Source organism: Wolbachia endosymbiont (group B) of Scrobipalpa ocellatella (assembly GCF_964188425.1).
GTDB lineage: Bacteria > Pseudomonadota > Alphaproteobacteria > Rickettsiales > Anaplasmataceae > Wolbachia.
In genome coordinates this window covers 576,713-634,383 of the sequence record NZ_OZ077190.1, presented here as the reverse complement: position 1 = coordinate 634,383, position 57,671 = coordinate 576,713, and the positions used below count along the sequence as shown (strand labels likewise).

The 57,671-nt window shown below is 35.4% G+C and carries 55 protein-coding genes and 10 pseudogenes (1 of these 65 cut by a window edge); 24 read left to right on the top strand and 41 right to left on the bottom strand.

Annotated features, from left to right (window positions below):
• Positions 1-1,350: the 3' portion of an ankyrin repeat domain-containing protein gene (locus AB3210_RS02970; RefSeq protein WP_211908113.1), read on the top strand. It extends 186 nt beyond the left edge of the window; only the last 1,350 of its 1,536 coding nucleotides appear in the window; its start codon lies off the left edge, out of view; it ends in the stop codon at positions 1,348-1,350.
• Positions 1,351-1,428: 78 nt separating this feature from the next.
• The gene (locus tag AB3210_RS02965) at positions 1,429-3,861 is read left to right on the top strand and encodes an ankyrin repeat domain-containing protein (RefSeq protein WP_264689986.1); all 2,433 of its coding nucleotides are present in this window, start codon (positions 1,429-1,431) and stop codon (positions 3,859-3,861) included.
• 147 nt (positions 3,862-4,008) lie between these two features.
• On the opposite strand, the gene AB3210_RS02960 is transcribed toward AB3210_RS02965, so the two are convergent.
• The 16 genes and pseudogenes from AB3210_RS02960 to AB3210_RS02885 form a co-directional block, all read right to left on the bottom strand.
• Positions 4,009-4,134: a hypothetical protein gene (locus AB3210_RS02960; protein ID WP_010405125.1), complete on the bottom strand. Its 126-nt coding sequence runs from the start codon at positions 4,132-4,134 to the stop codon at positions 4,009-4,011.
• A 131-nt stretch (positions 4,135-4,265) separates the two neighbouring features.
• Positions 4,266-5,753 (bottom strand): recombinase family protein, encoded by a 1,488-nt coding sequence (locus AB3210_RS02955; RefSeq protein WP_264376878.1) that lies wholly within the window; start codon positions 5,751-5,753, stop codon positions 4,266-4,268.
• Positions 5,747-6,181 carry a DUF2924 domain-containing protein gene (locus AB3210_RS02950; RefSeq protein ID WP_264339131.1) on the bottom strand — a complete coding sequence of 145 codons (435 nt, stop codon included), beginning with the start codon at positions 6,179-6,181 and terminating at the stop codon, positions 5,747-5,749. The genes AB3210_RS02955 and AB3210_RS02950 overlap by 7 nt, the downstream gene beginning before the upstream one ends.
• Before the next feature lie 4 nt (positions 6,182-6,185).
• Positions 6,186-6,647 carry an ankyrin repeat domain-containing protein gene (locus AB3210_RS02945; protein WP_264376877.1) on the bottom strand — a complete coding sequence of 154 codons (462 nt, stop codon included), beginning with the start codon at positions 6,645-6,647 and terminating at the stop codon, positions 6,186-6,188.
• A gap of 38 nt (positions 6,648-6,685) precedes the next feature.
• The gene (locus AB3210_RS02940; protein ID WP_264376876.1) at positions 6,686-7,390 is read right to left on the bottom strand and encodes an ankyrin repeat domain-containing protein; all 705 of its coding nucleotides are present in this window, start codon (positions 7,388-7,390) and stop codon (positions 6,686-6,688) included.
• Between the two features lie 168 nt (positions 7,391-7,558).
• A complete protein-coding gene (locus tag AB3210_RS02935; protein WP_264375277.1) occupies positions 7,559-8,713 on the bottom strand; it encodes a phage tail protein in 1,155 nt (384 codons plus the stop codon).
• Complete coding sequence (locus AB3210_RS02930) at positions 8,713-9,507, bottom strand: baseplate J/gp47 family protein (protein ID WP_264689985.1); 795 nt, start codon at positions 9,505-9,507, stop codon at positions 8,713-8,715. Before AB3210_RS02930 ends, AB3210_RS02935 begins: the two co-directional genes overlap by 1 nt.
• Before the next feature lie 2 nt (positions 9,508-9,509).
• On the bottom strand, positions 9,510-9,845 hold the full coding sequence (locus AB3210_RS02925; protein WP_019078516.1) for a GPW/gp25 family protein: 336 nt from the start codon (positions 9,843-9,845) through the stop codon (positions 9,510-9,512).
• Positions 9,842-10,102: a PAAR domain-containing protein gene (locus AB3210_RS02920; protein WP_172758482.1), complete on the bottom strand. Its 261-nt coding sequence runs from the start codon at positions 10,100-10,102 to the stop codon at positions 9,842-9,844. Before AB3210_RS02920 ends, AB3210_RS02925 begins: the two co-directional genes overlap by 4 nt.
• Entirely contained in the window at positions 10,099-10,563 is a 465-nt protein-coding gene (locus AB3210_RS02915) for a phage baseplate assembly protein V (RefSeq protein ID WP_230609229.1), read from the bottom strand. The genes AB3210_RS02920 and AB3210_RS02915 overlap by 4 nt, the downstream gene beginning before the upstream one ends.
• Positions 10,550-11,023 (bottom strand): hypothetical protein, encoded by a 474-nt coding sequence (locus AB3210_RS02910; protein WP_230609227.1) that lies wholly within the window; start codon positions 11,021-11,023, stop codon positions 10,550-10,552. The genes AB3210_RS02915 and AB3210_RS02910 overlap by 14 nt, the downstream gene beginning before the upstream one ends.
• Positions 11,020-11,517: a phage tail protein gene (locus AB3210_RS02905; protein ID WP_230609226.1), complete on the bottom strand. Its 498-nt coding sequence runs from the start codon at positions 11,515-11,517 to the stop codon at positions 11,020-11,022. The genes AB3210_RS02910 and AB3210_RS02905 overlap by 4 nt, the downstream gene beginning before the upstream one ends.
• On the bottom strand, positions 11,518-11,823 hold the full coding sequence (locus AB3210_RS02900) for a hypothetical protein (protein ID WP_264377128.1): 306 nt from the start codon (positions 11,821-11,823) through the stop codon (positions 11,518-11,520).
• A 124-nt stretch (positions 11,824-11,947) separates the two neighbouring features.
• Positions 11,948-12,952: a major capsid protein gene (locus AB3210_RS02895; protein WP_264376214.1), complete on the bottom strand. Its 1,005-nt coding sequence runs from the start codon at positions 12,950-12,952 to the stop codon at positions 11,948-11,950.
• A 31-nt stretch (positions 12,953-12,983) separates the two neighbouring features.
• Positions 12,984-13,355 carry a head decoration protein gene (locus AB3210_RS02890; protein ID WP_230609220.1) on the bottom strand — a complete coding sequence of 124 codons (372 nt, stop codon included), beginning with the start codon at positions 13,353-13,355 and terminating at the stop codon, positions 12,984-12,986.
• Positions 13,356-13,400: 45 nt separating this feature from the next.
• A pseudogene (locus AB3210_RS02885) lies at positions 13,401-14,219 on the bottom strand (S49 family peptidase); the annotation flags it as partial.
• A gap of 314 nt (positions 14,220-14,533) precedes the next feature.
• On the opposite strand from AB3210_RS02885, the gene AB3210_RS02880 reads away from it, so the two are divergent.
• Complete coding sequence (locus tag AB3210_RS02880) at positions 14,534-16,192, top strand: recombinase family protein (RefSeq protein WP_264690063.1); 1,659 nt, start codon at positions 14,534-14,536, stop codon at positions 16,190-16,192.
• On the opposite strand, the pseudogene AB3210_RS02875 reads toward AB3210_RS02880, so the two are convergent.
• The 9 genes and pseudogenes from AB3210_RS02875 to AB3210_RS02835 form a co-directional block, all read right to left on the bottom strand.
• Positions 16,172-16,441: pseudogene (locus AB3210_RS02875) on the bottom strand (S49 family peptidase); the annotation flags it as partial. The gene AB3210_RS02880 and the pseudogene AB3210_RS02875 overlap by 21 nt on opposite strands.
• Positions 16,442-16,455: 14 nt before the next feature.
• A complete protein-coding gene (locus tag AB3210_RS02870; protein WP_230609218.1) occupies positions 16,456-17,865 on the bottom strand; it encodes a phage portal protein in 1,410 nt (469 codons plus the stop codon).
• A complete protein-coding gene (locus AB3210_RS02865; RefSeq protein ID WP_230609216.1) occupies positions 17,859-18,557 on the bottom strand; it encodes a glycoside hydrolase family 25 protein in 699 nt (232 codons plus the stop codon). Before AB3210_RS02865 ends, AB3210_RS02870 begins: the two co-directional genes overlap by 7 nt.
• Positions 18,554-18,778 (bottom strand): gpW family protein, encoded by a 225-nt coding sequence (locus AB3210_RS02860; RefSeq protein ID WP_230609214.1) that lies wholly within the window; start codon positions 18,776-18,778, stop codon positions 18,554-18,556. The genes AB3210_RS02865 and AB3210_RS02860 overlap by 4 nt, the downstream gene beginning before the upstream one ends.
• Positions 18,771-20,600, bottom strand: a pseudogene (locus AB3210_RS02855) (phage terminase large subunit family protein). The gene AB3210_RS02860 and the pseudogene AB3210_RS02855 overlap by 8 nt, the downstream one beginning before the upstream one ends.
• A pseudogene (locus AB3210_RS02850) lies at positions 20,597-22,079 on the bottom strand (ankyrin repeat domain-containing protein). The pseudogenes AB3210_RS02855 and AB3210_RS02850 overlap by 4 nt, the downstream one beginning before the upstream one ends.
• A 7-nt stretch (positions 22,080-22,086) precedes the next feature.
• Entirely contained in the window at positions 22,087-22,563 is a 477-nt protein-coding gene (locus tag AB3210_RS02845) for a hypothetical protein (protein ID WP_264374889.1), read from the bottom strand.
• Positions 22,560-23,786, bottom strand: coding sequence for a DNA modification methylase (locus AB3210_RS02840; RefSeq protein WP_264686022.1), 1,227 nt, complete (start codon positions 23,784-23,786; stop codon positions 22,560-22,562). Before AB3210_RS02840 ends, AB3210_RS02845 begins: the two co-directional genes overlap by 4 nt.
• 108 nt (positions 23,787-23,894) lie before the next feature.
• A complete protein-coding gene (locus tag AB3210_RS02835) occupies positions 23,895-24,359 on the bottom strand; it encodes a crossover junction endodeoxyribonuclease RuvC (protein ID WP_264683889.1) in 465 nt (154 codons plus the stop codon).
• A 217-nt stretch (positions 24,360-24,576) separates the two neighbouring features.
• On the opposite strand from AB3210_RS02835, the gene AB3210_RS02830 reads away from it, so the two are divergent.
• Positions 24,577-25,809 carry a hypothetical protein gene (locus tag AB3210_RS02830; RefSeq protein WP_264683890.1) on the top strand — a complete coding sequence of 411 codons (1,233 nt, stop codon included), beginning with the start codon at positions 24,577-24,579 and terminating at the stop codon, positions 25,807-25,809.
• Complete coding sequence (locus AB3210_RS02825; protein WP_264683892.1) at positions 25,775-26,890, top strand: hypothetical protein; 1,116 nt, start codon at positions 25,775-25,777, stop codon at positions 26,888-26,890. Before AB3210_RS02830 ends, AB3210_RS02825 begins: the two co-directional genes overlap by 35 nt.
• A gap of 623 nt (positions 26,891-27,513) precedes the next feature.
• On the opposite strand, the gene AB3210_RS02820 is transcribed toward AB3210_RS02825, so the two are convergent.
• The 8 genes and pseudogenes from AB3210_RS02820 to AB3210_RS02785 form a co-directional block, all read right to left on the bottom strand.
• On the bottom strand, positions 27,514-29,673 hold the full coding sequence (locus AB3210_RS02820; protein ID WP_265017891.1) for an AAA family ATPase: 2,160 nt from the start codon (positions 29,671-29,673) through the stop codon (positions 27,514-27,516).
• Positions 29,674-29,708: 35 nt separating this feature from the next.
• A complete protein-coding gene (locus AB3210_RS02815) occupies positions 29,709-30,875 on the bottom strand; it encodes a helicase RepA family protein (protein WP_264690060.1) in 1,167 nt (388 codons plus the stop codon).
• The gene (locus tag AB3210_RS02810) at positions 30,872-31,363 is read right to left on the bottom strand and encodes a hypothetical protein (RefSeq protein WP_230609208.1); all 492 of its coding nucleotides are present in this window, start codon (positions 31,361-31,363) and stop codon (positions 30,872-30,874) included. Before AB3210_RS02810 ends, AB3210_RS02815 begins: the two co-directional genes overlap by 4 nt.
• A gap of 33 nt (positions 31,364-31,396) precedes the next feature.
• A pseudogene (locus AB3210_RS02805) lies at positions 31,397-31,759 on the bottom strand (hypothetical protein); the annotation flags it as partial.
• Between the two features lie 65 nt (positions 31,760-31,824).
• Positions 31,825-33,294: a group II intron reverse transcriptase/maturase gene (ltrA, locus tag AB3210_RS02800; RefSeq protein ID WP_230609206.1), complete on the bottom strand. Its 1,470-nt coding sequence runs from the start codon at positions 33,292-33,294 to the stop codon at positions 31,825-31,827.
• A gap of 450 nt (positions 33,295-33,744) precedes the next feature.
• Positions 33,745-34,188: pseudogene (locus tag AB3210_RS02795) on the bottom strand (AAA family ATPase); the annotation flags it as partial.
• A 34-nt stretch (positions 34,189-34,222) separates the two neighbouring features.
• Positions 34,223-35,026, bottom strand: a complete 804-nt coding sequence (locus AB3210_RS02790) for an ATP-binding protein (protein WP_264690059.1) — start codon at positions 35,024-35,026, stop codon at positions 34,223-34,225.
• Between the two features lie 52 nt (positions 35,027-35,078).
• A complete protein-coding gene (locus tag AB3210_RS02785) occupies positions 35,079-35,567 on the bottom strand; it encodes a sigma-70 family RNA polymerase sigma factor (protein WP_230609203.1) in 489 nt (162 codons plus the stop codon).
• 252 nt (positions 35,568-35,819) lie between these two features.
• Here AB3210_RS02785 and AB3210_RS02780 point away from each other — a divergent pair, with 252 nt between their 5' ends.
• From AB3210_RS02780 to AB3210_RS02745, 8 genes and pseudogenes are all read left to right on the top strand, one after another.
• Positions 35,820-36,503 (top strand): hypothetical protein, encoded by a 684-nt coding sequence (locus tag AB3210_RS02780; RefSeq protein ID WP_264690058.1) that lies wholly within the window; start codon positions 35,820-35,822, stop codon positions 36,501-36,503.
• Between the two features lie 16 nt (positions 36,504-36,519).
• Positions 36,520-38,454: a DUF4815 domain-containing protein gene (locus tag AB3210_RS02775; RefSeq protein ID WP_264690056.1), complete on the top strand. Its 1,935-nt coding sequence runs from the start codon at positions 36,520-36,522 to the stop codon at positions 38,452-38,454.
• An 11-nt stretch (positions 38,455-38,465) separates the two neighbouring features.
• Entirely contained in the window at positions 38,466-39,650 is a 1,185-nt protein-coding gene (locus tag AB3210_RS02770) for a hypothetical protein (RefSeq protein WP_264690055.1), read from the top strand.
• 4 nt (positions 39,651-39,654) lie between these two features.
• Complete coding sequence (locus AB3210_RS02765; RefSeq protein ID WP_096097256.1) at positions 39,655-39,849, top strand: hypothetical protein; 195 nt, start codon at positions 39,655-39,657, stop codon at positions 39,847-39,849.
• Positions 39,846-41,264, top strand: coding sequence for a hypothetical protein (locus AB3210_RS02760; protein ID WP_230609199.1), 1,419 nt, complete (start codon positions 39,846-39,848; stop codon positions 41,262-41,264). Before AB3210_RS02765 ends, AB3210_RS02760 begins: the two co-directional genes overlap by 4 nt.
• 15 nt (positions 41,265-41,279) lie before the next feature.
• Complete coding sequence (locus AB3210_RS02755; RefSeq protein WP_230609198.1) at positions 41,280-41,831, top strand: hypothetical protein; 552 nt, start codon at positions 41,280-41,282, stop codon at positions 41,829-41,831.
• Positions 41,824-43,005, top strand: coding sequence for a phage tail sheath subtilisin-like domain-containing protein (locus tag AB3210_RS02750; protein ID WP_230609280.1), 1,182 nt, complete (start codon positions 41,824-41,826; stop codon positions 43,003-43,005). Before AB3210_RS02755 ends, AB3210_RS02750 begins: the two co-directional genes overlap by 8 nt.
• Before the next feature lie 17 nt (positions 43,006-43,022).
• Positions 43,023-43,172, top strand: a pseudogene (locus tag AB3210_RS02745) (phage major tail tube protein); the annotation flags it as partial.
• Between the two features lie 6 nt (positions 43,173-43,178).
• Here AB3210_RS02745 and AB3210_RS02740 read toward each other — a convergent pair.
• Positions 43,179-44,591, bottom strand: coding sequence for an IS4-like element ISWosp2 family transposase (locus AB3210_RS02740; RefSeq protein WP_214303148.1), 1,413 nt, complete (start codon positions 44,589-44,591; stop codon positions 43,179-43,181).
• Between the two features lie 75 nt (positions 44,592-44,666).
• Here AB3210_RS02740 and AB3210_RS02735 point away from each other — a divergent pair.
• From AB3210_RS02735 to AB3210_RS02690, 10 genes and pseudogenes are all read left to right on the top strand, one after another.
• Positions 44,667-45,038: pseudogene (locus tag AB3210_RS02735) on the top strand (phage major tail tube protein); the annotation flags it as partial.
• Positions 45,039-45,099: 61 nt separating this feature from the next.
• Positions 45,100-45,300: a hypothetical protein gene (locus AB3210_RS02730; RefSeq protein WP_007303020.1), complete on the top strand. Its 201-nt coding sequence runs from the start codon at positions 45,100-45,102 to the stop codon at positions 45,298-45,300.
• A complete protein-coding gene (locus AB3210_RS02725; RefSeq protein WP_230609196.1) occupies positions 45,284-45,529 on the top strand; it encodes a type II toxin-antitoxin system RelE family toxin in 246 nt (81 codons plus the stop codon). Before AB3210_RS02730 ends, AB3210_RS02725 begins: the two co-directional genes overlap by 17 nt.
• A 111-nt stretch (positions 45,530-45,640) precedes the next feature.
• A complete protein-coding gene (locus AB3210_RS02720) occupies positions 45,641-45,898 on the top strand; it encodes a phage tail assembly protein (RefSeq protein WP_230609194.1) in 258 nt (85 codons plus the stop codon).
• A gap of 109 nt (positions 45,899-46,007) precedes the next feature.
• Positions 46,008-48,305, top strand: a complete 2,298-nt coding sequence (locus AB3210_RS02715) for a phage tail tape measure protein (protein WP_230609192.1) — start codon at positions 46,008-46,010, stop codon at positions 48,303-48,305.
• A gap of 29 nt (positions 48,306-48,334) precedes the next feature.
• Positions 48,335-48,682 carry a phage tail protein gene (locus tag AB3210_RS02710; protein WP_230609191.1) on the top strand — a complete coding sequence of 116 codons (348 nt, stop codon included), beginning with the start codon at positions 48,335-48,337 and terminating at the stop codon, positions 48,680-48,682.
• Positions 48,679-48,888 carry a tail protein X gene (locus AB3210_RS02705; protein WP_064085527.1) on the top strand — a complete coding sequence of 70 codons (210 nt, stop codon included), beginning with the start codon at positions 48,679-48,681 and terminating at the stop codon, positions 48,886-48,888. Before AB3210_RS02710 ends, AB3210_RS02705 begins: the two co-directional genes overlap by 4 nt.
• A complete protein-coding gene (locus AB3210_RS02700; protein WP_230609189.1) occupies positions 48,889-49,839 on the top strand; it encodes a contractile injection system protein, VgrG/Pvc8 family in 951 nt (316 codons plus the stop codon).
• 33 nt (positions 49,840-49,872) lie between these two features.
• Positions 49,873-50,403 carry an ankyrin repeat domain-containing protein gene (locus AB3210_RS02695; RefSeq protein WP_230609188.1) on the top strand — a complete coding sequence of 177 codons (531 nt, stop codon included), beginning with the start codon at positions 49,873-49,875 and terminating at the stop codon, positions 50,401-50,403.
• Positions 50,404-50,469: 66 nt separating this feature from the next.
• A complete protein-coding gene (locus tag AB3210_RS02690) occupies positions 50,470-50,679 on the top strand; it encodes a hypothetical protein (protein WP_264374793.1) in 210 nt (69 codons plus the stop codon).
• Here AB3210_RS02690 and AB3210_RS02685 read toward each other — a convergent pair whose 3' ends face one another.
• Positions 50,680-51,201: a phospholipase D family protein gene (locus tag AB3210_RS02685; protein WP_264374794.1), complete on the bottom strand. Its 522-nt coding sequence runs from the start codon at positions 51,199-51,201 to the stop codon at positions 50,680-50,682.
• On the opposite strand from AB3210_RS02685, the gene AB3210_RS02680 reads away from it, so the two are divergent.
• Entirely contained in the window at positions 51,200-52,117 is a 918-nt protein-coding gene (locus AB3210_RS02680; protein ID WP_264690053.1) for a patatin-like phospholipase family protein, read from the top strand. The genes AB3210_RS02685 and AB3210_RS02680 overlap by 2 nt on opposite strands.
• A gap of 92 nt (positions 52,118-52,209) precedes the next feature.
• Here AB3210_RS02680 and AB3210_RS02675 read toward each other — a convergent pair whose 3' ends face one another.
• The 6 genes and pseudogenes from AB3210_RS02675 to AB3210_RS02650 all read right to left on the bottom strand — a co-directional run.
• On the bottom strand, positions 52,210-53,103 hold the full coding sequence (locus AB3210_RS02675) for a helix-turn-helix domain-containing protein (RefSeq protein WP_141456913.1): 894 nt from the start codon (positions 53,101-53,103) through the stop codon (positions 52,210-52,212).
• A 49-nt stretch (positions 53,104-53,152) separates the two neighbouring features.
• The gene (locus tag AB3210_RS02670; protein ID WP_230609185.1) at positions 53,153-54,058 is read right to left on the bottom strand and encodes a helix-turn-helix domain-containing protein; all 906 of its coding nucleotides are present in this window, start codon (positions 54,056-54,058) and stop codon (positions 53,153-53,155) included.
• A 79-nt stretch (positions 54,059-54,137) separates the two neighbouring features.
• Positions 54,138-54,599, bottom strand: a pseudogene (locus tag AB3210_RS02665) (hypothetical protein); the annotation flags it as partial.
• A 92-nt stretch (positions 54,600-54,691) separates the two neighbouring features.
• A complete protein-coding gene (locus AB3210_RS02660) occupies positions 54,692-56,386 on the bottom strand; it encodes a reverse transcriptase domain-containing protein (RefSeq protein WP_264690052.1) in 1,695 nt (564 codons plus the stop codon).
• A gap of 315 nt (positions 56,387-56,701) precedes the next feature.
• Positions 56,702-56,833 (bottom strand): hypothetical protein, encoded by a 132-nt coding sequence (locus tag AB3210_RS02655; protein WP_255521118.1) that lies wholly within the window; start codon positions 56,831-56,833, stop codon positions 56,702-56,704.
• Between the two features lie 62 nt (positions 56,834-56,895).
• Positions 56,896-57,567: pseudogene (locus AB3210_RS02650) on the bottom strand (hypothetical protein); the annotation flags it as partial.
• Positions 57,568-57,671 lie beyond the last annotated feature (104 nt).

Sequence of the window (57,671 nt, the reverse complement as noted above, 5' to 3'; positions counted from 1 at the left end):
TTAGAAAAAGGGGCTAGTGTTGGAGAACAAAATAGCGAAGGCTGCACTGCTCTTCATTGTGCTACTGAAAATGGTTGCTTAGCAGTAGTTAAGTACTTTATAAATGAAAAAAGAATCAATATTAACCAAAAGAACGATGATAATGACACTCCTTTACATATAGCTGCTGAAGATGGCCACTTAGAAGTAGTTCAATTTCTGTTAGAAAAAGGGGCTAGTGTTGAGGAACCAGGCAGCGAAGGATGTACTGCTTTGCATTATGCTGCTAGAGGAGGTCACTTAGGAATAGTTCAAGCTCTATTAGATAAAGATGCTGATATTGATGCACAAAACAACAATGGCGATACTGCTTTGCATCTTGCTGCTGAAAACGGTTGCTTAGCAATAGTTAAATACTTTGTAGACGAAAAAGGAATTAATATTAACCAAGAGAACGATGATAATGAAACTCCTTTGCATATTGCTGCTAGCGAGGGACGCTTAGAAGTAGTTAAATTTCTGTTGGAAAAAGGAGCCGTTTTTGAGGCAAAAGAAAATGATGACTTAACTGCTTTGCATTATGCTGCTACAAATAGTCACTTAGAAGTAGTTCAAGCTCTATTAGATAAAATGGATAATGCTGACATACTAAAGAAGAGTTTCAAATATGTCTTGCATATTGCTGCTCGAGAGGGTTACTTAAAAATAGTACAAGCTCTACTAGACAAAGGTGCTGATATTGATGCACAAAACAAGGATGGCGATACTGCTTTGAATGAAGCTGCTGGACGTGGTCATTTGCAAGTAGTTCAATGTCTGTTAGAAAAGGGTGCTAGTTTTGAAACACGAAACAACGAAGGCTGTACTGCTTTGCATATTGCTGCTGAAACTGGTCACTTAGAAGTAGTTCAAGCTCTGTTAGACAAAGGGGCTAACGTTGAAGCAAAAAGCAAAAATGGCAGTACTGCGTTGCATGAAGCTGCTAGAATGGGTCGCTCAGACATAGTTCAATATCTTGTAGAGGAAAAAAAGGCTACTATTGATGTAAAGGACGTTGATTGTAATACTCCCCTGGATTTAGCTGATAGAAGCGGCCACAAAAATATTGTTGAGTATCTTAATTTTCAAAAAAAGAAGCATTCTGAAACTTCAAGAGCAATAAAGACCGGTTTCTCTGTAGGTGTAATAGCCACGTTGACAGTAACCATTGGATGTATTGTTACTCATATAAGTTTATCAATATTAGTTATTGCTGCATTGATAGTTGGAGCCATTGCTAGTGGCATTACATATGCAATATTAAAGCCTAGTACTAAGCTAAATGAATATGAAATAGGGAGACAAAATTTACCAGAACCAGTTACACCTTAAGAGTAAGTGTTACATAGCTCTTGTTTTTTATGTCAAGTATATAATAATAAAATATGGAGTTTTAAAATGAGGAGAGTTATGAGTTTTGATAAGTTGGAAGAAATACTAGCTTCTATTGATACTGACGTTGGTTTAAGTGAGAGTAATGTGTTCAGAAAAGTAGAAGAGAAGCTAAAACAAATAGATACATCTGGCCTATTACAGCTTGCTGTTTTGAAAAATAATAAACGAATGGTAGAGACTCTTATACAAAAAGAGGCTGATGTTAATGGAATGGATATATACGATCGTGATCCATTATATTATGCTATCTTGCATAGAAATACACGAATGGTAGAGGTCCTGATAAAGAATGGGGCAAGTGTTAGGAAGAAATATAATGATGGAAGTACTCCTTTGCATTATGCTATCTTGGGTAACAAAACAAAAATAGTAGAGCACCTAATAAATAATGGGGCTGATGTTAATGCAGTAGATGAAAAAGGTAGGACTCCATTATACTTGGCTGGCCGAAATACAAAAATGATCTCGATTCTTATGAAGAATGGAGCATGTCCCTTACTGGAAAATAGAAATGTTGAATTTTTGAAGTATTTAATTGCACTCATTAAAGATGGTGATATAGATAATTTGGAGAAGAGAGAAGCGAAACAGAAAGAAGAGCAAGTAGATGATGAATATGAATCACTTAAATACTCATTGCTGCTTAGTGATAACAGCTCTTTGATCTCTATTATAAAAAGGAAAGAATTCAATAATTTAATATCTGAGTGGTCTTCAGGTGCACCTGACTTATTAAAAGAGGGCCAAAAAAATTTGAATAAGGCGTTGTTAAGTCTCCTAAAAGACTTTCCATTTTGTAACATTACAAGGTTTGAGAATTTTTTACAAGACAACAAAAGTAATGATGATCTAAAGATTGTTCTCAATCTTCAAAGAGGAAAGTCCAAGTTGACAATACTGCATGTAATACAAAGTATGGAGCGTTTGGCAGTAGAAAAAGATATGGCCTGGGCAGTTGGAGCATTTATAACTTTACTTTTAAAGGCTGGAGCTGATCCTAACATAGTTGACAGTGAAGGACAAACACCTTTGCACTATGCTGCTTATTATAATACTTTAAATATACCTTTACTTCTGAACAAAGGAGCACGTAATCAACCTGATAAACAAGGAAAAACTCCTCTAGATATTGTAATTATTAACAAAAAACCTTTTGAAGTGAATATTTTAGAACAAATCTTTTTAACTCAGGAGCAAATGAGAGCAAAAAGCCATTTAGAAGATATTTGCGGTCATAGCCTTGACACTAATCAACTAAGAGAGTTTTTAAATCAGCACAGAGGAAATGAAGGTCTTAAAGAGATTTTAAATCTTCGTGATTGCAAAGGAAAGTCTCGTATTTTTCAAAAGATTAGAGATGCTTGTTATGGTGATAAAATTCGTTTTAAAGAAGCAGAAAGGTTACTGTTAGAAGCAGGAGCAATTGATTACAAAGGATGGAAGGACAAAGAACATTTACCTAAAGCTTCCACTTTATGGGACATTTTAATATTAAACCAACGGGAGGAATTGAAAACTTTTTTAGATATGGCCAATGCAGCCGAAAACATGAACGAGTTAGAGCAAGTTGTAAAAAGAGCTATAGAAGCAGGAGTAATGCTGAACTTTGCTGTGTCAGGAAGTTTATATGACAAGAAATATGAGAGTAAATATGGCTTTGCAGATTGTGTAATAAGAAAAATTAGTGAATTAAAAAAGAACTCCAAAATTGCAAGTGATGTAGAAGTTGCTAGTCGTATAGTATGTAACTTAGTATCAAAAGGAGTAGTACTACATACTATAAGCAGCATCCTTGTCATTGATGAACTAGAAGAGTTTAAAAGCCACAAAGCTAATATGGTAAAAGCCTATGAAAGTTATGCAAAGCGTAGTTTGAAATTTATGGAAATTGTTAAAAGTGCAACTACTGGCAAGGTGAAAAATGTAAAAGTGGATAACTCTATTCTCTATTTGGAATATTCAGAAAATAGTGTAGTTGAGGTTGCGAAAATCATAAATGAAGCAAATTTAACTCATGGAAGTATAGAATCTAGAAGAGATGTAATAGCAATCGGTGAAAGTGAGGTAGAAATTATAACGGAAGATGGGATAAGAAATTATACTAACCTTACGGGCAATATAGTACTGACTTTCTATACTAGTTTGGGAAAGATAGACGTTAAACTGTATCCTGACGTACAAGATAAAAGCAAAATTATAGTAGAAGCGAGTAATAAAGAGGAAGTATTGGAAAAATTCAAAGGTTATAAAGAAGAATTAGGCGAGGATTGTGCACTTGGTGATTATTATGTCTACTATGCTATTGAACAGGGATATTTTGAAAGGTCTGGAAAATTAATGCATCCTGAAGTAATAAGCGAGTCTAAAAACAAAAAGGTTTCATGGGCAGAACGTGAAGAGCTAAGAAGGGCTTCTGATTCTAGGGGAAAAATTGCTAGTTTGCCATAAAAGTTGAAGATTATTATTTAAATACAAACTACTATAATTTATAGATTAAGGAAATTGTACCAATGTCTTCTAAGAATACTCTTTTATATTGTTTTTAAGCTGGCTACAAAATGAGGATATGGGACATACAATTGGCTGAGCTGCCTTTTACACTCCAGGTCTACTATTAAAATATGCAGCTAAAATTGGATCATTTTCTACCATTGTTGCACCTAATATGCTAAAATCTTCATCACTTGTATTGATATTTTTACATAATTGATTTTGTAACATTTATTTGCTCTTCTATATCGATTTCAACATCTTTTTGTGTGGCCCTTTGTAGTAGCTCCTTTTGCAATAACCTTTTTTAATTTTCTGGCACATACTTTTTTCGATGTTTTTTCATGTTGTTTTTATAAACGTTACGACGCTGAGCCGTAAAACTTCTCTAATTGTTCACTCCACAGCATCGGTATTTCTCTCAAATCAACTAACTTCAAACCCCTTGGCTGTCTCCCATTTACTATGTCTTCCTTAATCTTCGGAGCTAAATAATTTAACCTTAAAATTTGCTGTATACGTCTTGTACCTATATTAATTTTGGCACTCAGCTCCTTCACACTTTCGTATTTTCCCTCTTCTAGTTGCCGTTTCCACAGATGGGCTCTTACCACTGCTTTCAGTAGTGCATTGTTTGTTTTGCCTTCTGGCTCAGTTACTGTGCATTTCTTTCCTTTCTTTTTTATTGGTATAAATTCCACCTTATCCTCTAAACTCACCTCTATTCCATCTTCTTTTATCATTACTCCTTTTATTAACTTTTTCACTACTTCTTTCTGCTTTCCAAAATTTAAATTTTCCCATTTTTCTTCGGTCTTTTCTCTCCAATTTTCATATATCTGCTCCGCTTTTCTCATCACTTCTTTTTCTACTTCTCCTGCTACTATTGTTCGATTTACTGATTCACAATTCTTTCCCCTTAAGTGATTGTTGCATACATAATATCGGTACCTTTTATTTTCTTTTTTTGAGTATGTCAGTGTCATATTTACACTACAGCTCTTACACTTAATTATTCCCCTAAGCAGCGCTTCCTCATATTTTGCTTTTCTATATGGCTGATTACTTATCAATTCCTGCGCTTTTTGCCATTTTTCTTCCTCTATTATTGCTTCATGCTTTCCTTCATACTCTTTCTCATAATGCCTGATTTTTCCCATATATATTGGATTTGTTATTATTCTTCTCACCGTTGCTTTTTTAAAGATATCCGATTTTGTTCTGTAACCTTGACTATTTAATTCCCTTGCTAGTTCTGCCATTGACTTCAGCTCCAAATATCTTTCAAATATGTGCCCTACTATTTTCGCTTCTTTCTCATTTATTATTAATTCTTTATCTTTTACATCATACCCTAGCGGCAAAGTTCCACCCATCCATAATCCCTGCTCCTTTGATGTTGCTATTTTATTTTTTACTCTTTCTACAATCATTTCTCTTTCTAGTTGTGCTGCTCCTGACAATACCGTTTGTACAAATTTTCCCATTGGCGTATTATTATCAAATATTTGTGTTACTGCTACAAAATTTACTCGATGTCTTCTAAAAAATGACGTTACTTCGATGCTGTCTTTTGTTTCCCTTGATAGCCTATCTAGCGTATATACTACTACACAATCTACTTCTCCTTTTTTTACATCTTCAAACAATTCCTTTATCGCTGGTCTTTCTAAGTTTTTTCCTGAGAAACCTCCATCATCGTACCTTTTGGCCAATATTACCCAACCCTCTCTGCTCTTTATGTACTTTTCACATGCTACTCGTTGCGCATCTAAACTGTTAAACTTCTGCTCTAGTCCATCCTCATTTGATTTTCTCGTATATATCGCACATCTTACCTCTTTCAGCATTCTTTCTCCTTATCTCTCATTCCAAATAGAAGCGGCCCATTGTAGCTCATTCCCATTATTTTTCCGGCTACTGCTGACAATGATGTGAAAAATTCTTCTCGGTAGATTAAACCCTTATCTGTTACCATTACCGCATGCGTCTCTTCACCTCTCTCTAATATTAATTCTGTCCCCTCTACTGGTAATTTATCGCTACTTATTCTTTTTCCCTTCTCTAGCCGATCTGCCAGATACTCTAGTCTTTTTGTCCCCTTTCTTGACATTTCTCCATACGCTTTTTCCTGCATTCTATAAGCTAATCTCGGTATCAGATATTTCTTTGAGTATCTAGGCGCTTCTTCTCCATATACCTTCTTCCATATTTTTCTCAGCTCACCCAAAGGTTTTCTCTCTAAATTCATTACTTTCTTTTCTATTTCTTTCTCCATATTTTCAGCTCTTCATAAATAGCTTTTCAATTCTGTCTATTTCTTTCTTCAATACTTCAGTTACTTCTTTACTGGTTTTCGCATAATCCATCGCTGTCATTCCAAATTTATCCGCTTGCTCTATTTCTCCTCCAGCTTTCACTAGCTCCTCCACTATTTCTTTTTCTCCTACCATACATGCAAGGTGCAATGGAGTGCATTTATTGCCATACTCTTCAGCATTTACATTCCCTCCTGATTTTATCAATTCCCTCACGATTTCTAGACGTTTCTCCGTTACCGCTAGGTGCAGTGCTGTGTATCCTTCTACATCTTTAGCATTCACATTCGCTCCTTTTTCGACTAATAACTTCACTGTTTTTGCGTCTACCGCATAATGCAGAGCTGTTCTTCCATTCTCGTCTCTTGCATAAATATTTTTAAATGAGTTCTCTAATAGTGACTCCTCTTTTCCTTTTTTACTCATGACCTACCTCACCTTTTCTCTGAATTTAAACCCCTTCTTTAAGCCCTCCTTTTCACCCCCTCATCTATCATTTCACTTACTTGGCTCATTATTTTGCTTGCTAAATTTTCACATTCTTCCTTTATTAGTGATTTGTCTCTCTTCCTTATTTCTCCTATCTCTATTATTTTTAGCTCCGGCATGTAGCTTCCATTCAACATGTCTGCTATTTCTCCCACTAGCCTCTCTATTCCATAGCACGTCAGTTCTCTACTTTTTGTTACTCCACCTTTTTCTCTCAGAAATTTGCTCGCCTTTTCACTTTCTTTGCTATCACATAGGCAATACTTTTCACTTTCCCAAATGTAATACATTGGTGTTGCACCATATTTATTCAGTTGATTAACCTCAGCTCCTGCTTTTACTAGCTCTTTTATTATTTCAACTCCTCCTATTTTGCACGCAGAGTGTAGTGGCGTACATCCAGTGACATATTGAGTGGCATTTACTTCCGCTCCCGACCTTAGCAACACTTTTACATTTTCTAAGCTTTTCGCAAATACTGCACAGTGTAGTGGTGTATAACCCTTTTTATCTCTTGCATTTACCTCTGATCCTTTTTTTATTAATAATCTCACTGTTTTGTAATCAGAGATTTCTACTGCTTGATGCAAGATCGTCTCTCCTTCTTCATTTTTTTTGTTAATATTTTTAAATCCGTTACTTGATACTTCTTTAAAAAACTTACTCTTGCTAAAACTCATTTCATACCTCATAAAATTAGCTTTTCTAGCGCCAGACAAATTTCTTATATTTACCTGCCGCTATTCAAGTCATGTCCTTTTTAGCATGAGAAAGCAAGTCCTTTTCTTTTTATTTCATACACTTTTACCTATTATTAATATAATATATGAGGATCTAAATATAAGTACTTAACTTATTAGAGATATTATTCGACTATCTTTCCAACTTCTGTGCAAATGTCGATGTTCATGCCACTTCAGTACTCCCGGGTAAAATACTAAAATGTGCTTTTCTAACTCGTGTATTGAGTCTTTTTGCTCTAAATCATTTTTATAGTAAACGTTGTGTTCTGCTAAACCATATTTTGTAATCTTCTGATCTGTATAGTTTTCTATTTTGTAGTGGTGAGTAACGCTAAACCTTTCTAAAATTGGCTTGTGTTTTAAATTCCAATATTGCCCTGAAAGTTTATCGCTTCCCAATACAAATTTATTTCCTCTTTCTTCTACGCTACTTACTGGAAAGCACCCATTTATTTCTCCTAATTTCCAGCTATCTGACAGTACAATCTGTGCTTTGGCAAACTTAATTTCTGGTAATAAACTCTGTGGTAATGGATATAGTGCTTTTAAATTGTACCACTGATGATTTCTTTCATAGATGCCTTTGTAATCCTTTGTGTGAGGCTCTGTTTCTCCAAGTACTGCTACATCTAATCGATATATGTCATTACTAAATGCTTGCTCATAATGAATCCGAAAAGTGCTAAACTTAAAATTTGGATTTAAGCTTTTTAGCTCAAATGTGTTCTTTCTACCAAATGACAGTACTGGTCCATCTTTTTCAACTTTTCTACCTGAATAGTCTGACAATAAGCTGCCGAATAAACTTTCATCTAAAATAAACCTATCAACGTTATGGTGATCATTGAAAATCCTCATTAGCCTTGATCTTGCTGGTAATGATAGTTTTGCAAGTTCTACTACTGCATCCACAAAAAAGTCATTTGGGACATCCTTTATTCCTATTTGCAACTCGAAAAAATGTTTACCAGGTGGTTCTTCTATGATTGTAATATCTTCTATATTTGCCCATTTTAGTGCTATTTTTAGTGATGCTGGAGTTCCTCTCAGTCTTTGAAATTTTACTCCTTCTATTACGGCTTTTCTTCTATCTTTTACCCAGCGCAGTATTTCTTCTAAACCATATTCTTCTATTATCCAAGGCAATGTTTCTTCTTTAAGACTAAACTTAAATCCTCTGATACAGCTCGGATCAACCTTATAATCTGTTGCATCAACCAGTGCTTGCTCTTGCTTTGTTGCGTTTGGGGGTAATAGCATTACTCAATCTTTAAATTTCGCAAATTTGCACATTCGTTACCTAGCACCACAACATCCTCTCTTGGCTCGATCAATTCCACATTTTCTACACCATCTACAAATAGGTTTGCTATTATCCATGATTTTGTAACATTCCATCCCAACCTTCTACTTGCTTCAAACTTCTCAATAAACTGCTTCTTGATTTCTTCCTCTGATATTAAAGGACTTATGCTCATTCTGCTGTGGATATCTACTTCCGTAATATTGCAACCTATCACTGTTACTGTATCGGTTAAAACCCTTATATCATCTCTAGTAACCTGCTTTTTTACAATTTCTAGTAGCTCTTCTGACACTATGCCAGTTATGGATAATTTTGTTGATAAGATTGAAATTTGTACTTTCCCTGGTATAGGTGATTCCACTAGTGCATCTTTTACTCTACTATCTGCTGACAGTGCATAATACCTATAATACTCCTTGCTCCCACATGTGCTCCAGCCTTTTACTTTTGCTTTTACCCTCTTTCTAAATCGTTCGTCATCTTCTTCTTTTTCTCTCTCTACTCCATAAAATTCAGCCAAATTATCAAGATCTTCTCCTATCGCAAATTTAAGTAAATTACCCTTTACAGCTTCGTTTATCCTTTGTCTGAGCAAAAGTTCTCTCCATGCTGCTACCTCCAGAATCTTTATCGCTGGATCACTTTCAACTAATGCTGTAAAACTTGCGTCACGCTTCACCAACTCTTCCCTCATCCGAGACAGAATTTCTTCGAAGTTCAGTGGCTCAATAATGTTAGGCTGCTCCATCTTTATACCACAACTCCATCAAAGCGAATATTTTTTCCACTTGGTAAGTACAATCCTTCTAGGTCAAGCGTTACTTTTCCTTCTTTCACTTCTGTTATTTTTACTTTTTCTAACTTAAATCTTTTTTCCCATTTTTCCAAAGCTTCTGCAGTTGCTGCGTAAATTTCCAAAGTTAAATCCCTATTTATTGGCTTATCTACTAACTCAAATAATCTTGATCCATAATCTCTTCTCATTATTCTACTCTTAATAGGAGTGGTCAGTATATCAATTATTGATTGCTTTAAGTGTTCTAAACCCTCTAGTTCTTTACCTGTTTCTTTGCTCATTCCCTTCATACTGGCTCTGTAAAAACATCAGAACTCCCTCTAATTACTTTAAACCCACATGAAACTATATCTCCTACTCTTCCTATACCAAACCCATTGGCAAATACTGTTTTAGATCCTTCTATTAATATTTTTCCTTCACTAAAACTATCTCCTTGCCTGCAAATTTGCTTACCATTTACAAAAACATTGTTACTGCCGCTAATGCAGAAATGTGGTATAGCTTCTCCACAGTAGTCTCCTAACCTCACTATTCCTTTGTTCAATTTAAGTCGATCCTTTCTGCTTTCAGTTTTATTCCACTTTTTGTCATTTCTATACTTGATCCCCCAGCCTTAAGTGTTATTTTGTCTACTACTTCAATCTCTAAATTATGCTTCTCTTTATCATATAATAATCTTGTCCCATCTTGAAATTTTACACTATTTATTTCTTTTTTATTCTCTGGTGCAGGGTATTTTTCCTGATATATTCCTGCTAACACTACTCCTAATGATAGTTCACCAAGAGGAGAAAATACCATTACTTGTTCATCGATATCTGGCGGAGACCAATCTCTATCTTTTCCTGCTTTGCTCGTTATCCAAGGTAAATAATCTGTTAAAAGTTCTCCTATTTTTACTCTTACTTTTGCTTTGTCATAATCTACCTCTTTTACAAGCCCTATTCGTACAATGTTTGCTAGCTTCCTATTCAGCTCTGAAATCGCAAAACTATGATCCAACATTTATATTTCCTACGTTTATGGTATGTGGCTTAATTTTTCCTTCTTCCCATACTGATTTACCTAAATGAAGCTGATGACTCCAATCAACCATCCACACCAAATATGCATCTAATTCGGGTCTAAATCCATCAGGCTCTGCAGAAAGAAATTCAGCCGGAGATACATTCTTTTCCCAGGTATTCTTGTTCACTACTCTTGCAACCTCAGCAGCTAATGATCTGACAATGAGAGGAGCATTTTCTATTGTGCTATCAACTACTATTCTAGCTTCAAATCTTGCTTTTAGAGCTAATTGTTCAGTACCTGGATCTTTACCTGGTTCTAAACTTGCTAGTTCCACAAACACCGCTGGCGCTACTAATTCTTTTCTTATTGCTGGATAAATTTCACACGTCTGTATTGCTGATATTTCTTCTTTTAACTTAGTGCAGATTGCTTGATGTAAATCTTGCAAATTCATATAGGTGTAATGTAACTTAATTCGCGGTGGAAGAATTTTTCAAATACCTTTTCAACTTCATAATTAACAAGATTCTCTATTATCCTTGAAGCCTCAGGTTCTAGTAGCAACTTAATTTCCTTTATTGGCAGGGCTGTTCTTCCTTCACGTTTAAAAATACCGCTATTTCCTTTTGGCATAACTGCTGCAAATCCTCCTATAAACTCATGCTTTCCTACTTTCGATCCTCTTCTTGTTTTTTGTATTTTGCCAATTGTCGATGCTCTAATGTCATAGAGATTTGCTCTAATTAACACTTCTAATCTGCTAGTTTTCGCCTTAAAAATTCTTAATCTCTTTCTTATCAAACCTAAGTTTATTCTCTTTTCCTCACTGATTTCCTTAGCTGCTTTTGATTTTAGCCATATTGCTGTTTTGTTTAATGCACTCACCATTGCTTTTTCCACTTTTTTCCTTTCAGCATCTATACTTTGTATAATACTACCGGTACGCATTTATACTCCTGACGCTCGAATTTTCCATATCATTCCTGAATTATCTTGCAGCGGTGGAGAATATACTTTATATTTACGGTCACCTATAACAAAAACATCTCCTACTATTGGCCTTAACACATCAAACGCACTTACTTCTAACGCTAAAGTTTCTTCCACAAATTGTCCTTCACCAATCTCGTATAATTTATCTGGCTGTTGCTTTAATACTTGTACCATATATGACTTATCCTTTGACTCATATAAAGCTATCTCCCCTAAATGGATAAGACAATCTTTCAATAACCTCTTTACATTTTCCTGCATACCATTTTCTATTCATTCAAATTCACTTCTAAAGGCTTCTAAAAATATATTGCATCCTTATATTTTTTTAGCATACTCAACACATATTAAAACCATAAGTAGAGTTTTCTACGTGAGGGCTCTACTATGTTGTTACTATTTTTACCAAAACGGACGGACGGTGGCACATTGGCAATGGATTCGACTGCGTATGTAAATCAGTTCCTCTATCAAATCTCCTTGGTTCTTGTTTTGCATATAGTGGCTGTCCAAGAGTATTTACTGTTTCATTAAAATCTGCTGGTGCAAAATATGTTGTAAATGTGCTTGCTGTTCCTAGTGGAAAACAGTGTCCCGTATCTCTTTCTATAAATCTTCTTACGGTTCCTTCAGGATCAGTTGCTTGCCCTCTATATTCCTCAAATGTAATTCCACAAAACGTAAATCCTGACCTCATATCGTTCCTTAGCGCTGCTCCTTCTTGCCATCTCTCATATGCTTCTTTTACTTTAGCATGAGAAGTTAGTGCATCAAAAAACTCAGGACTTACCAAGGCATGAATTCCGGTCATATATTCACCACTTAGATTATCTTCTATATGCCGGAGTACTTCCAGACACTTACGCTTGACATCTGTTGTTGCTGTTCCAAGGGCAAAATTTACTATTTTTGGTGTTATTTCAAATTCGTTGTACAGATTTAGTAATTCTGACCCGTCAGCATCAAGAATAATTCCCTTCAGCGCTCCCATTCGTAAATGCTCTAATGTTATTGCGTGTTTGTTTCTCATTAGCTGTAAATGGTCAGTTATTACGTCTGCCAGCGCTTTCAGTTCACTTTCTGATCCAAATGCCCTTATTCCCTGTACTTCCTCTGGTAACACTACATCATCATGTGGAATATGCGGAACCGTAAATGTTCTTACCTTTCTTTTGCCGCGTTTTCCTACTGTTGCTGGTGCTCCTGGAACTTGTGTTGGTAGTAAACTTAATACTCCGTTTCGCTCTTCTATGGTAATATGTCTAAATCTTACTGACCTACTTGGAAATAAATTTAAATTTTCAACTCGTCCATAATTTATCGGCAATATATTTATCGCATTTGTTAGTGCCGTCATGCTAAATGCTGTATTTGTAAATGGATTTTGCATTTTTCCCCCTTTTGTGTTTTTAATAGTTTTTTTAAGCTCCCTTGCGGATAATGATCCCTCGTCCTTCAAGTTGCTTTATTGCTGCAGTTTTCTGCTCTTCAGTTATATTTGCTGGCCATACAACTGCATGATCTGCTAGCATTGCACCGCGAGCAATAATTACTCCTTTAGCATTTTCCTTTGCGTTTACATCACTTGCAATAACACCTATTGCGGTTTGTGTGCCATCGGTTGCTGTTGGATTCAAGACCCTAATAAAACCATCTTCAGTCTTTTTAGCAACTACTGCACCAAGCTTGAGATTCTGTCCTTTGGCAACAATTATTTGATCTCGTGAATATAAATTTGATGCTTCATATTTTAGAAGATCTCCTAAATTATTTGTTTCAGTTATACAATTCATAAAATTTTCTCCTTTACTTTCTACTTTTATTATACTGCGAATATTTTAAATACCTGATTGCGCACGACTTCTTGCTACTTGCATCATCAAATCTTCTCCTAAATTCTGTGGTATTGCACTCAGTATCTCTGTCTTCTTCGTTCTCTCTGCAAGTAATTCCATTAAAACTTCCCTTGCTTGCTCAATACTTACACCCTGCTCAATAAATTCTCCTATTTTCTCTGGCATTCGTGATAAGTTACATAAACGTATTAATTCAATAATTTCAGTACGATACTTAGTTAAATTATCAGTTTCTAGGTCATCAATTTCTAGGTCAGTTGTAATTTGTTTATTCATAGTATTTTCTCCTTTGTTAATAAATTCAAAAAATGTTGTAACTCCATCTGCAAGACCTATTTCCACTGCTTTCTCACCAAAATATAGACCTGCTTCTGTTGATCGAATCTTTTCAATTGAAAGACCTCTATTTCTTGCTATTAGCTGCACAAACATTTCATATAGTCGGTCTACTTCTTTTTGTAAGCTTTCCAGACTTTCAGACGTTATTGGCTCATGTGGGTTTAAATCATTCTTTCGACTACCAGCAAAGATTGTGGTGTACTTAATACCTTGCTTTTCATCAAACCTACTTTGATCTATATGACTTGCTATTACTCCTATACTGCCAACACCAGAAGTTCTGCTCACAAATACCTTTTCAGCGCTTGAAGCTATAGCATATGCAGCAGAGTACGCATCATCATTTGCTATTGCCACAATTCTCTTTTTTGCTCTTGATTCGTAAATAAAATCAGCCAAGTCGAATAAACCGTTTACTTCTCCGCCTGAACTATCTATATCAAGCAGAATAGTTTCTACACTACCGACAATGTTGCAAAAAACATAAAAATAAAACTAGAGAAAACCATTTCTCGAAAACTTCTGTGTCCAGAACCAAGAGTCCGATTTACTTATAGCGCTAATAATCAATTAACCATCGGCTTTAAGGAATGATATGAACATATTATTTCAAGGAAAAGTCATGAGAAACAAGAGATTAGCTATCCAAATTAGCTGTAGCTATGAACCTAATCGGTTAGCAGAACAATGCTTATCAGATGCTTATGAAAAGGTAGTGTCAAAGGAAATAAGTCAAAAAAACTTAAAACATAAAAATGGGATTCAAGGAGGGTCAAATGGTAACAGTATGTTTATATGCGAGAGTTTCTTCGGGGAAACAAGTAGAAGGAAATACGATAGAAAGTCAAATTGCAGCTTTAGAGAAGCAAATTAATCTGGACGGATACAGATTGTTAAGTGAGTATAAATTTATTGATAACGGCTACAGTGGATCTCATTTAGTCCGCCCTGATTTAGAAAAATTACGTGATAAAGTAACAGAAGGTAAAATTGATAAGATTTACATTCATTCTCCTGATCGTTTATCTAGAAAATATGCATATCAAATGGTGCTGATTGAAGAATTTGAAAAAGCAGGAGCAAAAGTGGTTTTTTTAAATTATGAGATTAACGGTAACCCAGAATCTCAATTACTGTTACAAATGCAAGGTATGATAGCAGAATATGAACGTGCGAAAATTATGGAACGAAGTCGTCGTGGTAAAATCTATGCAGCTAACAAAGGCTATGTAAATGTAATGGGAGGAGCTCCTTATGGTTATCGTTATATAGATAAGCATATGGGAGGAGGACAAGCTTTATTTGAGATTAACGAAAAAGAAGCTGATGTCGTTCGTAAAGTATTTTTGTGGATAGGCAGAGAAAGAACAAGTATTGGGGAAGTATGTCGTCGGCTAAATACTATGTCCATTAAGACACAAAAAGGAAAAGAACGCTGGAATAAAGGTACAATTTGGAGTATGTTGAAAAACCCTGCTTACAAAGGACAAGCAGCTTTTGGTAGAAGAAGGTTAGGAGTAAGATTAAAGCAAGTAAGACCACAGAAAGGCTCTTGTGAGCAGCCAAAAAGTAACCACTCTGTCTATCCTGTTGAAAAAGCAAATTGGATTTATATTAAAGTGCCAAATATAGTAGATGAAGATATATTTGATATTGTTCAAGAACAATTAGCTGAAAATAGAAAAGTAGCAAGGACAAGAAAAAGAGGAGCAAAGTACTTACTACAAGGTTTAGTCATATGTAAGCGTTGTAATTACGGATGTTACGGAACTTGCATGAGAAGTAGACGAGAAGAAGAAGGTGGTCATTATGCATATTACCGTTGTAGTGGTAAAGATTCTTACCGTTTTGGTGGTAATAAGATTTGTGACAATAAACCCATTCGCTCAGATGCATTAGAAACAGCTGTGTGGGAAGAGGTTAAGCAGTTATTGAAAAATCCAAACAGGATTTTAGAAGAATACAAGCGTAGGCTTTCAGAACTAAAAAAATCATCATTGGATCAAAAAAGTGACCTGCTAGAGAAACAAGAAAATAAATTAAAACGTGGTATTGCTAGACTTATCGATAGTTATGCTCAAGAATATATCAATCAAGAGGAATTTGAACCACGAATTAAAGCAATGAAACAAAGCTTAAAAACAATTAAAGAAGAGAAGAAAAAGATATTTTATCAAAAGGAATTAGAACAGGAGGTAACTCTGGTTGTGGCCAATTTAGAAGACTTTTCTTCCAATATTACGTTAAACCTTGATAACGCAGACTGGTTAACTAAACGTGATATTATCAGAACATTGGTCAAGAGAATTGAAATTAACCTTGAGGACGTAAATGTGGTATTTCGCGTAAAAGAGCTACCGAACTCTTCTGGACATAATGGAAAGGAAAATAAAAATTTGCAACATTGTCGTAGGTGTATTTATATCTTTGTTTGATAATGCTTCTTCTACTTCTTCTTGAATTTTCTCATACGATGTCATGCCTAGAAAATCATCAAAAGCTCCTGGTTTTTTGGTTAAAATTCCATGTATTGGTATTATTGCTGTCTTTTCTATATTGTTCTTTACATAGTGTTTTACGTTTTTAAAGATAGGTTGTTTTCCGTTATATAGCGACAACAGGTCAAAGCTTTTTTGCTCTATCATCATCGGCCTACATAGCCAGTTGGTTTGTAAAATTTCCATAAAGTAAACGAGATTTATTTTGTTTGTGTCCTGACATCAGAATCAAAGAAAAGGTTGAAAGAATCAGAACGCTTTTGATCTTCTGCTATTTCTTGGTCAATTTCTTCTACATCGTAACCCATTTCTGATACTACTTCCGATCGACTCTTAAATCCATTCCTTACTGCCATTTGCTGTGCTTGCTGGTCTTTCAGTGGATCCACCCAATCAAATCCCTGTGGTATCCATTTTACTTCTTCTTTCGCTGCTTTTGCCACTTTTTCATCTATACAGAGTTCTCCACACAGTACTGCTAACTCTAGCCATCTATTCCATACTGGTCTGCAAAATTGAAATACCATAATGTTGTGTTGCAGCATAGCGCATCTACGACGAAACTCTATCAGTCCTGCTCTGATTGATGAATAATTAACACCCGTTAAATCTCCTGTTAGTTGCTCATATGTTATCCCTGTGCCTATTGCTATTGCCCTCAGTTGCTGTCTCATGAATGCTTCATAACTTCCTCCAACATCAGACGGCTCTGAAAATTTTATGTCTTCTCCTGGGTCTAAAAGCTGCATAGTTCCTGGCTCTAAACCTGATAGTGCTACTCCTTGCTCATTACTTTCACCTTCTCCTAAAATATTTGCTTCTGGATCAAGTCTCGTAATAAACCCTGCAAACATTGCTGCAGTCTTTTTTCGTACTAATTCTGCATCATCGTACTGGTCAAGTTCGTAAAGCTTCAAAAGCACGTTAGAAAGCCAAGGCTCCCCTCTAATTTGTCCAGGTCTTAATGGTCTATAAATATGTAAAACATCATTTGCCGGTACTCTAACTGACTCTCCAAATGAGCCTTCTCCTGGGTGCTCTCTAAATAAATAATATGCTTCTCTTTGCCCAAGCCTATTAAACTCAATCCCGCTTCTTATTACATTACCATTTCCTAAAGTTTGATTTGTTTTATTATCTAAATGTTCAGACTCAAGCACTTGCAGTTGTAATGGCACAGAAAATCTATCTTCCAGCCTTCTCGTTCTTAAACGTACAAAACATTCTCCTCCCTCTATCATACTTCTGCATACTAGAGCTTGTAATCCATAAAAATCACTTATTCCACAGCTATCTGCTTCGTCTGTCCAACGTAGCCATAATTCTTGTACTTTCTTTCGAAATTCTGCATTCCTTGCTTTTGATTGTGGTTTTATTCCTGTTCCAATAGAGTTACTTACTATTGTATCAATAATATTTGCTGCATATGGATTTTTTCTTACCATATCACGAGAGCGGCTACGCAAGTGCTCAAGGCTTTGAGAAAGCAAATTATTTATGCTTCCTGCTTCTCCTTGCCAATACATTACCCTTCTTCCTGAGCCTGCTGCATCCCATGCAGAACTTTTGATTTTTGGCTTGCCAAATAATTGTTTGAAGGTTTTTAACATCCTGATAACCAAAATTCTCTTAATTCTTTCAAAGTTCCGTTAAATTTGTTTCTGTCACATTTTCCGATTCCTTCTACTTCATGCGGCTTTGCTCCTGTTTGACCGTCGGTATATTGCCATAGAGTCCAGTTCCTCCATCCTATTGGTAATGTCAGTTTTGTTCCCCATTTTGCTAACCATAGTGGACATTCTGTTAAAGTTGGGGTGGCAAAATCCTTGAGAAAACTAGGGCTTCCATAAATTAACGGCAAACGTCCGGTTACTAAATAGACCCTATTTACAAAGTCCTCTGCTTGTTTTGGCATTATGCTTTTTCCATCTTTGTTTTCCTCAATGTCAAGGGCTAACAATATATTTGAACTATCACCAATTGTTTCGAGAAAATGCTCAGCTTGGTCTTTGCCGCTTTTTTCCCCGACACCAAAATGGTATGCACCCCAAAGCAATTCCTCTTTTTCAGCGGCTTTTTTCCTTTTTGTATATTCAGGATCTACGTACTTTACCCCCTGGGTGGCTTTGTGAATTATGCCTACTATGCCATCTTCTTTTGTTAATCTAAAATCTATCTCCTGATTCCAGTGCGACAAATCTATTACTGCATTTATAAGCATACCTGGTGTAGCGGTAGCTATCATATACCTCAAATGCTCTAGAAAATCTGGGTATCCATTTTCTATCATGCAACTTCTCATACCACTCCTTTATTCGTTGAAATAACAATCTTTCTTTTTGGTTTTTGACCTTCAACCTTGAGCTCAGCCTTGATTCTTTGTCTTAAGTTTAAAAGATCGTTTATTTGCACTTCAGCATATCTCACTACATGGTCACCATATGCAATTGATACTACTCGCTCTCCGCTTTGCAGCTTCTTTATTGCTTGTTCAACTTGAAACAAATACTCTTCGTTATACATTTTTCAACCACTTACTCTGTCTTACTTTTTTAGGTTTTTTACTTTCCATTTTCCCACTCAAACTATTCCATTTACTCTCTGGCCATCGATCGATTCCAAGCGCAATAGATGCAGCTCTCGCATAAATTCGGCAATCTAGTACTTCATTTCTTTCTCTTACCTTTTGCCACTCTTGTTTGGTATATCCTTTTACCACTTTGCTGACTAATTGCTCTGCTGTTAGCTGCTTAAAATATTCAGGTGCATACTCAGGAAAATGACAGTATCCTGCTGGAGCTTCTTCACCTTCTTTTAAAACATTAAGTAATTGAAAAAGCTCTGACTTTAATATCGATACTCCTGCTGGCCAGAGCTTTATTCCTCTTTTCAGCTTTTGCCCTCCAACTGTTATATCTACTCTACTTGGGCTGCTAAGTGGTACTAGTGCTTTATTTACACCTTTGACTGCCATTACTCTTCCAGAGCCTTGATGGCCTCTTACCCAATTGTATACTTCTTGTGTTGCATATCCAGCATCTACTGCCATCATACTTATCATATACTCAAGCCCATTTTCACCGATAAAATGATGACTCAGAAGCTCCGAAAGCTTTCCCCATACTTCTACTCTTCCAGTATCACCTTCAAATACTCGGTAGTCTATTGACCAACTTTCGCGGCTTTTTCCCCATGCTACAACTTCTACTTCTAACCGATCTTTTTGTACATCTACTCCTGCTGTGAGAACTACTTCACCCTTTGGTACTGTGCCAATTTGATAAGATTCTCTCCTGTTAAATAATTGCTTCCAATCTGGTACTTCTCCTTTATCTACCCAAGTTTCTCCAAGCGTTGTATTTATCCAAACCTTTAACAATTGCTCACTTTCTTTACTATGCAGAAAATCCTCTACTGCTTGATTCCAACTATACCAGCCAACAGGACTATAAAGACTTGATAGATGAAAACCTGCTATTTTGTTACTTGAGGTTTGATTTGTAGCTCTTCATTCTCCACGTTCAAGCATTTCTGTCTTTTGATGATTTTCTATTTTGCCACTACATTCAGTGCAGACATAATGTGCTGTTTTTGCATCATTGTTCTCCCACTTTATTTGTGACCATTTTAGAACTTGATAGTAATTACAATGCGGACAGGGAACAAAAAAATATCTCTTATCTGTTGCTTCAAATTCTTTCTCAATTCTGCTTATTCCATGAATCGTTGGTGTTGATACTAAAAAAATCTTTCGCCGTGCAAATGTATTGGTACGAGCTATGCTGAGCAGTACTGGATCTCCTTCTCCTCCTGAGTCTCCTGGATATGCATCTATTTCATCAAGAAAGAGGTATTTTACTGGCATAGAGCGAAGTCCTACACTGCTATTTGCTCCAGTTATTACTACTATTCCACCTGGAAATTCCTTACTTTGTACAGTATTTCCTGAATCTCTTGATCTTGGGTCTTTTACTTTACTTTTTAAACATGGTGTACTTTCAATAAGTGGCGCAAATCTTCCTTTTGACCAACGCTTTCCCATTTCAACTGTTGGCTGTACTACTAGCATTGGCCCTGGTGTTTGATCGATAATATAGCCAATCCAGTTATTTCCAGCCTCTGTTCCTCCAATTTGTGCTCCTTTCATGAATACCACTTTTTCTACTGGCGAGGACGGAGATAGTGAATCCATGATTTCTTTAAGGTATGGTGTTCTCTCTGTTCTCCATTTTCCTGGCTCTGATGCTGCAGTTGCTGCTAAAACTCGATACTCATTTGCCCACTCTGACACCTTAAGCTCTGGATCTGGTTTCAAACCTTCAGAAAAAGATGTGGCGTATATCATTGTATGCATCTACTCATAACTGGTTCTATCTCGACATCATTAACAATAGAACTACACTCCTCAACAATAGAACTACACTTCTCCATCTCCATAAACATCTTTTTCTGAAATTTGTTTTCTATATATCTTCTGCTCATCTCACTTATCATTAGTGCTATAATAATCGCAAATATCCCTGTTGTTGTTGCAAAAATGATTGCACTGCTTATTGTTGTTGCTGTTAACCCTATATATACCGCTATTGCTACTGCACTTACTGAGGTAAAAACACAGATCGCACTATTGTATTTTCTTACTTTTGCATCTCTATGCTCCATACACCTATAATAAATTGGTACAGATCTGCCTATCTCATCTGGTAATTTGATGCTCTTTTCTTTAAATAAAGTTTTTAGTAACTCTAAATTGTTTGATTTGATTGCTAAATGTAAAACAGGTGTATAATTTGCTCCTTTTTTCAGCAATAACTTTACTACATGTAAATGCCCTTTTTCCGCAGCAAGATAGATCGGTGATAGACTCTTATTATTTGAAATATCAATATCAATTTCTTCTTTTAAGATAGACTCTACAAGCTCAATTTCTCCTCTTTGTGCAGCTAAATGGAGTAGACTATTCTTTTCAGAACCGTATTTATTACTTATCAAAGCCTTCTTTATCTCAGGTTTAGCGTAATCAAATGGTGTCTTGCCACTATCGTCTTTTACCAGAGGATCTATATCTTCTCGCGTTAGTAAAACCTCTATTGTTTTAAGTCTTTCAGCGTAATGTAGTGGCGTTTTATTTTCGTAGTCTTGCAAATTTACTTGAGCATTAGGCTCCTTTATTAAGCATTTGAGAATATCGAGACACAAATCTCTTTCATCGTAATTAGTATTACTTACAGCTATATGAATAGGTGATAATTTCATTGAATTTTGTCCTACACGTGCGCTATTTACATCTGCTCCTAGCTCCAGTAATAACTTTACTATCTCTAATTTTTTGTTGTTAACTGCATAGTGCATCGGTGTCTGATTTCGTGCATCAAAAACCTCGATTTCAGCATTTCCTTCTCTGACTAAAATCTTTACAACTTCTACATGTCCAATACCAGCTGCCAAATGTAATGGTGTATGAAATATTGCATTACGCGAATTAACATCGATGCCTCTATTTATTAGGTACCTTACAGCATTTACCTCACCCACCATTGCAGCTAAATGAAGTAAGCTATCTTGTTCTGACCCGTATTTATTATTAATTAGCGCTTTTAATATTTCTGCTTTTTTTCCTTCTTTAGCGTAATCAAGAGATGTTTTGCCGTCATTATCTTCTACAAAAGGATTAATGTTCTTCTTCGTAAGTAGCAGATCCACCATGCTTAATTCGTCAAATTCTATAGCGCAATGTAGTGGTGTCTTGCCATTTAATCCTCTAACATTAACATCTAATCCAGGTTAGACACTTTATTAATTCTAAACTTAAGTGAGAAGACATTTTATATTTAAAATTTAGTGTTAGATAATTCTTCAAGCGAGTTTGTAATTTCTTCAGTTAGCGCCATATGAATCTTTTCAGTGTCACTCAGTGATGCAAGCAGCGCTGAAACTCTATTTGGAATATTAAGCAGATTATTACGTACAACTCTTGCTACATTAAATGCTTCGTTTTTCACTTCCTCTACTGCTACAAGCTCTCCTATTTCAGCCTTAGCTTTCGCCTCAAGCAGTTTACCTCGTTCCATTTCATTTTTTATTCGCGTTTTTAGCAACATTGTGGAAAGTTTTTCTCCGTTTTCTGAATAGTTTTTTCTTCTCAATGGTTGACTTGGATCTCTTATTGCTGCCACCGCTTCATTTGCCTGTTCTCTATTGATCAAACCATTCTCCAACTCAACTATTCCTTTTTTTACTAAATAACAGACATATTGCTTTGAAAATCCTTGTTCTCTTGCCCATTCTGTTTGTGTTATTAATTTCACTTTTTTTGCTCCTTTTTTTCTTCTTGAATCTCTTGAAAAGTTTTACCAGCACCAGAAAGAATTGCCTCCCTGCCTGTATACACTTGCCAACGTTTTATCGTTACATCTACAAACTTTGAATCTAGCTCTATTGTTCTACAAATTCTTCCTGTTCTCTCACATGCAATCAGTGTGCTGCCAGAACCGCTAAATGGATCAAGTACTATGTCTCCAGATCTGCTGCTGTTTACTATCGCTCTCTCCATTAGCTCTACTGGCTTCATCGTTGGATGTAGTGTATTATGTGTTGGCTTATCATAAAACCAGAGGTCACTTTGATTTCTACCTCCATACCACTCACGTTTATTGCCACTTTTCCATCCATAAAGCATTGCTTCGTATTGTCTTTGATAATCTGATCTTCCTAGCGTAAAGTGATTCTTTGCCCAAATGATAAATGTTGACCAACGACCACCTGCTTCCTCAAATGCTTTTTGCAACGTCGAAAACTCTGATGATGATGTGCAGATGTAAATTGCACCTTTCGTATATGCTAAAATATTGGAACAGATGTAGTAGAGAAAAAGTTCGTACTTTTCACCTTGATTATCGTTTAATATCTTTTTGTCTTCTCTCTCTTGACTGTTACCATATGCTACGTTATACGGAGGATCACACACAGTAATATCTGCCATTTTATCATCTAACAGCGCTTTATATGATTCAACTACAGAGCTATCACCACAATAGATTCTATGATCACCTAAAATCCAAAGATCACCTGGTTTTGTTACTTTTTTGTCATCAATAGCTAAGTCAGAAAGATCTTCTTTTTCACTATCTAAATCATCAAGGAAATGTTGAACTTTTTCTAATTCAAATCCAGTCATTTTAAGATCAAACTGTAAATCTTCTAACTCTTGAATTTCTACTTTCAAAAGCTCATCATCCCACTTTGCCCAATTAGCTGATTGATTTGCCAGTAATCGAAAAGCTTTAGTTTGTGGTTCATTTAAATTATCACTTAAAACCACAGGAATACTTTCTATACCAAGTTTTCTTGCTGCTTTCAGTCTTAAATGACCATCAACCACAGTTCCATCGCTTTTTGCAACTATTGGTATACGAAAGCCGAATTCCCTGATTGAAGCACACATTCTATTTACTACATCGTCATTTTTACGTGGATTACGCTCATATTCGATGAGATTTTGAGTAGGATAATAGTGGATTGCTAAATTCATATAATTACTGTACTAATTAAAAAGTTAATATTCAAAATATCTCTGACGCTAAAGAAGGCCTGGGGTCAGCACCACCAAACCCGCCAGTATGGCCGAAAGGACCCACTTTTATGGTATTTTTAATGTGTTAAAATCTTTACTAAAATTCATAACATAGAACATTAATGCCAAAGCATCTGCTTGATTATCATCTCTAGGTGAAAATCCTTTTTCCTTTACAGCTTCAATAACTTCACTCTTACTTGCATTACCTTTGCCTGCTATAAAGCGTTTTATAGTTTTAACATTAACACCTTGGTAGGGAATATTGTTCTCTTCACACCAAGCAGATAGAACGGCAAGAAAACCACCGTAGCAATGAGCAGCATCAGTTCCTAAGTGTCTTCTTACTTCCTCAAAATACACTGCAGAAATGTCCTTCAAAGAATTAAGCCAATTACGAAAATTCAAGAAGCACATGCCACCTCCGCTAAAACGGCTACCATGAAAACTTTTGCTTCCACTTTCAATTACTCCATTGGTTAGAATTGCCCAGCCTGTTTGTTTGCCAAGGTCCAGTGTTAGGGTTGACATTTATATTCAGAATTTGTTTTGCTAGAGTGCTATATAATATATATTCAGGATTTGAAAAATTTTTGTCCAAAAAATCTTCTTCTTAAGCAAACTTTTTAGAAAAAACTTGGTTAAAAATCAGTAAACAGCCCTTGCATAATTATTGGTCAAGACTTTCAGATTTCTATCTTAACTATTTAAATAGTCTATTATGTTATTATGGTGTGGTTAGTTTCTTATGAACATTTATCCAAATCGTAAATTTTGGGAAGATGATTTAGAAGTCCCTGTTAACCATTTGCTTGATCGTTTTCACAATACAAAAATACGTCAGTCTTGGATAGATTCACTTTCTGGTAAGCAATTAAATATTATTTTTCAAAACTCCTTTAAAGATAAATTAAATGCTCAACTCTTTGATGATGAAAGTTACGATAATACATCTGTACAATACAAACGTAAAGTGATTGCTAATTATTCCGATTCTCTCGTTACTTACTACTTGATTACCTGTTTTGACCGTGCAAAACTAGAAGTTACTGTCAGTGAAATTGCAAGATCTGCATTAACTACGGAACTCATGAAATCCTACCTTGTAAAAAATAATAATAAATATGATAAAAAGTCTTTGCTGTTTCTACTGTTTCATGCAGATTACAATCTTTTAAAGTCTGTCTATCACTTTGAAAAAATACAAAGAAAGAGTTTCATGTCTTTTACCTTACAAAAAATACCAAGACGACCAAGTACTCCATTTAAGGACTTTATCTCAGAGGAAATCATACAACAAATACTGAAAGAAGATAACATTAAGAGAAATGACAGTTTCGAGAATCAACTACAAGGTTTCTTCTATCATCAGAATCGTTTATATGTGTTAATACGCAAAGCTAGCGATATAGATTTGTTGTTAAATTCAAACAAAGTTATTCATGGCCATAAGGCAGAGTGGATGATTTTGGATTTTCTACTAAATGGCACTCAGGTAGATCTTGGTGCTAGAAATATTGATCAAGCTATAGAAATAGCAAATAGCATTGCAAGTTGTTACTTTGGCTGCGAATGTATTTTTGTAGATGTGCAGGATAAAAACTTCGCGGAACAGGTGCATAAATTTATAGAAACTTGTATTAATGAATCTGATTCAAATATTCGTGTTTTTGAGTTAAAGTTTCAGTCAAATCGTTTCAATTACAGCTATACTAATATCACTTTGACTGTCGCTCCATATGATCCTATTGCACCGGAATTGCATGTTTTAAAGCCATTTGTAGGAAACATAGTGCCACTTATAGAGTCGATTAAAGTAATATTTCAAGGCAAAAAGATAGGCTTATTTTTCAAGAGAAGTGATGAGTACATAGCAATTTACTACTCTGAACATCCTCTGAATAAAAGGGAAAGAGAGGATTTTAAAGCATACATAAAACAATTTTATGGTCTTACAATCTTGCCAAGAGCAAATCTCTGATCTTCTTAATTCTGGCAGCTCTTGGGTTAATCCAAATCAAAATTACATCAAAGCAGCAAGGTATTTGTCAGATCTTGAATTAATTCAGATGCAAGAGAGGTCTTACATTATCTGCTCTCGTAGACAAGATAAATTAGATTGGCCAAATATAGTTGATCCATACTGTAACAATGAGATTTTCATTGATGAGGACTTTAACGAAGCATGCGATAATATAATTTGTGAAAATTGCAACCGTGATATTTTGCCTAATACCTACAAGAAGCAAAGATTTCACCGCTTATCTGTATATTTTAACCCAGAGAAATTTATGAATTGGTTTGAAGGTCAGCTAAGTGATACAAATTTTATGTGGCAAAAAGTGGAAAGTGGAGTTTATCATGTTGGTGGACAAGGTCAATTTGTAAATCTCATTGTTCTTGATTTTTGCACCAATCCAACATTCTTAACGATAGATAAGCTTAAAGCTAATCCAACTGTATTAATAATACTGAGAAAAAATCCATCAAACATACCTCTTGATTTGCCCATAGTAAAAATGGTTGACCTTTTCTTTCAGCATAAGACTTTAATTGAAGTATTCCAAGAAGCAGCACAAAGAGGAGTACTAGAGTTCATACCAAATACTTCAATGCAAATCTTACATACTGCACTTAATCTAATTGAACCTTCTAAAGAGAAAGAATTACTAAAGTTGCAATTGATAGAGGGCTCACTTTACGTAAACAATATAGAGATTCTAAATAAGAAAGCTGTAGCATGTATGAAGGTTTTTCGCATATTATTTGAACAATTTTTGAATGATTGTAAAAAAGAATTACCTCCTGAAAAACACATGTTGCTTAGCATAACTGAAATAGAAAAGCGCCTAAATCTTGATCCAGAAGCAGATCCAGAACATCACATCAGAAAACCACTAAACACAATCCAAAGAACAATAAAAACCACCTTAGCTAAAAAATTAGGACTAAACATCGAACGTAATGATGTGATTCAAACAGTTGGTTGGCCTGGATCATCGCGTAGAGATTATGGTTACCGTATTAACCCTTTTACTTTGGTTATAAAAGCAACTCGTTAAGTTTTAGAGATACTAAATAACCAATTAAACGCCATAAGTTACGTAAAATATCGACTATACAAATCTGTCATACATTAAAAAAATTTCTTTACAACTAAAGTAAAACGTGATAAAATCAACATATGGTCTTTCTTATAAGTTAAGACATGGTGTTAATCGGCTTTTAAGGGCTGTTATAAGCGTTCTTTAGGTCAAGGTGGTATAATTGTACCCTGAAGTTGTAGGATGACTTTAAAACGCAATTACGGGCCATTTGTTTTTTCTGAGCGTTTTCTTTCGTTTCTTTTATCAGATAACTTTGAAAGAGAGCTTTCCATAGCTTATTATTGTAAGTAAAAGAGAAACGAACAGAGTAGTATGTTTTAAAGTCATACTACTATATTATTATATAATAATAGGAGTTATTCTGAAAACTGAGAGTTGAACAAAACCCTCTATATTCCTGAACTTTTTCCCTATTGCTCAGTCTGCAGCTATAAAATTCAACAATCCCTCTAAGTTGTTGAAAATCTCGCATTTCTTTCATCCTTACTAAATTCAGTCTGCATAGACTAAGCAAATTCTGAAGACAAACTGAGCAAATCCGAAGACTGAAATAACTCATATTTTCTATTTTAATTTTATTAATCGCAGATGCTATGATGAACCCAAGTATTCGGATTTTCAACTGGTAAAATGCTACCATTCTCCGTTGATTTATAGTCGGTTGGTAAGACCTTTTCATAAATTGTCACTTCTTTATTCAGTTGGTGATCAAATACCTTACTTTTCTTTTCCATGCCTGCAACACAAAGTACTCCATATCTAGTTCTTGCTCCATTTTTACCTTCTCTGTTAAATTTTATATAGCCTTTTGTAGCTAAAGTATCAATACGTTCACGGATCGAATGTTGACTACCAAGACCTGCTTTATTCTCAAATGCCTGACAGAACGAATTTATTGTATATAGACGTCCCTTCCGTGCTTCATCATAAATTAATTGTAGAATAGTATCATACCTACGCGAACGTTCTGCATCTAACCTTTGGCCATAATCTTTGTTCACAAGTCTTTGCGATTCATAATCAACTACGTACCAGTTATTGTTAATCTTATCAATGTATTTTGATGCAATAGCGTGGCCATTACGTAACTCAAAGATTAGTTGACGTTTACTTTGTTGTTCATCTGGTCTGTGCATAATTATTCCTGTAGTATAAAATCCCCTTAAACTGCTTGCACCGCTAAAACTTTGAAATGGGTCTTCTTCCAATGATTTCTTTTGCATCTTCTTTGTGTGGTGTACTAAAATAACTCCTGCATCTTGATTAGCCAGCTTTCTCAATTTACCAACCCTTTCTTGTAGAAAGAATAACATAGCATTGTTGTCATTTTCACTACTATTCTCGCCGGCATCAAAAATATTGCGTAGTGGATCTATTGCTATTATATCAACTGCATTCGAGCCAAATGAACTTTCTATTTTATCTACAATAATCTCTATACTATCATCATTTAGAAGTAACTCCACTTGTGGTGTAATAACTAAGTTATATCCAGCAATTTCAAGAAGTTCTTCATTTAGTTTAATTTGCTGAAGACGTTCACGCATATAGTGATAGCCAATTTCAGTTTGTAAGTAAAAGATTTTCAAAGGTCTTGTGGGCATCATGTTCAAAAATGGAATTCCTCCTGCCATGTGTAATAACCAAGAAATAAGAAAATCACTTTTTCCAACCTTAGGTGCACCTGCAAACACCAATAGTCCTCCTGGAGTTAAAATTCTTGGAACTATTATGTCTTTCGGCATTGGTGATTTATCGTTTAAATACTTTATTACTGGAATTGCTGAAAGTGAAATGCAACGTCCTGCTTTTTGAACTTTCGAGAATTCCTCGGTAGTTGATAGTTTTTTCACATATGGAACTTGAAGAATTAAAGATAAGAATTTTTCAACATTTATACCTTCTTTCACGCAATCAGCAGCGTCCCAACCCTTTGGTTTATCTTTAGGTATTTCCAAAATGCAAAGTTCTTCAACTCCAAGACAAGTAAGTTTCATAGCAGATTTTTCAGCGTATTTCTTACCTGCTTCATCATTATCTGGCCATATAATAATGTGTTTACCTTTAAGTGGAGTCCAATCTGTTTTTTCAATAGGTGCATTTGCTCCAGACATTGCAGTTGTGGCAGTAATACCTTGCTCTATGAGAGCATTTGCACACTTTTCCCCTTCTACAAGAATAATTTTATCGGACTTTAAAATACCTGGAATATTATATAGCGGCCTTATCTCTGGTACACTAAAGGTGGATTTTTTGATATCAAAAGGAAGATATCTCTTTCCACTATCATCATCATAACGATATACTCTAACAATAGCTTGGCCGTTTTCATCGTAATAATCCCAATATGCAGTTGGATTACCTGCAGTTTTGTCAGTTTTGATCTTTTTAAAATGACCAAGCCATTCAGCTATAGAGTCCATTACTTCAGTAAACTCTGTTCTAGTACTTTTTCTATGCACTTCTGCCCAAAGGTCGATAATGTCACCACCTTCTCCTGTTGCAAAATCATGCCATAGGCCAGCTTCACTGCCACTTAATTCTACTACTAGACTCTTTCCTTTATCACCTTGTATATTGCCTACATAAAACTTATCACCACGAAAAATCCCTCTTGGCAATAGATAAGAAAGGCATGATCTGATATTTAACAGAAGCTGAGCTTTAAGTTGTTCTTTTTCTACTAACGGTGCATTTTTTCGTGGAGCTGCAGTATTAAAATCACAATAGATATCCATAAAATCTCCAATATATTTAAAGTTTAGAAATTTGGTTAAGCTGTAGCTATCCAGCGTCCGTTAACCATATTTATGAATTTTGTTGGTATTGGTTTGCCGTTTTTAAGTTCGTACATCAATTGCAGAGTATTCCTTTCTGGCCTAAATATCATTATTCCAGATGTATATAAACTTCTTAAAACATTAGCACCACTCAATGCTTGAAATGGATTCTTTTTTAACGTGGTTGTTGACATTTTTTTGGTGTAATGTGTAACTATTACTCCAGCAGCAGGATTAGTTATAGAGCGTAGTTCATCAATACTATTTTGCAGAAAAGAGATCATACTCCTATAATCAAAAAGAGAGTCTATCACTATAAGATCAACTGTTTTTACATCGAGATTTTCCGACATAATTTCTTTTATTTTTTCCACATTCAAGGTTAGTTTTATTTTTTGAGTGATGACTAAGTTTTCTGTCCCTGCATCAAGGGTTTTCTTGCTGATTCTTAGCTTCTGTAAGCGCTCTCTATATTCCATTTCATCCTGTAGATAGAATATCTTAAGTGGCCTTGCAGGCTTCATACCAAGAAATGATACTCCAGCAGCTAAATGTACCAACATGGAAAGTAGAAAATTACTCTTTCCTATTTTAGGAGTTCCACCTATAACCAAAAGACCGCCTGGAGTTAGAATTCTTGGGCCTATTATATCTTTTGGCATTGGTGATTTATCATTCAAGTAATGCCTTGCTGAAAACGATGTAATTTTATGTTCTGTTGTGTTTTCTTTAGTATTTAACCACCTCTTAGCGGAATTTATATCACCTTTAACTAAAGTCCAAAGATCAATAATATCACCACTAATTCCTTTAGTAAAATTACGCCAATTTTCAGCTTCTTTACCCACTATTTTAACCGTAATCATATCCCCGTCACAGTTGCCAACATAAGTCCTCTCTCGATAAAAATTACCGTTTGGAATTAGGTAAGGTACACACTTCTTAATATTATCAATCAATAATCCTTTTATTTCCTTTCTCTGCATAAAACCCCCATACATACTTTTCATACGTTTAGAGCTGAGATTAGCTAGCTCACAAACAGTTTCAAAAGACTCTGAATCAAACCATTTAATTGCTTCTTTCTTTAGCTCTACTGCTGCATCTTTGATAGCTCTCTCAATTACAGCAATCCAGAGCTTCTCTTCGTCGTACTTCAAAATGGCACCCAATCAACTTCAGTTTGCTCTGGGATAATAACCGTAGCAATCTTGTTTTTTTCTCCATATCGATCAGCTTCAATACCAACTTTTGCAGTAAACTCTAACCCGTTAAAATCAGCTATAGAGTTGATTTTTCTAGCAATAACTGCTTTCTCTGAAGTGTCATGTGCATGAATATTTCGTGCTGACTCTAAAATACTTCTAAGCATAGAACGTCCAGATTCTCCCCAAGTATCTTCTCCTTCAACGCTTGCTTTGCCACTTTTAATACCAATTACTTGAAAAATCTTGCGTTTTGCATATGGACCTTCAGTGACAGTAAATTCAACGTTTAAATAGATGCTGCCAGTAGTGTAGCTTTTAGTGAACCAATTTTCATAACCTCCTGGTTTAATTGCCATTTTTACCTTGACTATTGTACCTTTTGGTATTAAATTACTTTGTAATTTTGCAGTATTAAAATCAGTTAAAAAATCTGATAACATATTGTCTCCTATAAATTAAGTGAAAAAAAGGAATCAACTCCATTGGTCTGCAAGCTTCCAACGACCATCTATCTTATCAACAAGCTTACTTGCTACACGTTCACCATTACGAAGCTCAAATACTATTTGACGGACAGTGCTTTCCTCATCATGAGCAAACATCACCATGCCAGTGCTATAAAATCCACGTAAAGATCCAGCACCGCTTAGGCCTTGAAATGGATCTTCTTCCAGCATCTTTTTCGATAATTTTTTTGTGTGGTGAGTGAGTATTATGCCTGAATCTGGATTGATAACATTTCTCAGTCTTTCAAGCGTTTTTTGCAAAAAGAATAGCATAGCGCTATTGTCATTTTCATTGCCATATTCACTTGAGTTGAAGATGTTGCGAAGAGGTAGGGTCGAGAACTGGCGCGCCTCTTTAGGGCTTGGTGGCTGATCCATTATTTTCATGTTGGGCCTCAATCCAAAATTCCCATGTTTACGTTTCCAGCTCCCGCCTCGTCAAACGCAGCATGCAGTTTTCCCGCACTACGCTTTCCTAGCAGATTCTTACCAAAGTTTATAACATCTTGTACTGGGGCTGCTTTCGGAACGTAATATCTTAATCTATAGTCTTTATATAGACCTAGTGTTTCGTATATCCATTCGCTACTCCACCTCTCCCAGCCAAATCCTTTTGCTTTTCTAGCTTTCATTAATTTACGTCTTACTTTCTTCTCTACCCATAGTTTCACGTAGTTAAAGTTTCGACCTGAGTTTCCTATCCTAAAGTAGTTTGTCCACCCTCTCAGTATTGGATTAATGATATTTATCACTTTCCATATTGGTTGCGATTTGTGGTCGCGAAATACCTCCTTCAATTTTTGAAGTAAGTTTGTCCGCGCTTTCATCTGTGGTGTTGTTTGTACCCTCCACTTTCCTTGTTTTGTGATCTTCTCTCGAAAATCAAATCCTAGAAAGCTGAATGTCTCTCTTTCCTTTAGGTTAGTTACTTTTGTCTTTTCTTTATTTACTTCTACCTTTAGTTTTGCTAATTCTTCTTGTACCCTTCTATACACTAATTTTTCTAGCCATTCCCATTTCTGGTGGCCATCTATCAGTATCACCAAATCGTCCGCCCATCTGGCATATTCTATATGTTGATATTTTCCTTCTTTAGTCACCTCTTTTGCCTTTTCTAGCATTTTATCTACCTCATTTAGGTATATATTGCTTATTAGTGGTGAAAGTGGTGATCCTTGCGCTATTCCTCGTTTCCCTCCTACTTTGAGGATTAGCTTGATCAAGTGCATGATTTCTTTATCATTTACTCTTTTGGAAATCTTTTCCATAAGAATATGGTGTCGCACATTGTCGAAGTAGGATTTCAGATCTATGTCAATAACTTTTGTATTGCCTTTGATTGCTGCTTTCGATACTTTATCAATTGCTTCATGCGCTTTTCTCCTAGGTCTATATCCATATGATCCGTCCTGAAAGTCAGATTCAAATATTGGTTCAAGTATTAGCTTCAGTGCTGTTTGCACTATTCTGTCCCGGATGCAGGGTATGTTCAACGTTCTGAGTTTTCCCCCAACTTTTGGTATTTCCTTCCTCCGGTTCCTATTTGGGCTATAGGTTTTGGTTATTAGTTCGTGTCTTATTTGTTGAAGATACTTTTCTAAGCCTTCTGCCTCTATCGATTCAAATGTCACCCCATCCATTCCTGGTGCCCCTTTGCTCTTCTTTGTCAGCTTATATGCTTCTTCTAGTGTCTCCATCTTGCAGACGTGAACATAGATTCCCCAGAATCGCCATTCCGGTTCTGTTTTCGCTTTGGTATATATCTTTCTTCTCAGGTCTTGTAATTTTATTGGCATTTTTATCATTTTTACCTTTACCTTCCTTTTTGTTAAAAGATTTCTACTAGTAGGGTGCCTTTGCTCCATGAGAGTTACCTCACTTCTTTACTACTACGCACCCATCCGCCACCCTCTCATCTTCTGTTCTTTTCCTGTTTTCCAGTTATAGAACCTACCACTCCAAGGTATTTCTCCTTGGGATGAGGAGGGCTTCTCCAGTTGCTTTGTATGTCCTCATTACCATGCTATCACTACCACCCCGCTGAAGTAGAACAATTGTATCAGTCGTTTTTCAACTGCCTATTCTGCTTTCGCCCATTGACCGCTGGCTCAGCCTTCAGTTCTTATCGTTTTCGAGGCCACCTATGTGTTTGCTTTCGCTACGGCCTAGTAATTCGCCATTATCCTATGATAACGTTGTCGGTAGGCTTCAACATTTTGCTTTCCCTCCACATTGCTACCCTAGCTACAGGACTTCGACTTTTATCCTGGTGGGTCTACCTCCCACTGAACATACTTGCCTTCTCTGGACACACGATCGATTGCAATAATATCAGGTTTAAAACGCTCTTTAATAACATTTTTAATTTCATCTATTTCTTCACTGCTGAAAGATAATTGTACTCTTGGTGTAATGATTAAGTTATTGGCAGCTATATTCAAAAGTTCGTTATCCAGTTGAAGTTGTTGCAAACGTTCTTTCATATATTCATATTCAATTTCAGTTTGCAGATAGAAAATTTTCATAGGTTTGCTTGGAGTCATACCCAAAAATGAAACTCCAGCAGCCATGTAAACAAGCCAAGAGATCAAAAAGTCGCTTTTGCCAATCTTAGGTGGGCCACCCAGTACTAATAGACCTCTTTTAGTTAGAATCCTTGGTGCGATTATATCTTCTGGTATTGGCGATTGATCATCCAAGTATTCTTTTACACTGAAAAAGGGAATTTTTTGAGTAATGGTGAAAAAGTCTTGTAACATATATAACCTCTAAAAGTTAACTTTGAGTAGAAATTTAAGCAGCAGTAGCAAAAGCCTTAGCTTTAATTTTCGCAAGTAAATTACCCAGATGCGGTTCTTCAACCATATTCAGGCAGCCACTGCGATCTTTAGCAGGGTATCCCCAAGAGTTAATAGTCTGACAGACAAATGAACGTTTTTCTGTGCCATCATCTTTCTTGATTCCAACCATGCTGATTACCTCATCAACTATCCCTGGAATCTCACTAGCAGTTTTAGCTCCTTCACATTGAGGTAGCCAAGTTGGACGATTGCAGTCATCGAGATATTGACCTAATGTGCCAACTATTATGATGTCTTTATCTCTGATATGTTGAAACTGATTGAGCCAAGCCATCATCTCTTGCGCAAGTATTCCGTAAGCAGCTCTCATGTCTTGCTTTCCACTTCTCTCAGAAAAAGCTTCCGGTTGCATTTTTGCCCATAAGAGACAAAGACGTGATGCTACAGTGATGCTATCAATAAAAATACATCGATATTTAGAAAACTCTTCATTGTATTTACTTGATACGTGCTCATAGTGTCTTTGGCTATACGCTTGATCAGATTTTAGTGCAGGGTTCGGACCACCAATTAGGCAGGCAATATCCCGAGCTTGATTCCAAGTACGAACACTAATTGAATCTCCCTGCCAATCTTGAACAGCAAGCAGACCTGCTTCAAAGTCAAGACATAGTGTTGGTTCACTTATAGTCTTTAAGAGGCTGGTTTTACCAATACCGTAAGGACCAAAAATTACTACTTTTATGCCTGTAGTTGTTTTCAATCTTTCATTATTGTTTAAAATTTTAAAAGTCATTTATTCACCTCAATGGTATATGTTATATATTCAGGAAAGGTAGAATTTATGTTCAATTTTTCTTTTTGCCCTTGTAGTAGATGGAAGAGAGTTTTATACGTATTTTTCTTACCATAGTATTTAAAGTAGTTCTTGATATGTTGTTCATCTTAGCAACTTCATATAAGTTAAAGTACTTGAGTTGCTCGCATATCTTTTGCATCTTTCTTGGTAGCGTTGAAATCATGTAATCTACATCAGTACGTTTCGCTACTTCATCTTCAAAAGCTTCTGTTTTCTCAATATTGACATAGTTATTAATATTGCGCTTCATACATAGTTGTTTCTCCAATAAGTTATTGGCACGACGTTCAGTTAATCTTGCTACAAAAGTGTTAAAGCTACCTTTACTTTCGTCATATCTATCAAGATAAGTCCAAATTTCACAGAAAAGTTCTTGCTCAAGATCTTCATGAGTTTCATGAGCAAAGCATTCAAAAAGTTTTAATCTCTTAGCTTGATACCGTATATTTTGAACAACTATGGCAGTTTTTAGTTTCATAACTTTTCCCTAAAACAATTAATGCTTTAAGGATGAGAAACTATAGGTGCACTTTGTAGGACAGGAGCAAAAATAAATAATACAGATGCAATTTTTAACCTATTGATATTCTATTGTTTTTTTTTCGAGAATAATACAGTTCGATTTTTAAATAATACTGCAACAAAAAATTAGGCAAAAATTCATTTTTTTTGGACAAAAATTTTCCAAATCCTGAATATATATTATATAAGCCTTTCAAACTCATCATAGGTGTCAATTCTTACACAATCAGGAAGAGCAGCAATAGCAGCCAGCATAAAAGAGCAATCTCTACATCTTGCTTGGGGCAGTGGTGATGCCAATTGGGAAAGTAGTCATCAAGTCGAAAAAGTTTTTGTTGAGGATGAAATAGCTCTAGATCACCATACTATTAAAGATGTAAGGGTTTTTACAGGACAAACAACTTATCAGCCAAGTATAGATTATATAGTTGATAGCAGTAGTGGTGTAATAAAACGTACGGAAAATAGCTCTATCACGGCAAATAGTGCAGTTACTATAGAGTATACTGAAAGCACACCACCAGAGCTGATAACTTCTGAAAAACTGCTCAATGAGCTTGGTAGACGTACTGCAGATGAAGTTCTTTTTTGCACAGGTGATGAGAATGGAGAGCTTTTGACTCCAACAGGGAGGTTTAGGTCCTCAAATGTACCAACCAATAATTTATACCTTAAATTTACTTTCGATTTCACGGACGCAGCAAATCAAGTTATACGGGAATTAGGGGTTATGGTTGGTACTAAAATAAAAGAAGGATTACCTGAAGGACAGAGATATTTTGAACCACAAGATATAGAAGATCCTGGAATTTTATTGGTCCTTGAGCATACAGTGCCGCTTATCAGAACTGCTGCCACCCGGGAAACTTTTTCATTTGTTGTAACTTTTTGAATTTTTCTAGCATAAAATGACTTTAAACGCCTATTACAATCGCTTTAATCCTGACAAAGAATACGAAAAAAGTTTGTTCCTGGCAGGAAGAGGTCTACAGTCAGCAGAATTAAACGAGACTCAGGAGTATGCTCTTTCTAAGCTTAAAGGCATAGGTGATGCAATATTTCGTGATGGTGATGTTATAACAGGAAGCAATTGTATTATAGATAGAGAAACTGGTAAAGTTACGCTTGAATCAGGAAAAATCTATCTTCGTGGAGCAGTTAGAAAAGTCGAAAAAGAAGAATTTATTATTCCACTGAGTACTATAGTTCGCATAGGTGTTTATTATCTAGAATCTACGATTACAGAACTTGAGGACGAAAATCTTCGTGATCCTGCTGTTGGTACAAGAAACTATCAGGAAGTAGGAGCTGCAAGGCTTAAAGTTTCCACCATTTGGGGTTATCAAGCAGAAGGTCTTTCTCCACGTTTTTCTGAAGGAGAATTTTATCCAATTTATAACATTGAAAATGGAGTATTAATAGAACATTCACCGCCACCACAAGCAAATATAGTAACTACTGCTCTTGCTCGTTATGACAAAGAAGCCAATGGTTCCTATGTCGTAAATGGTCTTGAAGTAATGTTCCTGCAAAAGGAAGAGGGAGAAGGAGGAAAAAAAATATTTGTGATTAATGAGGGCAAAGCTCATGTTGATGGCTATGAGATTGAACTTCCTCACAGTATTCGTGTTTCTTTTGATGAAGATCCGGATATAAAATCAGTTGAATCAGAACCACATACTTTTCAGCCAAATAGCCAAAGAGTAATGGAACTTAAAGTTAATGATTTTCCAATAAGTGAAATTAAAAAAGTAGATATAACCGTTCAAAAAACCATTACCATTACTCATGGTTCATATTCAGGAGCTGTTGATCCAACACCTGACTCTGCAGTACTTGAGATTATTCAAGTTAAACAAGGCAATGTTATTTATGAAAATAGTATAGATTACAAATTAAACGCAGGAAATGTTGATTGGTCATTACCAGGTAAAGAACCAGCTCCTGGAAGTAGTTATCAAATAACTTACCGCTGTCGTACTCATGTAAGTCCTGAAGATATAAGTGAACAGGGATGCAAAGTAAAAGGAGCAGTTGATAACAGCTTGGTTTTGATTGATTACACCTGGAAAATGCCCCGCTATGATTTAATTACTATCGATAGCAAAGGGGTGGTAAGAAGAATAAAAGGAATTTCCCACTCTTGGAGACCATCGATGCCTAAAGCACCTAGCGGACAACTTTTGCTCTGCTACATTCATCAGACATGGAAAAACGGAGAAAAAGAAGGGATAAAAATAGTGAATAATGCTATTCATGCTGTACCGATGAATGAGCTTGAAGCAATGAAAAAAGGAATAAATGATCTTTATGCTCTTGTTGCACAGGAACGTCTACGCAGTGATGCAAATTCAAGAGAACCTACCACCAAAAAAGGAATATTTGTTGATTCATTCTTTGATGATGATATGCGTGATCAAGGAATTTCGCAGTCTGCAGCAATAGTAAATAGAGAGCTAGTTCTGCCAATAGATGTAGAAGTTGCAGATATTGAAAAAGGTGGGGAAAGATATCTTTTGCCTTATAAACTTGAACCGGTACTGGAGCAGCTTTTACAGACCAAAGGAGAAAAGATCAATCCATATCAAGCTTTTGATCCAGTCCCGGCACAAATTACTCTAAATAAAAACATTGACCACTGGACAGAGGTTACCACGAATTGGAAAAGTCCAGTAACTAGAGTGTTTAATACTAGAGAAACAACAGAGCTATTGTCAAGTAATTCTTATGAAACTGAATTTATGCGAGAAGCAGTACAGAATTTTGAGATCGAAGGTTTTGAGCCAAATGAAAAGCTCAAGGAGGTGAAGTTCGATGGTATCTTCATTCAGCCTACTGCGTAAGAGGTAAAAATATGCTCACAGCTAACAACCAGGGAAAATTAAAAGGAAGATTTACCGTTCCTGCTAATATTCCAGCAGGTACTAAATTAGTACAGTTTTACGGTGATAAAGGCAGTTATGGAGAAGCAACTTATACTGGTAAAAAAACAATTACCATAGAGGAAAGAAGAAGAGTTATCGCAGCAAGAAGAGTTGATCCTTTAGCGCAAACGTTTACTTTAAATGAAAGTAGGCACATAGGAGGTGTGGAGCTATGGTTTATAAATAAAGGCAAAAAACGTGTTGTTGTGCAGATTAGAGAAACAGCAGTGGGAGTGCCCTCGCAAACTGTCATTGCTGAAAGCTATATTGAGCCAAAAGATATAAAGATAGATGGCACAGCAACACGTATAACTTGGTCACCAGTGTTTTGCCATGCAGGAGAGGAGTATGCAATAGTACTACTTACTGATGATTCGGGTACTGCAGTAAAAATAGCAGAACTTGGCAAATATGATGCAGTAAATAGCCGCTGGGTAACGAGTCAGCCTTATCAAGTAGGAGTATTATTATCATCGAGCAATGCAAGTACCTGGACACCGCATCAGAATTTAGATTTAACGTTTCGATTACTAGCTGCAAAATTTAGCGAAAGTTCTCACGTTATTGATCTGGGCAAAGTTACTGTAAATAATGTATCAGATTTAATTGTTTTGACGAACGTCGAAAAAGTAGCATTTGATACCAATGTAGAATTTATCTTAACAGATGAAGAGGGAAGAGAAAACTTTTTGTCTGATAATTTGCCGCTCGCACTGCGTGAAAGATTATCTGGAGAGCTAACGGTAAAAGCAAGCCTAAAAGGAGGGCGAGAGAAAAGTCCAGTGCTATATCCTGGGTTACAGCTAGTTATGGGTAATCTTTCAGAGTCTGGAGATTATGTTACAAGAAGCATTACAGCAGGGGCTAATACTAAGATCACCATAACATATGATGCGCTAATACCTAGCACTGCAGACGTTAAAGCATATGTGCAAAAAAATGTGGATTGGCAATTAGTAAATTTAACATCAGGAAAACCAATTGGAGAAAGCTGGGTGGAGAGAACTCATGTACTGACAAACTTTAATGGTAATGATACAAGGATAAAATTGGTTTTAAGTGGAACGGTTGTCTATCGTCCAAAAGTCAAAAATCTACGAATCATTATCACTTAGCAGAATGTCAGATGATAAAACAAGTAGAGGATACTCTTTGCCTCATCCAGAAAACATTGCTGTGCAAGATGTTGTTCGTATCCGTACCACAATTAAGAAAATAGATGCAGATATTACCGAAAGAGAAGATGAGCATAATCAACTTAAGAGTAATTTTGAGCGGTTTAATTTTGAGACTTTTTTAGATTTTTGGAAATGAAAGAAGCAATATACCAAAGGATAAAGGATTTAGCAGCAAACAGCACACCTGATCAACTGGCATATCTTGCAAAATCGCTGGAATTGATAGCAGATAAAAAAGCTATTGCTGACATTGTGCAGATGACTGAGATAAAAGAGATAATTGATGCACTACAAAAGAGGCTTAAGGATTTAGCAGCAAACAGTACACCAGATCAATTAGCATATCTTGCTAAAGCATTGGAATCAATAGTCGACAAAAGTGCAGTTTCTGAAATTGTACAGATGACTGATGGTAAGCTAAAAGAACTTCTTGATAGTGCAAAAAAACACTTAACTGATCTGGATAATAAAAAAGCTAGTTCTTTAGCAGTGATCTCTGAATCAGAGAAGCAGTTATTAAAGAGAATTGATGAAAAAGGAACAACAAATTTATCGCTACTTGATACGAGAAAGAATGCCAATATTGAAGCAATAAATAGCATTAGTAATAGTCATAAAGATGGTCTTAAAGGTTTAGTAGAAGATTTTCGTGCTGTTAATAATGTACCACCTGGCTCATCAATTATAGGAGAAATAGAAACTCGAATTGAAAACATCTCTAATGAGGTAAAAACTCGGGATGAACAGTTAAAAGTGTCTCTTATAAATGAAATAAGAAAGCGCAACATGGTTGAACCAGGGTCATTACCTTTCTTATTTGGTGTACTTGGCAGAAAAAATAATTATTTTGGCCACGGAACTTTTACGACAGAGCTTGGAAAGTGGAGTAGTGATATAACAAAAACTGACTATATGTTACAACTACTAGCAGGTAGCCATACGTACAATACAGATTACGTTAGTTTTTATCGGCCAAGACAACTAAGTTTTATAGAGGGAAGTAAAGGAACATTTATTTACGGAGAGTTATGCACAAAAAGTTTTTCTGGTAGTTATGATGAGATATACTATTACCCGTATGCTGCACTTGGAGTAGTATTTGTAAAAAATACAACCAATGTGAACATAAATAAGACAATGGAATTTGTTGGATCATCTTATTCTAGTACGGAGTATGGGGGAGCAGGATTATTTGTGGGAACTCCTGATAACACTAATTCTAATAAATCAAGTATTTCAAAAATAGTATGGAAAAATGTTTACCAATACACGAGTTCTGATAGCAAGTTAGCCGGATCTGGTAATGTGGAGATTCCAGCAGGAAAAACAGTTGCAATATTACTTTACACATCGTCTTATTTATATTCCAGAACAAAAGTTAGTGAAGGTGTGCTCTCAGGTAATGTATATACCTATGGTCAATTTATCCAGTGGGGAATTTATAACATACGTAGCAATTTTCTCACCACAGGACTTGAGGTGGACGTAGAGAGAACGCTAAGAGCTTGGCAATGTCCAGGATTAGATGCCACCCACAAAATTTGGAATTAAAAACGGAGAAAACCAATGCCAATTTATATTAGATTTGAACATAACAAACAAGTAGAAACAACAACGCTTGAAAGTAAGCCAACTGGAAATGATTGGTATGAAGCGCCAAAGAATTTCGACTGGCAAAAGAGTTATCAGTTAACAGAAGGAGGAGAAATTGCTCAGCGGAGTCAAGAAGATATTGAATTGGAGTTACTACAAAATGCGAAGTTTTCTGCACTTTCTAATCTTCGTGCTTATTATGATAACTATACTAACGAATACGCTGGAAATTCTTACCAAAAAGCTAAATCGTATCAAATACAAGAAAAAGCCGCAAAAAGCATTCTAGCAGACCAAGATGAAAAAGATGTAGAAATTATAGAGCCTTTAGCAAAAGTACGTGGTATTACAGTTATTGAAATGGCAAAAATAATTGAGGAAAAGGCAAAAAAAGCAGTAAAAGCAATAATTAAATGTGAAGAGCTTGAAGATTTAGCCAAGAGAAAAATTGAAGAAGCCAAGAGTGAAAATGAGCTACAGACTTTGCTCGATGATTTCAGGAAAAAAATACAAAGAAATGGCTGAAGAATTTTTACACGGCGTAAATGTTATAGAGGTTACCTCAGGGACAAGATCAGTACGTACAGCTAAATCATCAGTGATAGGTGTAATTGGTACTGCTCCTGAAGCAGATGGGCAAAAATTTCCACTGAATAAACCAGTGTTAATTGCAGGAAGCTTGAAGGAAGCAGCAAAGCTTGGAAAGAGTGGCAGTTTACCTTCTGCAATAAACGGAATATTTTCCCAAATTGGTGCAACAATAGTAGTAATTAGAGTTGAAGAAAGTGAAAACAGCGATCCAAAATTAAAAGAAGAAGAGACGCTGAAAAATATAATTGGCGGTGTTGATAAAGAGACTGGAGAGTATCAAGGGATAGAGGCATTCCTCAGTAGTGAAAGCATAGTTCATGTTGCGCCAAGAATACTAATTGCACCTCAGTTTACTCATCAATTATCTGGAGATGCTGGAAATCCAGTGGTTAGCGCTTTAATTCCTATAGCAGAAAAGCTAAGAGCAATAATAGTAGCAGATGGATCAAATACCAATGATGAAGAAGTAATAAAATGGAGAAAAAGTGTAGGCAGCTCAAGAGTGTACGTAGTTGATCCTTGGGTTAAGGTATTTATTGAAGGAAAAGAAGAAATTTTGCCAGTAAGCCCATTTGTAGCTGGTTTAATAGCGAAAGTAGATAGTGAGCAAGGATTTTGGCATTCACCTTCAAACAAAGAGATAAATGGTATTGTTGGAACAAGCAGGCCTATTGATTTTACGCTCGGTAATACAAATTGTAGAGCAAACCACTTGAATGAAAATGAAGTAACAACGATAATTCATCAAAATGGCTATAGGCTTTGGGGAAATAGAACATGTTCAGATGATTCAAAATGGGCTTTTCTATCAGTGAGAAGAACTGCAGATTTAATCAACGATAGTCTGCTGCGAGCTCATCTATGGGCAGTTGATCGCAATATTACCAAAACTTATATAGATGATGTGATTGAGGGGGTGAATTCTTATTTGGCCAATTTAAAAGCACAAGGAGCTATTATTAGCGGAAAATGTTATGCAACACCAGAACTCAATACACCAACAAACATTGCAAGTGGAAAAGTATACTTTGACTTTGAGTTTACACCACCATATCCGGCAGAACAGGTTACTTTCAGGTCACACCTTGTGAGTGGCGTAATATTGTAAAAAGGAGAGAAAGAGAGATGTTACCAAAGATCCTAAAGAATTTTAACGTATTCGTTGATGGTCGAGGTTATGCTGGTCGTATCGATGAAATTAGCCTACCAAAACTTGCGATAAAAACTGAAGAATATCGCGCAGGTGGAATGGATATACCAGTCAGCATTGACATCTTACTATTACCCACAAATATAAAGTTCGTGAGCAAGTCGCCATCCTTCTGCTAGATCAAAGAGACGTCTCCATCCTTTCCAAATAGTAATGGGGCCTGGTTCTAGATCATTTTTTCTAGCCAAATGTCCTCCAAGTTGAGCAATCCATGAAACAGCTTCTTTTATAGTAGGAGTTGCATTTGAACATGGTTTTCTATGTATTTTTACATATAGAACTTTCCATTCTTCTTCGGCTAATAAGGTAGTACACGGTAATGTTGGATCAGTTCTTGCAATTGTTGTAATAAAGAAAATTCTCCAAGCAATAATACTCATTACTGTTAAATATCGCATCAACCTTTCTGCTGTTCCAAGCCTACATTCTTCAACTTTGAGACCAGATTTTAAAATTTTATGTAATATTTCTATTTTCCATCTAAGACAATACCACCTAACTTTTTCAACAGCTTCATCAAAGGTATTGACTGGAAGATTTGTTAAAAGCATCCACTCTAGCGGATTTGTTTCAGAAGGAAAGTCTTTTTCAACAACGTAAACTGCATAGTGTGGTAATTTAAGTAATTCTTCTGTCTTATGCCTAATACTATTCTTAGATGGATGCATAATAAACTTTCCGAATCTAACTTCCAAATGTGCTGTTCTTTTTGGCTTATTATCTTTTGCAGGAACTTCAACTTTTACCGTACCTGCACAATGAGAGGATTTAATAAATTCCCATAACTTCTGCTCACCTTTTTCAGGATATCGAGATTTTCTATTTACTGCCCTATCTTTGGAAGCTCTAACTAACACTGCCGAATTAAGATTATATGCAAGCTCAAAAAACTCATATATATCTGCTTCTCTATCGCATATGGTTATAGTCTCAGTTTGAGTTGAATCAATAATGTTGTTTGTGTTGCTTAAAGTTTCTAACCATTTTATACTCTCTTTATCTTCAATGCGGATACTGTCATTGTTCTTTTTTTTTATGTTTTCAGATTCTTCAGGTCTTGAATAAATTTTTTGATCTAGTATCCCTAGTACCAAACCTTCTATACTAACAGCTAGAGCTGTATGCATTATAATACCTTGACTATGTTTTCTTGTAATAACTCCCAATCCACTTGTTTTTTCATGGTCTGTGTATGAAATATAACTTGTATCTTGGATCACAAAAATTTTTTTATGGGCTTTTGTTCTTTCAACTGTTTTAGCAACGTGTGAAGCTAGAATATCGCCTTCTTTCACGTTCTCATTTTGAAAAAAACGATATGCTGCTTTTGCTTCTGACCAACTTCCACACGCCTGATTGATTGAGCTTTCAGGTAAACTTGTAAAACTATCAGCAATATTTACTAATCGGTCAGTTAACCTTTTATCTCCAAGTACAGCATCTCCAAATTCATTTTCAGCCCATTCATTATTCCTGTTTGCCATTTTTTACCCTCAATGTTTGCAAACTTTAATGTTGTAATACTTTATTTTTATGTCCATTTATATTTGTGGGTAATAGTAAGCATTGACATGGGCATGGAGAAATTAGAAGCAGAGCTCACTTTTTCTGAATATGACTCTGAGCTCTTTAGGCTTTTCGGTTTGATAGATGGGAATTCAGTAGCTTTGACACTCAGAGGTGGAATGCAAGGGAGTGGTAGTAACGATATTGAAGCTGTAGTAATCAATCTCAGGGGAATATTCAAAGAATTTGATTTTGGTAGCTGGAAACCTGCTGAAAAAGCCACTCTCAAATGCACTGTAGCTGCCCATTATTATAAACTTACGATAGGTGGTAATGAACTGATAGAGATCGACGCTGAAAATATGATTAGAAAGATAAATGGCGTTGATCAAATGGCCTTTCTGCAAACGATTCTAGGGATCTAATATGGTTGACAAAATTACATAAAAATGTTAAAATATAAGAAGTTGTAGGTATATAGTTAATATGGATTCTAAAGCTCATACAAATTCCATAGAGCAGCTAACTGGTTTACTTGTTAGTGTAGCACAATCTCAAGACAAGTCCGTTTTAAAGTTATTAACTGAATTAATGGAAGAAGAAATTGAAGATATGGAATTATCTAAGATTGCTGACGAACGCTATAAAGAAAAGAGGGTTAAACATCAAGATGCCTTCTGGGATTAAGCCTTACAATATAGACTATTCAGAATCTGTTATAAAGAAAGACATTCCGGCTCTTCCAGCAAAAGTAAAGTTAATGATTAAGAAGGCAATAATGGAGCGTCTAACAGTTGATCCAATTGGACTTGGAAAGCCATTAAAGCACAACTTAAGTGGGCAACGTAGTCTACGGGTGAGGTATACTTTATTACATAGATGCGCCAGAGCATACAGTAGTTATTACTTCAATTGAACATAGGAAAGATTCTTATCAAAGCTAACCCTATTTATAGCACCATACAAAGAAATTAGTTATGTAAAAGCCGATATAGACTTTTATTTAATTAACTTTTTAAGGAGGAACATGCAAGCTATAACACTTAATAACCCAATAACAGTTGATGGAATTTCTGTTTCAGAACTTACCATTAGACGTCCAAAAGTTAGAGACTATTTGGTAATAGAACGCCTTAATGGTAGTGACCTAAATAAGGAAGTAACTTTGACTGCCAATTTGACATCAGTTGCAAAAGAAGCGATTGAAGAGTTAGATATTGCTGATTATGTAAAAGTGCAAGAGGTATTAAAAGATTTTTTTTCACCAATTATCCAAAAAACTTGAGGTCAGAAGTAACCGAGCTCAGTTCTATTATTGGTAGTGGAATTGAGCCTTTGCTTGATATGGAAATTAACGAATTTATCTTATGGCATGAAGCAGCGAGGAAGGTACAATGTCAACGTTATCTATAAAAATCGGAGCAGTCTTAGATGGCAGTTTTAATACTGTAATAAAAGGAAGTAGTAGTCAACTTACTCATCTTGGTGAGAATATAAGAAAGCTTGACTCATCTTTAAAATCAGTATCAAAGTTTAAGCAGTTGGGTCATGATGTTTTGACTAGCAAGAGGTCATGGAAAGGTTTTGAGGATCAAGTAAAATCTTTAGCTAAACAAATGAAAGCGATAGAGAAACCAAGCAAAACTTTAAAAGCTGAGTTTGATAAAGCTAAATTTTCTGCAACAAAAGCAAAAGAGGCATACTTAAGGAAGAGAGATGCTTTGCATTCATTCAATGAGGAAGTAAGAAAAAGTGGAAGAAATATTAAGTCATTAGTAAGTGATCAATATAAACTTGGTTCTTCTATTGAAGTACTAAAAGGTAAGTATGGTAAGCTTGGGTCTGCAATACGTAGTCACCAAAGTTTTTTAGCAAGCAAAGCACATTTTAAGTCACAAATTATAGAGACTATTGGGCTAGGGCTAACGCTTGCAGCTCCAGTTAAAGTTGCGATTGACTTTGAAAGTGCTATGGCTGATGTTAAGAAGGTAGTAAAGTTTGATAATAAAAAAGATGAAGTAACTAAATTTGCTGAAGGGTTAAAGGAAATGTCAAGAACAATACCATTATCAGCCGCAGAATTAGCACAAATAGCTGCAAGCGGTGGTCAACTTGGTATCAAGAAAGAAGATCTTTTTAAGTTTACAGAAACAGTAGCAAAAATGTCTACAGCATTTGATATGTCTGCAGAGCAAGCAGGTGATTCCATAGCTAAACTTTCTAACGTCTATGGAATTGATGTTAGTGAAATGGAGCATGTTGGTAATGTAATCAACCACTTATCAGATAACACTGCTGCTAAAGCAAAAGATATGGTTGAAGCTCTAGCAACAGTTGGTGGTACTGCAAAGCAGTTTGGATTAAAGTTTGAACAAACAAGCAGCTTAGTAAATGCTTTTATTAGTTTAGGTAAACAACCAGCAAAAGCTGCAACTGCTATAAATGCACTGCTTAGCAAACTTCAAACTGCTGAAGGTCAAGGAAAAGAATTCAAAGCAGCACTAGAAGAAATGGGCATAACCGCGGAAGAAATGGTACAAAGGATCAGTGAAAGCGGAGAAGAAGCACTACTTCACTTTTTTCAAACTCTAAAGAAAATGGATAATCAGGAGCGTTCTACAATCCTGATGAAACTTTTCGGTCAGGAATATCAAGATGATATTGCATTATTAGCTGGAAGTTTTAATAAGTATGAGGATGCAATAAAGTTACTGGCTAATACAGAAAAGTACGGAAGCTCTCTGCAAGAAGAATTCAAAAATCGTGCAGACACTACAGCTAATAAATTACAATTACTTAAAAATGCAATAGTTGAAGCTGGCATGAATCTAGGGTCAGTAATGTTACCTACCTTGAATTATGTAGCTGGAAGTTTGAAAACAATAACAGAGCATATAGCTTCTTTTGCAGAAAAATATCCAACTTTAACCACGACGATCATGGGTACTGTAGCAGCTTTGATAAGTTTAAAAATTGCAGCAGTAGGACTAGGATACGGATTTACATTGCTAGGAAGTACGATTTTTGGTCTGAAAGCAAACCTACTTGGAGTATTTTCATTTTTATCAGCTACAGTTTTTCCTGCAGTAGTAACAGGACTAAGAGCAATAACGCTTGCTGTAATGAGTAATCCTATAGGGCTTTTAATTGCTGGACTTGTTACTGGCGCAGCTCTTGTTATCACTAACTGGCAAAAGGTGAAAGACTTTTTCTTTAGCTTTTGGAAATCGATAATAAAACCCATAGAAGAAACTTTTTCATGGATAGGGGAAAGTGTATTTGGAAAAGTATTAGGGAATAGCCCACTGAAAGAGTTTGAAAAAAGAAAAACTGAAGTAAAAGCAGTACATAGTCCCCTAAAGAGTAATATTCTCAACAGTGGAAATCCTTTGCTAAGTAACAGTATAATTAAAGAATTTTCCAAGAGAAATCAGAATAATTTCAGAATCAAAAGCCTTATTGAGGAGAAAAAGTTTACAGAGAGCGATAATGATAAGATATTTGCAGATTTTGGAAGGAGTAAATTTGAAAATAAAGAACAAAATAAAACTCAGAACATCACTAATAATTACACTATCAGCATTAAAGCAGAGCCAAATCAAGATGTTCGTAGTCTTGCAGATGAAGTAATAAAAAGGATAAGAGAAAAATCACGTGATGCTTTATTTGATACAGTAGAGACGTTTTATTGATCAACTATGTTTTTTAAAATTTTTTATTTGTGTTATCTCTTGGTCCATATAAATTTACTCCGATAAGTTTGAAGTATAGTAAAGAAAATCGTTGGAGTGTAATTGAATGTATCGATAAAATGCCGTCACTACAAAATATTGGTCGAGGAGTGGAAAATGTAGATATAGAAGGAGTTATTTACCTTAATATTCTCAACAGAGTAAATCAATTAAAGAATATGAAAGAAGCTGAAAAACCGCATGTTTTAGTAGATAGTCTAGGTAATATTTTAGGACAATTCGTAATTACTAGGTTAGAAGAAAAGCAGATGTATTTTTTACCTAATGGACTACCAAGAAAAGTTGAATTTAGTTTGAGTTTGAAGAGCTATAGATGACTATATATTACTTAACTAAAGAAGGAGAAATGCTAGATCTGATTTGCTGGAAACATTATGGATTTACCGATGGAATAGTGGAGGAAGTATTGCTTAAAAATCCAGGCCTTGCAGAACATGGAAGTTTTTTACCGGTAGGACTAAAAATTAAATTGCCTGTAACAGAAAAACCTCTACAAAAGTCAAAATTAAAAGTATGGGAATAAATGCAGCCAGATTTTATAATAGATAAATGTGAATCAATTAAAGATAGAGTTATATCATTGCGCCTTACAGATGAATCTGGGACAATAGACGACGTAGTTGAAGTGTGTGTTAATTACAGAGATGAAAACTTAAATATTCCGAATGAATTGAATATTTCTTTAGGGTACAGGGAAACCGGAGTGATGCCTATGGGTATATATACAGTTAATGAGATTACGGTGCAGAACCCACCAAAGACTTTACTCATAAAAGCTCATGCAACAAATTTGAAATTATCATTAAAGGAAAAAATATCCAAAGAATGGAATCAAATTACTCTAGGTAACTTGGTTAAGGAAATAGCAGAAAAGCATGGATATGGGTACAGAGTTGCAGAAGAGTTTGAAAATGTGTTGATTCCATATATTAACCAAATAGAAGAAAGTGATATAAGTTTATTAACAAAAATAGCAATAGAATACGGAGCAATGGCAAAACTAGCTGGCGGATATATACTCTTTATTCCCAAAGGCAAAGCAAAGTCGGCAACTGGAAAAGCTTTAGGAACAACAGCTATTAGACCTCAAGACACAATAAATTGGAAAGTGCACTTTACAGTGAGCAGGTACACCTCGGTAATTGCGAAATGGCATAGCTATGAAAAAGGTGAAACTATGTCAGAAACAGCTGGCACTGGTAGTCCAAGTTATACTATACAAACGCTTTACTCTAATGTAGAATCAGCAATCAGTGCAGCAAATGCTAAGTTAAAACAACTAAAGCAAAATAATGCAGTATTGGATATCACTATGCCTGGTAATCCAGAACTATTTGCAGAGGCGAAACTTAGCTTATTAGAATTTCATCAAGACATAGATGGTGAATGGGTAATCGACAGAGCAGAACATGTGTTAGATAGTTCAGGTTATCGCACTGTGTTATCAGCATCAACGTTAAAGAAAAATCAGTAAAACAAATGTTTAATATTGAAAAAGGTATTGAATATGAATAGAGACTCAAGAAATAAGCTACATTTTTGGTGGTTTATAGTAACAGTAGTATGTGTTATTATTACTTATTGCTATATGAAAGCAAAAGCTACAGATAATTATAAAACAATATTACAAATTGCATCTGAAAATTGTAACTTAGAGATTGTTAAATTCTCAGTAGAAAATTTGTTAGATACTAGCGTACAGATTAATAAGTTAACAGCATTACATCATGCATCTGATTCTGGGTGTCTAAGAATTGTTGAGTTTTTAGTGAAAGAAAAAGCAAATATAAATGCTACAGGTGGGTATATGGGATGGACAGCTTTGCACCATGCAGCAGATAAGGGACATTTGGAAATCGTTGAGTTTTTACTAAGCAAAGGAGCAAATCCTACAGCTACAGCCCAAGACGGAAGAAGACCTAGAAATATGGCTGTAGTGGAATCGCGACACAATAAAAATAACAAACATTACGATAAAATCATAAAGCTACTTGCTAAAGCAGAGGATCAATACGAATCAACAAAAAGTAATCACTAAAGCTGTAAGTTTTCTATGATCTCTATATAAATCCTCAAACTATCCATAACAAGTTAATATTTTCACATGAAAAAGCAAAAAATCCCAATTACGGTAATTATTACCATATTAATCCAAACCGTAGCAATCATATGGTGGTTATCCAAGCTAGACTCAAGGGTACAATTTCACGATAAACTTATTGAATATGGTTTAATGGAAAAAGTATTAGTACTTGAGGAAAGGGTAAAAAATCTTTCTGAGGAATTGGATGAGCTTAAAGCTGATTTAAAGTAATTATTCTTCTACTTTTGGTGTATAAGGATCAGATTGAGATTGACGATCCTTCCAGTTTTCGATGTATTGCTCAACTAATGTAGGGTCTCCTGTTATAATCAGTAGATTCTCAGCGTTTTTTTTCTGCGCGGCGTCAGAGAAATTGAAAGATCCAGTTATGATTTTTTGCTCATCAATAATCATAATTTTACTGTGTGAAATTGCAGGTTTATAGTCTATGTATATTGGGATTTTTTGATGAAACAGTTCATTAATAACACTATACTTTGAGCTAACTTGCGATTCGTCGAGAATAACCATGACATCAACTCCACGCTTTTTAGCTTGAACTAAGGATTCAGCAATAGGCTTTGAGGTAAATTGGTATGCCTGAACCAACACGGATTTTTTAGCATGATCCACGGAATCAATTATTAGGTTGGTGCAATTTTCTCTAGGAGTGAAACATACAGTAGTACTTGGACAAGAAACACAACCTGATAAAAGCAAACAAGTCAAAAAAATCAATAAATATCTAAACATGGCCAAATATATTCTTTCAGTTGACGGTGGAGGCATAAGGGGCATCATACCAGCCATTATACTAGCAGAAATAGAAAAAAGAACAAGAAGAACTATAGCTGAAATCTTTGATCTTATAGCAGGTACTTCAACCGGTGGAATTGTTGTAGCGGGATTATGTAGAAAAGATGAACGAGGAAATCCCCAATATTCAGCCAATGATTTAGTTGAGCTTTACCAAGAGTACGGAGCATATATTTTTAAGTCTTCATTTTTTAGGAGATCAATATTATCTTGGTTTAACTGCGCACAATACCCACATAAAAATATTGAATCTGTACTGGATAAATATTTTGGAGAGGATATTCTAAAAAACACATTAAGTAAGGTACTGATAACAAGTTATGATATTCACAATAATCGTCCATTTTTCTTTAAAAGCTGGAAAGAAGGTAATATTAAGCTGAAAGATGCACTCAGAGCTGCAACGGCTGCACCTACTTATTTCATGCCAAAACATCTCAAAATTAACCAGATAAAAAGAGTATTAGTGGATGGTGGGGTGTTTGCCAATAATCCAGCGGCTTGTGCATATGCAAGTGGTAAGAGGTTATTTCCAAATGATGATATTCTACTGTTATCAATAGGTACTGGAAGAAGAGATAGAAGCATAGCTAATTCAAGGAGATTTGGAAAGATAGGTTGGATAAAACCTCTGTTGAACGTAATGTTTGCCTCAAGTTTAGATGCAGTAAATTACCAACTTGATCAAGTTATAGCTGATAAATATATACGTATACAATCGCAACTAAAAATAGCATCACCTGACATGGATAATATTACATCAAAAAATATCAAATCTCTTCAGCAAGAAGCAAATGCAATAATAGAGGAAAATCAAAAAGTAGTCGATAAATTCTGTGATGTTTTATCTTGATACGTAGAAATGCCAAAAAAATTCTGCAGAGCTAAATAAGGGTTTAGAATAGATAATATATTAACCATTTTTACTTATATCTTAAACACAATTCAATTTTCACACTCATCGGCAGTTAGGCCACTTGCTCGCACAATAATATCAATAGCAACACCTTCCTTTGCTAGATTTTTTGCAACCTTGATCCTTTCTGTTTTTTTAACTTTTTCCTTGCCACTTTTCATATCTTCAGATAGAGATTTGACTAATGATTCTTGTTCTCCGTACTCATCCATTAAACTCAATAGCTTTTTGCTTTCTCTTGTTTTAGGCAGCAGAACTTTAATATTCACTGATAATTCCCCTGCTATTTCATATAATTTATCAAATGATATTTCAGTATATCCTTTTTCATATTCGTGTATTTCCTTGAGTGTTACACCAACTTTATCCGCCAAATCTTTTTGAGTATACCTTCTTATCAATCTCCATTCTCTTATTCTTTGCCCTACTCTGTAATATATAGAATCAGTGCAGATTTCTCTCTCTGTATTATCATACTCGTAAATAGATAAGCCGGTTGCTTGGGAAATTATGTCAACTGAAACTCCTTCTTTAACTAGATTTTTTGCTACTTCTAATCTTGCCTCCTCTTGATTGATTTTCTCGCTAATATGAACAAACCTGATTAATGAAGGTACTATTTTGCCTAACTTTTGATTCTCGTATATTTTCGTTAGATAGAGTATTTCCTCGTCTTCATAGCTGTCTTCCCTTACTATTACTGGTTCAGGTAATAAATCTACAACGTCAACTGATAATACTCTTGCTATTATATATAGTACTTCAATTGGAATAGGAATATACCCATCTTCATAGCTGTTTACTTCTTGGTATGTTAAACCTATTTGACTTGCTAATCCTATTTGAGTATGCCCTCGCATTAACCTACAATTTTCTATTCTTTGCCCTATTCCGTAACTAACATTGCTTGCAGAAACAAACATTTATCCTCCATTTAAGAAAAAAACTTTATTGCTATAATTTTTTTACGAGCTATCCATCTAAAACCATATCAATAGATAAACCTACCGCTTGCAAAATAGTATCAATAGAAATTCCACCTTTTACTAGATCCTTTGCAACTTTAATCCTTTCTATCTCTCTCACTTTCCCCTCACAAATACGTATCCCTTCAAACAAAGATTTTATTAGTGCATGACGTAGTTCTTGGCTCTCAATTTCTTTGTATTCTTTAATCAAATTCGGTAGCTCATTTTCCACTTTACTACCTTCATCTTCCTCTGTTAGTAGATCTGTAATACTAATCGATAATGTTTCTGCTATCTCATATAATTTTCCCAGTGGAGTAGCTACGCGTCCTTGTTCATAGTTGCTTATTTCGTCACGTGTTGTACTCATTTTCTCCGCTAAATCCTTTTGAGTATACTCTCTCACTAGTCTCCATTCCTTTATCTTTTTGCCTATTTGGTAGTAGATAGAACCAACTTTTTCTTCAACACATTCATCAGCAGACAGACCAATTGTTTTTGCAACAATATCAACAGAAACTCCTGCTTTAACCAGACTCTTTGCAATTTTTATTTTTTCCGATTTTCTACTACTTTTCTCACTAACTTGGACAAATTTGGTTAGCAAACAAAACATCTTACGTAACTCCTGATCGTTAATCTTTTTATATTCTCTTACTAGATTTAATATTTCTTCTTCATCTTCAAGACAGCTTTTTGATACAGGAATAAGATCCGTAATACTGATTGATAGTGCCTCAGTTATAGCATACAACCTTTCAATTGGAACTCTACGATTCCCTTTCTCATATTGCAATATCACCCAGTATTTTACACCAATTTTCTCTGCTAAATCTTTCTGAGTGTACCCTCGCTCTAACCTCCAACTTTTTAATTTTTCTCCCACTTTATAATCTAGACTTTTTTCCACAAAAAGAACCTTGCATATAATATTTTCTATTATAGCTCAAAGGCTCCAGATATAATAGCCAGACTCTGGAACCTTTAAATTAAAGTGCCCTACAAGTTTCTTTACTATTTTCACGTACTTTGTCTGCCCATGAAAACAATTTTTCACTTACTTCCTTCTGCTTTTCACTCCATATGCCACATCTAGTGAAATTACCTTTCTCTACTGCTTCTTTAACTTTCATTCTACCAAAAAGGCAGTTTTTTCCAATTTCTTCGCCTCTTTTTTGTAACTCAGCCCACATTTCCTTATTTTCTACTCTCACTTGCACCTGATCTGCCTCTTGGTACAATATAATATTTAGCTTACCAATGCTTGTAGGAAATTCTAACATGATAGAGCTGCCATCTGAAATATCGGTATAGTTTCTTATACCTCCCTTCTCACTTTTAACTTCAACTGCATCATTACCAATTTTTAAGATATTACTTCCTAACTTTCTGTTTGCTTCCAGTATTTTGGCTACCTCTACCTTACTATTCCCAGAAAATTCTATATAGTTATCTAAGTGGGAAAAGTCGCCTCTCCCCACTCGACTTCAGAATCGTACGTGAGACTTTCGCCTCATACGGCTCCTCTATAATTTGGTGCTTGTCATGCACACTTTCTATGTAATTCATCGTGACAATGTCCATGTAACAAGGATAAATTCTTTTTCATATTATTACGTCTGTTTCGGTCAATATGATGTGTTTCTAAGATATCATCATTTTTAAACCAAAGTTGACAATGACCACATTTACCTTGTTGTAACTTCAACAATTTTATTACTCTTGGTAGTTTATCTAGTATCTTCCTTAAACGATTACCCCAATAAACCCAATCGCCATCATATGGAGACTTGGTTCCTTTCACTTTGACATGCCTTTTAATAGCATGATCTCCGTGCTTAATAAGAAGAACTTTGTTATTTGTCATAAATCGCCAATTATCGTTTTTATACTTTTTAAAGTATTTATTTTTAATCCAGTATTTTCCTTTGGTTGGGTGCCTGTAGACTGCCCACTTCCAGATGTTTCTAAACATTACACTGTCAATAAACCTAAAGGTCTTGTTTGACACAACCGAAGAATAATATTTGCTCCACCCTCTAGTAATTGGGTTAAGCTGTCTTATTACTGTTTCTTGTGTTGATCCTCTTAATCCTCTAATCTTATGTTTTATAGTGAGTGTATGCTGTTTTCTGGATTCACGACTTGGTTTGACTAATAATTTATAACCCCTCTTATTATTTTTCGTAGAGTAATGCCTTATTGAGAAACCAAGAAAATTAAATCCTGGCTTTTCTCCATTTTGAGTATGAGAAATCTTTGTTTTTGAAGGTTTCAATTCTAGTCCAATGGTTTTGAGCCATTCTTCAACTATCATTTTTGCCTTCAGAATGATTTCCTTACTCTCATGTATGATGATAAAGTCATCTGCGTAGAAAATTACACTTAATGAGCTTTTTGCTTCTCTACTGCTTGCAACACCACATTTCATCTTCCTATATTGAAGAAGTTCACTCCATAACGTTTCTTTGATATATTGTTCTAATCCATTTAATGCAACACAAGCAAGTAACGGTGAGATCGTCCCTCCTTGAATTGTACCACGTTTTGTGGATTCAAATTTTCTGTTTTCCATTACTCCAGCTCTTAACCATCCTTTTATAATTCTTCTAAAGGTTGGTGTAGTGTTAAGTTTTTCCAACAGAGCATTTTGATTAATATTATCAAAACATCCAGAAATATCAGCATCTAAAAAGTACGCTGTTTTCCAATTCAGTGAATTAAATATGGCTTCAATAGCATCATGACATGACCTACCAGGTCTAAAACCATACATGTTCGGTTCAAATCCTACCTCCCACTCTGGCTCTAGTGCCATTTTCATAAGTGTTTCTTTTGCCCTATCTGAGATAGTAAGTATACCAAGAGGGCGATATTCTATTGGTTTTCCAGGTTTTGGAATCCAAACACGTTTTGATGGTTTCGCTTTTTCTCTAACATTTAAAGAATATGCTAATTGCAATCTTTCTTTATGATTAAGATTTGCTTTTCCATCAATACCTGCAGTTTTCTTCCCTCTGTTATCTTGAGTTACTTTTCTGACAGCAAGTAGTTTTGCACTTATTGAATTGAGTAATAATCTTTGAAGTTTATGTACCTTCTTCTTATCATTACATATTGCAGCTTGGTAAATTCGCTTTTGTAGCTTAAATACAAATTTCTCAACTTTACGCCAAGGAATTGTATTCCATTCATACCTAACAAATTGTTGGTCTATAACATATTTACTACTATTCACAACTTTACCCTCCAAATTATAGTGTCCACGTCTGCATATCCCAAATATTACTTTGGGCATTAGCTTCTTGGACAATCCCTCCAATGTAAGTGCTTATGGCTGGCTGCCTACTTACATTCAAATGAATATAAGAGCACCTATATGGTTATCCCGTTTCACGATTTTGTTTCGTGTTAGACTTAGGTTCTTACTTTTTACCGGAAGCTGAGAACATCTATAATCAAAGACATCTAACTTTAATTCCTCGTATGCTTCATACCATTTTGGTCTATGCGTAAAACAACCTTAATTTCGCATATTCAATATAACGACAATTCAATCATAAGTTTCTCTCGTAACCATATCTAACTCTGTTTGCAGGAGTTTGCTATAAGGTTTAGCATTACCTGCTTTTATCTCATGCTTGCATCCTAAAGGTTGCCATTCTTTAAAATGTGAGACATACATTATCCCTGATGTCTAGGGAAGATGGAATCTAACCATCACAAAATCGCAACTTCGGGTCGCACCGATGTTGTATTATCTATCTCAACATCTATTAATTCTCCTTCTTGCACAGCATTTTCGCCAGCTTCCTCTAGCTCTTCTAGTTGCTTATCTATCTGTGGCTGAACTTCTGGCTGTAGCTCATTATAGATTTCACCTATCAGTTTATTCTGCAGTAGAGTATCATGAAACTCTGCACCACTTAGCATTAATTTACGTATTAGCTTTTTACGATCAGCCTTATCAAATTTATGAAAATGTGTGCCCAGTATCACATATTCCGCGAAGCTCCATTCTCCATCATTACATGCATTTAGCCTTGCTCCAGAAGCTAGTACTTTGTCTATAACTTTGTGCAATTCATTTACGTTTTTTGCCTCTACTATAGAACTCTTAAACCAGCTCAGCTTCTCTGTATTTGGCTTTATTTTTTGCAAAGCTGAGGCAAATGGATTTTTATCTTCTTGATCACTTACAGGTTTTGTGCCATATATATAATCAAGTCCTTTTCCATAGTTGATTTTGTTTTCGCGAACGTTTCTGCTAGGGAAAGGCATTGTATCTTCCAGTTTTATCTCCTTCTGGCTATTAATTTTACTCACAAATTTAGACTGCTCTATATCAACGCTTTCAAGAGCACCAAATATTTTCTTGTGATTAACATTAGTCTTTTTATTCTGATCTTTACTAGTCATATAAACCTCATATTAAAAATACTTTTTAAGTGTACAATAAACTTTGTTATTATACATTATATTACTCATTATAAATTAATATGAGTAGATTTGCAAATACTTTC

Excerpts from the sequence above, each read along its gene's own strand:
- AB3210_RS02695 (WP_230609188.1), top strand. The coding sequence starts at position 49,873 with ATGAATAGAGACTCAAGAAATAAGCTACATTTTTGGTGGTTTATAGTA.
- AB3210_RS02755 (WP_230609198.1), top strand. The coding sequence starts at position 41,280 with ATGCCAATTTATATTAGATTTGAACATAACAAACAAGTAGAAACAACA.
- AB3210_RS02860 (WP_230609214.1), bottom strand. The coding sequence starts at position 18,778 with ATGTATAACGAAGAGTATTTGTTTCAAGTTGAACAAGCAATAAAGAAG.
- AB3210_RS02725 (WP_230609196.1), top strand. The coding sequence starts at position 45,284 with ATGCCTTCTGGGATTAAGCCTTACAATATAGACTATTCAGAATCTGTT.
- AB3210_RS02820 (WP_265017891.1), bottom strand. The coding sequence starts at position 29,673 with ATGGATATCTATTGTGATTTTAATACTGCAGCTCCACGAAAAAATGCA.
- AB3210_RS02730 (WP_007303020.1), top strand. The coding sequence starts at position 45,100 with ATGGATTCTAAAGCTCATACAAATTCCATAGAGCAGCTAACTGGTTTA.
- AB3210_RS02960 (WP_010405125.1), bottom strand. The coding sequence starts at position 4,134 with ATGTTACAAAATCAATTATGTAAAAATATCAATACAAGTGATGAAGAT.
- AB3210_RS02775 (WP_264690056.1), top strand. The coding sequence starts at position 36,520 with ATGACTTTAAACGCCTATTACAATCGCTTTAATCCTGACAAAGAATAC.
- AB3210_RS02910 (WP_230609227.1), bottom strand. The coding sequence starts at position 11,023 with ATGAATTTGCAAGATTTACATCAAGCAATCTGCACTAAGTTAAAAGAA.
- AB3210_RS02870 (WP_230609218.1), bottom strand. The coding sequence starts at position 17,865 with ATGTTAAAAACCTTCAAACAATTATTTGGCAAGCCAAAAATCAAAAGT.
- AB3210_RS02750 (WP_230609280.1), top strand. The coding sequence starts at position 41,824 with ATGGCTGAAGAATTTTTACACGGCGTAAATGTTATAGAGGTTACCTCA.
- AB3210_RS02705 (WP_064085527.1), top strand. The coding sequence starts at position 48,679 with ATGACTATATATTACTTAACTAAAGAAGGAGAAATGCTAGATCTGATT.
- AB3210_RS02765 (WP_096097256.1), top strand. The coding sequence starts at position 39,655 with ATGTCAGATGATAAAACAAGTAGAGGATACTCTTTGCCTCATCCAGAA.
- AB3210_RS02690 (WP_264374793.1), top strand. The coding sequence starts at position 50,470 with ATGAAAAAGCAAAAAATCCCAATTACGGTAATTATTACCATATTAATC.
- AB3210_RS02830 (WP_264683890.1), top strand. The coding sequence starts at position 24,577 with ATGAACATTTATCCAAATCGTAAATTTTGGGAAGATGATTTAGAAGTC.
- AB3210_RS02905 (WP_230609226.1), bottom strand. The coding sequence starts at position 11,517 with ATGCGTACCGGTAGTATTATACAAAGTATAGATGCTGAAAGGAAAAAA.
- AB3210_RS02655 (WP_255521118.1), bottom strand. The coding sequence starts at position 56,833 with ATGTATGTCTCACATTTTAAAGAATGGCAACCTTTAGGATGCAAGCAT.
- AB3210_RS02825 (WP_264683892.1), top strand. The coding sequence starts at position 25,775 with ATGGTCTTACAATCTTGCCAAGAGCAAATCTCTGATCTTCTTAATTCT.
- AB3210_RS02940 (WP_264376876.1), bottom strand. The coding sequence starts at position 7,390 with ATGAGTTTTAGCAAGAGTAAGTTTTTTAAAGAAGTATCAAGTAACGGA.
- ltrA (WP_230609206.1), bottom strand. The coding sequence starts at position 33,294 with ATGGAGCAAAGGCACCCTACTAGTAGAAATCTTTTAACAAAAAGGAAG.
- AB3210_RS02895 (WP_264376214.1), bottom strand. The coding sequence starts at position 12,952 with ATGCAAAATCCATTTACAAATACAGCATTTAGCATGACGGCACTAACA.
- AB3210_RS02770 (WP_264690055.1), top strand. The coding sequence starts at position 38,466 with ATGCTCACAGCTAACAACCAGGGAAAATTAAAAGGAAGATTTACCGTT.
- AB3210_RS02915 (WP_230609229.1), bottom strand. The coding sequence starts at position 10,563 with ATGTTGGATCATAGTTTTGCGATTTCAGAGCTGAATAGGAAGCTAGCA.
- AB3210_RS02760 (WP_230609199.1), top strand. The coding sequence starts at position 39,846 with ATGAAAGAAGCAATATACCAAAGGATAAAGGATTTAGCAGCAAACAGC.
- AB3210_RS02835 (WP_264683889.1), bottom strand. The coding sequence starts at position 24,359 with ATGTCAACCCTAACACTGGACCTTGGCAAACAAACAGGCTGGGCAATT.
- AB3210_RS02810 (WP_230609208.1), bottom strand. The coding sequence starts at position 31,363 with ATGTTATCAGATTTTTTAACTGATTTTAATACTGCAAAATTACAAAGT.
- AB3210_RS02945 (WP_264376877.1), bottom strand. The coding sequence starts at position 6,647 with ATGAGTAAAAAAGGAAAAGAGGAGTCACTATTAGAGAACTCATTTAAA.
- AB3210_RS02740 (WP_214303148.1), bottom strand. The coding sequence starts at position 44,591 with ATGGCAAACAGGAATAATGAATGGGCTGAAAATGAATTTGGAGATGCT.
- AB3210_RS02685 (WP_264374794.1), bottom strand. The coding sequence starts at position 51,201 with ATGTTTAGATATTTATTGATTTTTTTGACTTGTTTGCTTTTATCAGGT.
- AB3210_RS02950 (WP_264339131.1), bottom strand. The coding sequence starts at position 6,181 with ATGGAGAAAGAAATAGAAAAGAAAGTAATGAATTTAGAGAGAAAACCT.
- AB3210_RS02865 (WP_230609216.1), bottom strand. The coding sequence starts at position 18,557 with ATGAGAAGTTGCATGATAGAAAATGGATACCCAGATTTTCTAGAGCAT.
- AB3210_RS02880 (WP_264690063.1), top strand. The coding sequence starts at position 14,534 with ATGGTAACAGTATGTTTATATGCGAGAGTTTCTTCGGGGAAACAAGTA.
- AB3210_RS02720 (WP_230609194.1), top strand. The coding sequence starts at position 45,641 with ATGCAAGCTATAACACTTAATAACCCAATAACAGTTGATGGAATTTCT.
- AB3210_RS02790 (WP_264690059.1), bottom strand. The coding sequence starts at position 35,026 with ATGACTTTTAAAATTTTAAACAATAATGAAAGATTGAAAACAACTACA.
- AB3210_RS02840 (WP_264686022.1), bottom strand. The coding sequence starts at position 23,786 with ATGAATTTAGCAATCCACTATTATCCTACTCAAAATCTCATCGAATAT.
- AB3210_RS02900 (WP_264377128.1), bottom strand. The coding sequence starts at position 11,823 with ATGCAGGAAAATGTAAAGAGGTTATTGAAAGATTGTCTTATCCATTTA.
- AB3210_RS02955 (WP_264376878.1), bottom strand. The coding sequence starts at position 5,753 with ATGCTGAAAGAGGTAAGATGTGCGATATATACGAGAAAATCAAATGAG.
- AB3210_RS02935 (WP_264375277.1), bottom strand. The coding sequence starts at position 8,713 with ATGCTATTACCCCCAAACGCAACAAAGCAAGAGCAAGCACTGGTTGAT.
- AB3210_RS02930 (WP_264689985.1), bottom strand. The coding sequence starts at position 9,507 with ATGGAGCAGCCTAACATTATTGAGCCACTGAACTTCGAAGAAATTCTG.
- AB3210_RS02785 (WP_230609203.1), bottom strand. The coding sequence starts at position 35,567 with ATGAAACTAAAAACTGCCATAGTTGTTCAAAATATACGGTATCAAGCT.
- AB3210_RS02680 (WP_264690053.1), top strand. The coding sequence starts at position 51,200 with ATGGCCAAATATATTCTTTCAGTTGACGGTGGAGGCATAAGGGGCATC.
- AB3210_RS02890 (WP_230609220.1), bottom strand. The coding sequence starts at position 13,355 with ATGAATTGTATAACTGAAACAAATAATTTAGGAGATCTTCTAAAATAT.
- AB3210_RS02675 (WP_141456913.1), bottom strand. The coding sequence starts at position 53,103 with ATGTTTGTTTCTGCAAGCAATGTTAGTTACGGAATAGGGCAAAGAATA.
- AB3210_RS02925 (WP_019078516.1), bottom strand. The coding sequence starts at position 9,845 with ATGAAGGGAATGAGCAAAGAAACAGGTAAAGAACTAGAGGGTTTAGAA.
- AB3210_RS02700 (WP_230609189.1), top strand. The coding sequence starts at position 48,889 with ATGCAGCCAGATTTTATAATAGATAAATGTGAATCAATTAAAGATAGA.
- AB3210_RS02965 (WP_264689986.1), top strand. The coding sequence starts at position 1,429 with ATGAGTTTTGATAAGTTGGAAGAAATACTAGCTTCTATTGATACTGAC.
- AB3210_RS02715 (WP_230609192.1), top strand. The coding sequence starts at position 46,008 with ATGTCAACGTTATCTATAAAAATCGGAGCAGTCTTAGATGGCAGTTTT.